39 protein-coding genes (2 of these 39 cut by a window edge) are annotated in these 57,671 nt (G+C 48.1%); 23 read left to right on the top strand and 16 right to left on the bottom strand.

Features of this window, described 5'->3' with window-relative positions:
- Positions 1 to 78 carry the start of a glycoside hydrolase family 10 protein gene (locus tag AAE250_RS15795; RefSeq protein WP_294600519.1) on the bottom strand. Its footprint begins 1,383 nt before the window's first position, so 78 of the gene's 1,461 nt are visible here — the first part of the coding sequence; its start codon is at positions 76 to 78; its stop codon lies off the left edge, out of view.
- A gap of 109 nt (positions 79 to 187) precedes the next feature.
- On the opposite strand from AAE250_RS15795, the gene AAE250_RS15790 reads away from it, so the two are divergent.
- Genes AAE250_RS15790 through AAE250_RS15780 form a run of 3 tightly spaced genes read left to right on the top strand, consistent with a single transcriptional unit; the run spans position 188 to position 2,353 of the window.
- Positions 188 to 1,618 (top strand): carbon starvation CstA family protein, encoded by a 1,431-nt coding sequence (locus AAE250_RS15790; protein ID WP_294600521.1) that lies wholly within the window; start codon positions 188 to 190, stop codon positions 1,616 to 1,618.
- The gene (locus AAE250_RS15785) at positions 1,618 to 1,842 is read left to right on the top strand and encodes a hypothetical protein (protein ID WP_294600523.1); all 225 of its coding nucleotides are present in this window, start codon (positions 1,618 to 1,620) and stop codon (positions 1,840 to 1,842) included. Before AAE250_RS15790 ends, AAE250_RS15785 begins: the two co-directional genes overlap by 1 nt.
- A gap of 25 nt (positions 1,843 to 1,867) precedes the next feature.
- Complete coding sequence (locus tag AAE250_RS15780; RefSeq protein ID WP_294600526.1) at positions 1,868 to 2,353, top strand: outer membrane beta-barrel protein; 486 nt, start codon at positions 1,868 to 1,870, stop codon at positions 2,351 to 2,353.
- 51 nt (positions 2,354 to 2,404) lie between these two features.
- On the opposite strand, the gene uvrA is transcribed toward AAE250_RS15780, so the two are convergent.
- Positions 2,405 to 5,182 (bottom strand): excinuclease ABC subunit UvrA, encoded by a 2,778-nt coding sequence (uvrA, locus tag AAE250_RS15775; RefSeq protein ID WP_294600528.1) that lies wholly within the window; start codon positions 5,180 to 5,182, stop codon positions 2,405 to 2,407.
- A 193-nt stretch (positions 5,183 to 5,375) separates the two neighbouring features.
- On the opposite strand from uvrA, the gene AAE250_RS15770 reads away from it, so the two are divergent.
- Together AAE250_RS15770 and AAE250_RS15765 are read left to right on the top strand one after the other, a co-directional pair.
- Complete coding sequence (locus AAE250_RS15770) at positions 5,376 to 7,244, top strand: sensor histidine kinase (RefSeq protein WP_294600530.1); 1,869 nt, start codon at positions 5,376 to 5,378, stop codon at positions 7,242 to 7,244.
- 37 nt (positions 7,245 to 7,281) lie between these two features.
- Positions 7,282 to 8,793 (top strand): glycoside hydrolase family 10 protein, encoded by a 1,512-nt coding sequence (locus AAE250_RS15765; protein ID WP_294600531.1) that lies wholly within the window; start codon positions 7,282 to 7,284, stop codon positions 8,791 to 8,793.
- A gap of 3 nt (positions 8,794 to 8,796) precedes the next feature.
- Here the strand turns inward: AAE250_RS15765 and AAE250_RS15760 are convergent, their stop codons facing one another.
- The 6 genes from AAE250_RS15760 to AAE250_RS15735 form a co-directional block, all read right to left on the bottom strand.
- Entirely contained in the window at positions 8,797 to 9,345 is a 549-nt protein-coding gene (locus AAE250_RS15760; protein ID WP_294600534.1) for a chromate transporter, read from the bottom strand.
- Between the two features lie 23 nt (positions 9,346 to 9,368).
- Complete coding sequence (locus tag AAE250_RS15755; RefSeq protein WP_294600536.1) at positions 9,369 to 9,920, bottom strand: chromate transporter; 552 nt, start codon at positions 9,918 to 9,920, stop codon at positions 9,369 to 9,371.
- Between the two features lie 75 nt (positions 9,921 to 9,995).
- On the bottom strand, positions 9,996 to 14,024 hold the full coding sequence (locus tag AAE250_RS15750) for a hybrid sensor histidine kinase/response regulator transcription factor (RefSeq protein ID WP_294600538.1): 4,029 nt from the start codon (positions 14,022 to 14,024) through the stop codon (positions 9,996 to 9,998).
- Between the two features lie 177 nt (positions 14,025 to 14,201).
- Positions 14,202 to 17,906, bottom strand: a complete 3,705-nt coding sequence (gene purL / locus AAE250_RS15745) for a phosphoribosylformylglycinamidine synthase (RefSeq protein ID WP_294600540.1) — start codon at positions 17,904 to 17,906, stop codon at positions 14,202 to 14,204.
- Positions 17,907 to 18,126: 220 nt separating this feature from the next.
- Entirely contained in the window at positions 18,127 to 19,968 is a 1,842-nt protein-coding gene (locus tag AAE250_RS15740; protein WP_294600542.1) for an LruC domain-containing protein, read from the bottom strand.
- A 319-nt stretch (positions 19,969 to 20,287) separates the two neighbouring features.
- Positions 20,288 to 22,540 (bottom strand): glycoside hydrolase family 20 protein, encoded by a 2,253-nt coding sequence (locus AAE250_RS15735; RefSeq protein WP_294599868.1) that lies wholly within the window; start codon positions 22,538 to 22,540, stop codon positions 20,288 to 20,290.
- A gap of 141 nt (positions 22,541 to 22,681) precedes the next feature.
- On the opposite strand from AAE250_RS15735, the gene AAE250_RS15730 reads away from it, so the two are divergent.
- The 10 genes from AAE250_RS15730 to AAE250_RS15685 all read left to right on the top strand — a co-directional run bounded on the left by AAE250_RS15730 (position 22,682) and on the right by AAE250_RS15685 (position 30,775).
- Positions 22,682 to 23,335 (top strand): LysE family translocator, encoded by a 654-nt coding sequence (locus AAE250_RS15730; protein ID WP_294599865.1) that lies wholly within the window; start codon positions 22,682 to 22,684, stop codon positions 23,333 to 23,335.
- 36 nt (positions 23,336 to 23,371) lie between these two features.
- Positions 23,372 to 23,911, top strand: a complete 540-nt coding sequence (locus AAE250_RS15725) for a DUF4924 family protein (RefSeq protein ID WP_294599862.1) — start codon at positions 23,372 to 23,374, stop codon at positions 23,909 to 23,911.
- A 48-nt stretch (positions 23,912 to 23,959) separates the two neighbouring features.
- On the top strand, positions 23,960 to 24,814 hold the full coding sequence (gene rfbD / locus AAE250_RS15720) for a dTDP-4-dehydrorhamnose reductase (protein WP_294599859.1): 855 nt from the start codon (positions 23,960 to 23,962) through the stop codon (positions 24,812 to 24,814).
- Positions 24,815 to 24,821: 7 nt separating this feature from the next.
- On the top strand, positions 24,822 to 26,396 hold the full coding sequence (locus AAE250_RS15715) for a peptide chain release factor 3 (RefSeq protein ID WP_294599857.1): 1,575 nt from the start codon (positions 24,822 to 24,824) through the stop codon (positions 26,394 to 26,396).
- Between the two features lie 118 nt (positions 26,397 to 26,514).
- Complete coding sequence (locus AAE250_RS15710) at positions 26,515 to 26,781, top strand: hypothetical protein (RefSeq protein ID WP_294599854.1); 267 nt, start codon at positions 26,515 to 26,517, stop codon at positions 26,779 to 26,781.
- Positions 26,778 to 27,089, top strand: coding sequence for a type II toxin-antitoxin system RelE/ParE family toxin (locus AAE250_RS15705; RefSeq protein ID WP_294599851.1), 312 nt, complete (start codon positions 26,778 to 26,780; stop codon positions 27,087 to 27,089). The genes AAE250_RS15710 and AAE250_RS15705 overlap by 4 nt, the downstream gene beginning before the upstream one ends.
- Positions 27,041 to 27,217 (top strand): hypothetical protein, encoded by a 177-nt coding sequence (locus tag AAE250_RS15700; RefSeq protein WP_294599886.1) that lies wholly within the window; start codon positions 27,041 to 27,043, stop codon positions 27,215 to 27,217. The genes AAE250_RS15705 and AAE250_RS15700 overlap by 49 nt, the downstream gene beginning before the upstream one ends.
- Before the next feature lie 193 nt (positions 27,218 to 27,410).
- Positions 27,411 to 27,665: an OadG family protein gene (locus tag AAE250_RS15695; protein ID WP_294599849.1), complete on the top strand. Its 255-nt coding sequence runs from the start codon at positions 27,411 to 27,413 to the stop codon at positions 27,663 to 27,665.
- 39 nt (positions 27,666 to 27,704) lie between these two features.
- Positions 27,705 to 29,540, top strand: coding sequence for a biotin/lipoyl-containing protein (locus tag AAE250_RS15690; protein WP_294599847.1), 1,836 nt, complete (start codon positions 27,705 to 27,707; stop codon positions 29,538 to 29,540).
- Positions 29,540 to 30,775 (top strand): sodium ion-translocating decarboxylase subunit beta, encoded by a 1,236-nt coding sequence (locus AAE250_RS15685; protein ID WP_294599844.1) that lies wholly within the window; start codon positions 29,540 to 29,542, stop codon positions 30,773 to 30,775. The genes AAE250_RS15690 and AAE250_RS15685 overlap by 1 nt, the downstream gene beginning before the upstream one ends.
- A 179-nt stretch (positions 30,776 to 30,954) precedes the next feature.
- On the opposite strand, the gene AAE250_RS15680 is transcribed toward AAE250_RS15685, so the two are convergent.
- The 7 genes from AAE250_RS15680 to AAE250_RS15650 form a co-directional block, all read right to left on the bottom strand.
- Positions 30,955 to 32,223, bottom strand: a complete 1,269-nt coding sequence (locus tag AAE250_RS15680) for a TolC family protein (RefSeq protein ID WP_446715767.1) — start codon at positions 32,221 to 32,223, stop codon at positions 30,955 to 30,957.
- 335 nt (positions 32,224 to 32,558) lie between these two features.
- A complete protein-coding gene (locus tag AAE250_RS15675; RefSeq protein ID WP_294599838.1) occupies positions 32,559 to 35,591 on the bottom strand; it encodes an efflux RND transporter permease subunit in 3,033 nt (1,010 codons plus the stop codon).
- Between the two features lie 280 nt (positions 35,592 to 35,871).
- On the bottom strand, positions 35,872 to 36,924 hold the full coding sequence (locus AAE250_RS15670; RefSeq protein ID WP_294599835.1) for an efflux RND transporter periplasmic adaptor subunit: 1,053 nt from the start codon (positions 36,922 to 36,924) through the stop codon (positions 35,872 to 35,874).
- A gap of 148 nt (positions 36,925 to 37,072) precedes the next feature.
- Positions 37,073 to 37,282 (bottom strand): type II toxin-antitoxin system HicB family antitoxin, encoded by a 210-nt coding sequence (locus tag AAE250_RS15665; RefSeq protein WP_294599832.1) that lies wholly within the window; start codon positions 37,280 to 37,282, stop codon positions 37,073 to 37,075.
- Between the two features lie 32 nt (positions 37,283 to 37,314).
- Positions 37,315 to 39,642 (bottom strand): family 65 glycosyl hydrolase domain-containing protein, encoded by a 2,328-nt coding sequence (locus tag AAE250_RS15660; RefSeq protein WP_294599830.1) that lies wholly within the window; start codon positions 39,640 to 39,642, stop codon positions 37,315 to 37,317.
- 56 nt (positions 39,643 to 39,698) lie between these two features.
- Positions 39,699 to 41,072 carry an SLC45 family MFS transporter gene (locus tag AAE250_RS15655; RefSeq protein WP_294599827.1) on the bottom strand — a complete coding sequence of 458 codons (1,374 nt, stop codon included), beginning with the start codon at positions 41,070 to 41,072 and terminating at the stop codon, positions 39,699 to 39,701.
- A gap of 15 nt (positions 41,073 to 41,087) precedes the next feature.
- Positions 41,088 to 42,092 (bottom strand): LacI family DNA-binding transcriptional regulator, encoded by a 1,005-nt coding sequence (locus tag AAE250_RS15650; protein WP_294599824.1) that lies wholly within the window; start codon positions 42,090 to 42,092, stop codon positions 41,088 to 41,090.
- Positions 42,093 to 42,325: 233 nt separating this feature from the next.
- On the opposite strand from AAE250_RS15650, the gene AAE250_RS15645 reads away from it, so the two are divergent.
- The 8 genes from AAE250_RS15645 to AAE250_RS15610 all read left to right on the top strand — a co-directional run bounded on the left by AAE250_RS15645 (position 42,326) and on the right by AAE250_RS15610 (position 57,342).
- Positions 42,326 to 43,504, top strand: a complete 1,179-nt coding sequence (locus AAE250_RS15645) for a glycoside hydrolase family 53 protein (protein ID WP_294599821.1) — start codon at positions 42,326 to 42,328, stop codon at positions 43,502 to 43,504.
- 31 nt (positions 43,505 to 43,535) lie between these two features.
- Positions 43,536 to 46,022: a glycoside hydrolase family 2 TIM barrel-domain containing protein gene (locus AAE250_RS15640; protein ID WP_294599818.1), complete on the top strand. Its 2,487-nt coding sequence runs from the start codon at positions 43,536 to 43,538 to the stop codon at positions 46,020 to 46,022.
- Positions 46,023 to 46,101: 79 nt separating this feature from the next.
- Positions 46,102 to 47,829, top strand: coding sequence for an ATP-binding protein (locus AAE250_RS15635; protein ID WP_294599815.1), 1,728 nt, complete (start codon positions 46,102 to 46,104; stop codon positions 47,827 to 47,829).
- Positions 47,830 to 48,765: 936 nt separating this feature from the next.
- The gene (locus AAE250_RS15630; RefSeq protein ID WP_294599813.1) at positions 48,766 to 51,861 is read left to right on the top strand and encodes a SusC/RagA family TonB-linked outer membrane protein; all 3,096 of its coding nucleotides are present in this window, start codon (positions 48,766 to 48,768) and stop codon (positions 51,859 to 51,861) included.
- Positions 51,862 to 51,884: 23 nt separating this feature from the next.
- Complete coding sequence (locus AAE250_RS15625; RefSeq protein ID WP_294599810.1) at positions 51,885 to 53,510, top strand: RagB/SusD family nutrient uptake outer membrane protein; 1,626 nt, start codon at positions 51,885 to 51,887, stop codon at positions 53,508 to 53,510.
- Positions 53,511 to 53,531: 21 nt separating this feature from the next.
- On the top strand, positions 53,532 to 54,716 hold the full coding sequence (locus AAE250_RS15620) for a SusE domain-containing protein (protein ID WP_294599807.1): 1,185 nt from the start codon (positions 53,532 to 53,534) through the stop codon (positions 54,714 to 54,716).
- Between the two features lie 26 nt (positions 54,717 to 54,742).
- Complete coding sequence (locus AAE250_RS15615; RefSeq protein ID WP_294599804.1) at positions 54,743 to 56,155, top strand: Outer membrane protein SusF domain-containing protein; 1,413 nt, start codon at positions 54,743 to 54,745, stop codon at positions 56,153 to 56,155.
- 86 nt (positions 56,156 to 56,241) lie between these two features.
- Complete coding sequence (locus AAE250_RS15610) at positions 56,242 to 57,342, top strand: glycoside hydrolase family 53 protein (protein WP_294599801.1); 1,101 nt, start codon at positions 56,242 to 56,244, stop codon at positions 57,340 to 57,342.
- Between the two features lie 96 nt (positions 57,343 to 57,438).
- Here the strand turns inward: AAE250_RS15610 and AAE250_RS15605 are convergent, their stop codons facing one another.
- Positions 57,439 to 57,671, bottom strand: partial view of an ATP-binding protein gene (locus tag AAE250_RS15605; RefSeq protein WP_294599798.1) — the 3' end only. The gene runs 1,114 nt beyond the window's last position; only the last 233 of its 1,347 coding nucleotides appear in the window; the start codon falls outside the window, past its right edge; its stop codon occupies positions 57,439 to 57,441.

Raw genomic sequence — 57,671 nt, 5'->3', positions numbered from 1 at the left:
TACTTCATACTTGGGTTGCTGTGCGGCAAGAGGCAGCAGAAGTGCTACATATAATAAGGTGAACAGTATTCGCTTCATTTCTCATTTATTGTTCTATTTTGCGGCGAAGATAATCAAAACACCCGATAAATTTGTGCTGTTTACTTAGAAACTGTTACATTTGCATGCATTAAAAGATTAACACGTCATGATTACATTTACGCTTTGCCTGCTGGCGTTGATAGCCGGTTATTTCCTCTACGGACGTTTTGTAGAACGCGTCTTCGGTCCTGACGACCGTAAGACACCTGCACTCACTAAAGCCGATGGTGTAGATTATATTCCCCTCCCTACTTGGAAGATATTCATGATACAATTCCTCAACATTGCGGGGCTGGGGCCTATTTTCGGTGCCATTATGGGCGCTAAATTCGGTACGGCATCCTATCTGTGGATTGTGCTTGGCAGTATCTTTGCCGGTACCGTGCACGATTATTTTGCCGGTATGCTTTCCCTGCGTCACGGTGGGGAAAGCCTTCCCGAAATCATCGGGCGCTATCTGGGAATGACAACCAAGCAGGTGATGCGTGGTTTTACGGTGCTTCTGATGATATTGGTCGGAGCTGTCTTTGTGGCAGGCCCTGCCGGGCTGCTTGCCAAGCTGACGCCCGAGAGTCTGGATGCTACTTTCTGGATTATCGTGGTTTTTGCTTACTATGTGCTTGCCACTTTGCTGCCGGTAGATAAGATTATCGGTAAGGTATATCCGCTTTTCGCCGTAGCATTGCTGTTTATGGCAGTCGGCATTCTGGTGATGCTTTATGTTCATCATCCGGTGTTGCCTGAGTTTTGGGACGGTCTGCACAATACGCATCCCAATGCAGCGGCGCTGCCCATCTTTCCGATTATGTTTGTCAGCATAGCCTGCGGCGCTATCAGTGGTTTCCATGCTACGCAAAGCCCGTTGATGGCACGTTGCATGACGAGCGAGCGGCATGGACGTCCCGTCTTCTACGGAGCAATGATAACCGAAGGCATTGTAGCGCTGATTTGGGCGGCTGCCGCTACCTATTTCTTCCATGAGAACGGGATGGAGGAGAACAATGCCGCTGTGGTGGTGGATGCCATTACGAAGAACTGGCTGGGCACCGTAGGCGGTGTGCTTGCCATCCTTGGTGTGATTGCTGCTCCTATCACCAGCGGCGACACGGCTTTCCGTTCGGCCCGCCTGATTGTAGCCGATTTCCTGGGCATGGAACAAAAATCCATGCGTCGTCGTTTATACATCTGCATACCGATGTTCCTGGTGGCTATCGGCTTGCTGCTGTACAGTTTGCGCGATAAGGATGGCTTTGACATGATCTGGCGCTATTTCGCCTGGGCCAATCAGACGCTGGCGGTCTTTACGCTGTGGGCAATCACGGTTTATCTGGTGCGCGAAAAGAAGGGGCACATTTTCTATATCACTTATTTCCCCGCACTGTTCATGACGGCTGTATGTACTACTTATATTTGTATTGCGCCCGAGGGGTTGGGATTTGGTGCGCGTTATGCGCTGACTATCGCCATACTGGCTGCGGTAATAGCTGCCTTTTGGTTCAATATCTGGTACTTCAAGACAACTAAAAAACTTTGGTAATGAAGAAGAAAATTAAGAAATCTACCGGGCTTACGATAGCCCTGCTTATTTATGTTTCTGCAACCGCGGCATACTTCCTGCCTCGTAATACAGAAATCAGTAATACGGAAAAGTATGTCACTGTGACTGTTTCGTATGTCATTGTGCTGGTGTTGTGGCTGGTACTCCGCAAAAAGGAGCAGCTGCAGCAGAAGCGTCGCGAAGAAGACAGTAGACTACATTGATAATTCACTCAAAAACCAAAACAAGATGAAGAAACTTGCATTACTCGTTTGCCTGCTTGTTGTCACAGTGGCAGCTCAGGCTCAGTTTGAAAAAGGAAAATGGATTGTGAATCCGTCTATCACCGGTCTGGAACTATCGCATGACACGGGAACGGATAAAACCAGCTTCGGCTTTGAAGCCAAAGGCGGTGCTTTCTTGATAGACAACGTTGCCTTGCTGGTGCATGCCGGTGCTTCCTGGAACGAGGGTGGCTCTGATACAGACCTCTATTCAGTGGGTGTAGGCGGTCGTTATTATTTTGATAAAGTCGGTGTGTACCTGGGAGCTGATGTCAATCTGGACCGTTGGGACTGGGGACACGATGACAGCACCAAATTCTCTTTCGGTCTGGAAGCCGGCTATGCTTTCTTCCTTACCCGTACGGTGACCATTGAACCTGCCGCTTTTTGGAATGTGAACAACGATCGTTCTAAATTCGGGCTGAAGGTAGGTTTCGGATTTTATTTCTAAATATAATTGATATACAGACCATGCAGGCAGCGTCCGCATGGTCTGTGTCTTTTATTTTACTTCCAGTTTCTCCCGCAGGAACTGTCCTGTATAACTTTCCGCACACTGCGCCACCTCTTCCGGCGTTCCTGCCGCCACGATATTGCCACCCTTATCACCGCCTTCGGGACCGAGGTCTATCACATAATCGGCACACTTCACTACGTCCAGATTGTGTTCGATGATGACGATGGAGTGTCCGCGGCGTATCAGGGCATCGAATGCTTCGAGTAGCTTCCTGATGTCGTGGAAGTGCAGTCCGGTGGTAGGCTCGTCGAAGATGAACAGCGTAGGGTCGGCCTTCTCCTGACTGAGGTAGTAAGCCAGTTTCACACGCTGGTTCTCACCGCCGGAGAGAGTGGAGGAGGACTGTCCCAGTTTGATATATCCCAGACCTACATCTTGTAGGGGAGCCAGTTTCTTCACAATCTTCTTTTGTCCGTGTTCCGTAAAGAACTCAACAGCCTGGTTCACGGTCATTTCCAGTACATCATAAATGTTCATGTCGTGGAACTTCACTTCCAGCGTATCGGCTTTGAAACGTTTGCCGTGGCACGATTCGCATTCCAGTACAAGGTCTGCCATGAACTGCATCTCTACGGTGATGGTACCGTCGCCTTTGCACTCCTCGCAACGGCCTCCTTCGCTGTTGAAACTGAAATATCCGGCACTGTAACCCATTTGTTTGGCAAGCGGCTGTTCCGCCCAGAGCTTGCGTATTTCGTCGTAGGCTTTGATGTAGGTCACGGGGTTGCTTCGCGAAGACTTTCCGATGGGGTTCTGGTCTACGAACTCCACGTTGCGCAGGTTTTGCAAGTCGCCCCCGATGGAGACAAATTCGCCCGGGCGTTCGCTGCATTCGTCCAACTCGCGCTTCAGGGCGCGGTAGAAGATATCGCGTACCAGCGTACTCTTGCCCGAGCCGCTGACACCGGTTACTACGGTCATCACGTTCAGGGGGAAGCGTGCGTCCACGCCTTTCAGATTGTTTTCGCGGGCGCCTCTGATTTCTATATAGTTGTTCCACGGGCGGCGGTGTTCCGGTATGGGGATGATTTCTTCGCCGAGCAGATAGCGTACGGTGTAGCTGTTGCTATTCTTTTGCAAGTCGTTCATGTCTCCCTGGTAAACCACTTCTCCACCCAGGCGTCCGGCTTTGGGGCCGATGTCGATGATATAATCGGCGGCGCGGATAATTTCTTCGTCGTGCTCTACAACGACTACTGTGTTACCCAGATTTTGCAGTTGCCGGAGCACATGTATCAGCTTGTCCGTGTCGCGGCTGTGCAGACCGATACTGGGTTCGTCCAGGATGTATAGACTACCCACCAGGCTGCTGCCCAGCGATGTGGCAAGGTTGATACGCTGGCTTTCACCGCCGGAGAGCGAATTGCTCAGTCGGTTCAGGGTGAGATACCCCAGACCCACGTCCAGCAGGAACTGGATGCGGCTGTTTATTTCCGTCAGGATGCGGCGCGCAATGTCGATGTCGTGCTTCTCCAGTTGCAGGTTATCGAAGAAGAGTTTCAGTTCCGTAATCGGCAGGTCCACCAGCTCGGAGATATTGTGCCCGCCTACGCGTACGTAGCTTGCCTCCGGTTTCAGACGGGTGCCGTGGCATCGAGGACAGAGCGTCTTGCCGCGGTAGCGTGCCAGCATCACGCGGTATTGTATTTTGTATTGATTCTCCTGCACCATCTTGAAAAAAGCATTGATTCCTTCGAAGTAAGGAGTGCCTTCCCAAAGCATCCGGCGCTGTTCGTCCGTCAGTTCGTAGTAGGGGGTGAAGATGGGGAAGCCGGCTTTCTCGGCTCCGCGTATCACCATATCTCTCCATTCGCCCATCTTCTCGCCTCGCCAGCACACTACGGCACCGTCGTACACGGACAAGGAGCGATTGGGGATCACCAGGTGTTCGTCAATGCCGATCACCCTTCCGAAGCCTTCGCATTCGGGACAGGCGCCGATAGGGGAGTTGAAAGAGAACATCTGGTCGCTCGGCTCCTCGAAGGTGATGCCGTCGGCTTCGAATTTGGTGCTGAAGCGATACAGGCTTGTGGTGCCGTCGGATTGGTAGAAGCGCAGCAGGCAGGCGCCGTCACCTTCGTACATGGCCGTTTCCGCCGAATCGACCAGGCGGCTGATGGAATCTTTCTCGGAAGACACCGCCATACGGTCTATCAGCAAGAAGACGGTATCTTTGGCCTTCGGCTTGTATTCGTCGATGCGCATCATCTCACCGTTCACTTCCAGGCGGTTGAAGCCTTGCTTCATGTCTATCTCCAGTTGTTGCTGCAGGGTGCGGTCTTCGCGCAGCAGTACCGGAGCGAGCACGGTGTATCTTGTACCCTCGGGATGTTCCAGCATGCAGTTCACAATGTCTTCCGTGGAATGCTTCTTTACTTCCTGGCCGCTTACGGGGCTGAATGTCCTGCCGACACGGGCGTAGAGCAGTCGCAGGTACTCGTATATCTCGGTCGAAGTGCCTACGGTAGATCTGGGGTTGCGGCTGCTGACTTTCTGCTCGATGGCGATGGCAGGCGGGATGCCTTTGATGAAGTCGCATTCGGGTTTGCTCATACGTCCCAGGAATTGGCGGGCGTAGCTGCTGAGGCTTTCCACATAGCGGCGCTGGCCTTCGGCATAGAGGGTATCGAATGCAAGGGAAGATTTACCGGAACCGGAAAGCCCGGTGATGACGACTAATTTATTACGGGGAATCTCTACGTCAATGTTCTTCAGGTTATTGACACGGGCTCCTTTTATGAGAATTGATGTACTTTCTGTCATAATCAAGGTCACTTAAGCGATTTACAGTCTGCAAAGATAATGTTTAGTAGCCGGAATTGGAAATTAAGTGGAGGGAAAACCACTGTTGCGCCCACCGGGCTTGGTTAAGATTTGTTATACTTTCTGACGACGGCTAATTTACTTTAAATAAAAGCATTAAATTCGCCTCCAACTCTTAATCAATTATCCTAACATGATGATGCGTTATGCAAAATGGTATCTTGCTGTGCTGGTATTAGGTATGTGTCCTTTATCCATGCACGCTGCTGACCTTCATAAAGGAATGGAAGCTTTGGCTGACAGTGCACAGATAGAACAGGTTTACGACAGCCTGAACTCGCACTATTATCAACTCGGGGAGATAGACAGTCTGAAAAAATATACTTACGAGTATATGGACTGGTGTTCCCGTCACAACCAACCTGATACGCGCTATATGAGGTGGCGGCAATACATTCAGCGTATGACTGAAAAGGGTATGCAGGAAGAGTCTATGGCCGAAACAGCCAAGTTGCACGAGGATGCCGAAAAGGCGAAAAGCAAGTATGGCCTGGCATGCGGCGAAATGTGTATCGGATATAATCACCGTGTGTTCGGCAATAATGTAAAGCTGTGCATTGAATATTATAATAATGCCTTGAAGCTGTTTGAAGAGGGTAATTACTACCGTGATGCCTATGTTGTGCAGCTCAATATAGTCCAAACTTATCTCTCGCGCAGTGAATATACCGAGGTTGAGGAATATTTGAATAAATTGGAACTGCTGGAAGGTAGGATGATAAAGAAGAAAGTGCCGGTGGAACCTTCCCTGCATCTGCGCTTTTGCGAATTCCGCGTAATCAGCCTGCTGGCAAATAAGGGGAAAAAGGCTGCCGAATCTTATATCGTAAGTACAGACAATTTTTATCGGCAGAATCCGGGCAGTTCGACGCCTGAAGCTTGGTTTGCCTATAAGATAATGTGTTGCCGCATCCTGGGTGATGTGCGGGGCAATATAGCCTATATGGATTCTTTGATGAATTATCAGAATGCATTGGGCATGTGTTATCCTTATAATTATTATGAGAAAGCCCAGTTGCAAGAAGAGTTAGGTGATTATCATGCAGCTTGTGGAAACTATAGAACATACATTACGGTGGACGATTCCATCCGTACGGCTGAGATGGATGATAAACTGAGTAAATACACCGCCCAGTTCGAAGTGGACAGACTGAAGATGGAGAAGCTTGAACTGAGCGCGAAATTGAGCAGTGAAAGATTGATAATTGCCTTGATTGCCGGCGGAATATTTCTGTTGCTTTTGCTGGTCATTACATATCTGTATGTCCATACCCTCTCCATAAACCGCAAGTTGGAGACAGCACGTAAGGCTGTGCAGAAAATGAGTGAGGTCAAGAACTCTTTCATCCAGCATATTACTCACGAAATCCGCACTCCGTTGAATTCTATTGTCGGATTTTCCGGTTTGCTGGCAACAGAGAAGCTGGATGAAACGGAAAAGCGTGAATATGCTTCTCAGGTAGAAAGTAACAATGCCTATCTGCTGGGACTGATGGAAAACATCCTTAACATTGCGGACATGGACTCGCAGACGGCGGACATGCCGCGTGAGGAAGTGAAAGTAGATGCATGCTGTGATGAGTGCATCGAAGCCCTTCGTCCGGAATTGAAGCCGGGAGTCGAACTGAAATGCCTGCCGTCTCCGGGAGTCTCTACTTTCTACGCTGTCCACTCGTGGCTGAAGATTGTGTTAGTGGCTTTGCTGGATAATGCGGTGAAATTTACCGAAAAAGGATATATTCATATTTCCTATGCAGAGGACAAGCCCCGGCGCATATTGCGTTTCTTGATAGAAGATACCGGCATCGGTATTAAACCCGACGAGACAGAACGTATCTTCGAGCGTTTCTATAAAGTAGATACATTTACCAAAGGCTCCGGTCTGGGACTTGCTATAGCCCGTGAGATAATGGAAATGGTAGGAGGCCGGATTTATCTGGACGATACTTGGAAGGAAGGTTGCCGTTTTGTTGTGGAGTGGCCGATGAAAGATAAAAGTTGATTATAAATAACTTAGAATAAAAGCTATAACTAGAAAAATGAGAGTAAAATCCCTTTTATGTACGTTCCTCTTGCTGCTGTTGGCAGGAGGAATGTTTGCGCAGGTACAGGCGGGTGCTGTACATCCCAAACGTGAATTCCGTGCAGCGTGGATACAGTCGGTTAACGGACAATTCCGCGGAGTGCCGACTGAGAAGTTGAAAGAAAATCTGATAGGCCAGTTGAATTCTTTGCAAGGGGCAGGAATCAATGCCATCATCTTCCAGGTACGTCCTGAGGCCGATGCACTGTACGCTTCCCGCCTGGAGCCGTGGAGCCGCTTCCTTACCGGAGTTCAGGGCAAGGCTCCCGATCCGTACTGGGACCCTATGGAGTTTATGATTGAGGAGTGCCACAAGCGTGGTATGGAGTTCCATGCGTGGATCAATCCGTATCGCACCAAGACAACTCTGAAGAGTGAACTGGCACCTAATCATGTATACAATATTCATCCGGAATGGTTCGTTACTTATGGTGACCAGTTGTTCTTCGACCCGGCATTGCCCGAAAGCCGCCGGCACATCTGCATGGTGATAAGTGATATCGTCTCCCGTTATGACGTGGATGCAATCCACATGGATGACTATTTTTATCCTTATCCCATAAAGGGAGTCGATTTCCCTGACGATGCCAGTTTTGCCCGTTATGGCGGAGGTTTCAGCAATAAGGCAGATTGGCGACGGAGCAATGTCAACGTTCTGATCAAGAAGATACACGAGACGGTACGCGAGATAAAGCCTTGGGTAAAGTTCGGTGTTTCTCCGTTCGGCATTTATCGTAACGAAAGTAGCGATCCGCTTGGCAGCAAGACCAAAGGGTTGCAGAACTATGATGACCTCTACGCCGACGTTCTGCTGTGGGCGCGCGAAGGTTGGATTGATTATAATATTCCGCAGATTTATTGGCAGATAGGGCATCCGGTGGCCGATTATGAAACGTTGGTGAAGTGGTGGGCAAAGAATACGGAGAACCGTCCTTTGTTTATCGGCCAGTCCGTAATGAATACGGTACAGAATGCAGATCCGCAGAATCCTTCTTTCAACCAGCTTCCGCGTAAGATGGCCTTGCAACGGGCTTATCAGACTATTGGCGGTAGTTGCCAGTGGCCGGCAAGTGCGGTTGTAGAGAATGCGGGTAAATATCGCGATGCCTTGATTGCCGAATATCATAAATACCCTGCTCTGCCCCCTGTGTTCGACTTTATGGACAACGAGGCACCGGACAAGGTGCGCAAAGTGAAACCGGTGTGGACAGCAGACGGATATATCCTCTTTTGGACAGCTCCGAAGTATGAAGAAGAGATGGATCGCGCCGTGCAATATGTGGTTTATCGCTTTGGTGCAAAGGAAAAAGTGAATATTGATGATCCTTCGCACATTGTAGCCATTACGCGCGATAATTTCTACAAGCTGCCTTATGAGAACGGAAAAACGAAATACCGTTATGTGGTGACAGCGCTCGACCGCCTGCACAACGAATCCAAATCAGTAGGGAAAAAAGTGAAACTTTGATAATTAATAAAGTATCAGTCCGGCAATACCACATGCTATAATCATTCCTATCGGATTCAGTTTGTACTTCTTTGTACCCACAAATGCTACAAGAAAGATGATACAGCTGATGACGAAGGAATACATATCTTCTTTCGGAGAACTGAAGTTCTCCGAATTCATCAACACCAGCGCTGCGGAAGCCAGCAGTCCTACCACCGCCGGGCGGAGTCCGCTGAATACGGCTTCCACAGAAGGGTGTTTCTGATATTTTAAAAAGAACTTGCTGATGGTCAGCATCAGGATGAAGGAGGGGAGTACTACGGCAAAGGTGGCCACTACAGATCCCCAGACGCTGCCTGTGGCAGTGAAGCCCACATAGGTTGCCGAATTGATTCCTATTGGTCCGGGAGTCATCTGGCTGATGGCTACGATATCAGTGAATTCTTGTGGAGTGAGCCAGCCGTAGCGGGTGACCACTTCACCTTGTATCATGGACAGCATGGCATATCCGCCGCCAAAGCCGAAAAGGCCGATCTTGAAGAATGTATAGAATAACTGTAAATAAAGCATGCTTAGTGATTAACGGTTAGTGATTAATGATTAGTTTGTCCCGGTCTCTTGATCCTTCCATATATATAGCCTCCTACGCCCGCTGCGATAATAATCCAGATAGGAGAGAATCCCAGCAGCCAGATGAGCAGGGCTGAAACAACCGGTATCCATATATTATGCAGGTTTATCTTAGCCGATTTAGCCATACTGAATGTAGGAGCGGCAATCAGGGCAACCACTGCCGGGCGGATGCCTTTGAATATACGTTCTACGATAGCATTGTCCTTGAAGTTGTGAAAGAACAGTGCGATGGCAAGGATGATGAGGAATGAAGGAAGTATGGTGCCTAATGCGGCAGTAATGCTTCCGCGTATTCCGCGCAACCTGTATCCTATGAAGATGGATATATTGACGGCAAGGATGCCCGGAGCAGATTGAGATATGGCAAGCAAGTCTATAAAGTCTTCTTTAGCTATCCAGTTGCGCTTGGTAACGATTTCATTCTCTATCAGCGGTACCATGGCATAACCACCGCCGATGGTGAAAGCTCCGATCTTAAAGAAGATAGAGAATGCTTCAAGATATATATTCATATAATAATGTTATAATGTTGTAAGGTGATAAAGTGATATAGTGATAAGGTGATAAAGTGATGAGTTATCACCTTATCACTCTGTCACTCCATCACTCTTGTTTTCCCCCTTCTTAGCATATTGGCTGGGGCTCATATTGAAATGCTTCTTGAATACTTCACGGAAATACTTGGCATCACTGAATCCGGTCATTTCAGAGACCTCAGTGACCGTGTGCTTCTGCTCCTTTAATAGTTTGGCAGCATGTTGCAGGCGGATCAAGCGGATATAATCTGCCGGAGCCTGGTCGGTCAGGGCTTTTATCTTATTGTAGAAGCTGGTCCGGCTCATATTCAGTAAGTTGCAAAGTACGTCTACATTGAAGCTCGGGTTATCCATATTGTCCTCCACGTGCTTCTTGACGGTGGCGATGAACTTCCAGTCTATATCGGTGGAGCAGTTGATGCAGTCCGAGGCATTCTGGTCGTTGCTCAAATCCAAATCGGCATATTTGCGGCGAAGCAAAGCACGGTTGGTCAGGAGATTGGCTATCGTTGCACGTAATATACCGATGTTGAAAGGTTTCACGATATATTCGTCCGCTCCGCTCTGCAACCCTTCGATAATGTTCTTGTCGGTGTTCAGCGCTGTGAGCAGGATGATGGGAATGTGGGAGGTTTCGATATCATTCTTCAGGATATGGCATAGTTCGTCACCTCTCATTTCGGGCATCATGATGTCCGAGATAATAAGGTTGGGGCGGTATTCCTTTACAATGGTAAGTGCTTCCTTTCCGTTGGGGCATACTTGTATGTTATATTGCTCCAGCAATGTTCCACGCAGATATTCCCTCAGCTCATCATTGTCTTCTACAATCAGGATCTTCTGATGATTATCGTTGTTTTGCGCCAGTTCCTGCGTCTTTTCGTAGATGCCGGGAAGAGCCGGTGTTGTATTGATAGGTACACCTGCTGCCGAGTAAACTACTCTTTCGTTGTTCGGTTTGGGACGCTGAATGGCCTTGCGGTAATGTCTGTTACCCTTAGGGAAGACTATTTTGATGGAAGAGCCCTTTCCTTCCGTACTACTGAAACTCAGTTTTCCTTTGTGCAGGTGGACGAGTTTCCACACCAGAAGCAATCCGATGCCGCTGCCTGTAACTTTGGAATTGATGGCGTTGCTGCCCCGGAAGTGCATCTTGAACAATTTCTTCTGCTCGGATGCAGGGATTCCGATGCCGGTATCTTTCACTTCGATGCTCCACGTGTCATCCGTTTCGTTGGCAAAGATATGCACGCTTCCGCCTTCGGGAGTATACTTCAGTGCATTGGATATGATATTTTTCAGGATGGAGTCCATTTTGTCCTTATCCAACCATATATTCAGATAGCGGAAGTTGCTCTCGTAGGTCAGGTTGATATGCTTGATGTCTGCATACGAACGGAATGCGGAAATGGTTTCTTCCATGTAGGTGCTCAACTCATATTCGGATACATACAGGCTTCCTGAGTAAGTGTCTGCACGTTCAAAGTTTATCAGGTTGGTGGTAAGACGTAGCAAGGCATTCACATTCCGCAAGGCTGTATTGATATTGCTCCGGCCGTTGGTGCTGATGTTTTCACGTTCGAAAAGCTCTTCCAAAGGTGCTTTGATAAGCGTCAGCGGAGTACGTATGTCGTGCGCCGTATTGATGAAGAAACGAATCTTTTCGTCGGAGGCTTTCCTCTGTTTCCGCATTATGATTATACGCAAGACGATGGTTACGATGGATATGAGAAGGATAGCATACAGTATCAGTGCCCAGATGCTGAGCCAGATGGGCTGTTCTATGATGACTTTTATGCTGCGTTCTTCCAGGATGATACGCCGGTCTTCATTGGAAATGGCACGTACACGCAATGTATATTCGCCCGGGCTGAGATTGGTAAAGCGGATAATATTCTCTTGCCCCGCCCGGCTCCATCCATCGTAGAAGCCTTCCAGCTTCCAGGAGTATAGTATAAGTGACGGGTAATCGTAATTTATATTCGATACTTGCAACGAGAAAATATTCTGGTTGTATTTCAGTCGTAATGTCTTGGTTTCGTCAATATCCATAATGAGGGGCGAACCTTCGTCTTTAGGATATACTGTTTGGTAGAAGACCCGTAAATCGCTGAATATCATCTTAAACTTATAAGCACGGGGTAATTTCATATCTTTGCGGAATTCTACAGCTCCATCTATACTTCCGAAAACGAAGTTGCCGTTTTTCCGCAGTGTGCCGGAGAGCGCATTGAAATGGTCGGTTTTCAACCCTTGTTCTTTGGTCCAGTTGTGGAAGGTCTTTTCGGTGGGATTGAAAGAAGACAGACCATGTTCTGTACTCAGGAAAATGTCACTTTTTCCATCATACAAAATTGTATAAATGTTGTTGGAAATTAGGGCACAGTTATCAGTGTAGTAGTGCTTGAAGGTGTTTTGGGCAACGTCATATATCAATAAGCCGGCGTTATTGGTGCCGATATACAGCAATCCGTCGGGAGTCTGGCATAATGAATAGATGTAATATGATTCTACCGGCATCTGGATGTATTTATACTTGCCGCTTTCCTTTTCCAACAGGTATAACCCTGTAGCAGTACCTATCCACATGTGTTTGGAGTCTTTCTCTATAATGGAAGTAATGCTGCTCAATCCTGGGAAATACCGTATGTTTTTCTTCTGATAGTCTATTTGTTTCAGGTTGTAGTATCCTCCGGACCAAATACTGCCCGCAGAGTCCTTTACAATGGAACGGATATATTTGTCGGGACGCATATTCAAATTACTAAATAGGGAAGGGGAAAAGAAGTCAACGGACAATTGCTTCTTGTTTATCTGGTAAATGCCGGAGCTATATCCTCCTGCCCAAATAATGCCGGGAGCTACTTCGCACAGCGATATGAAAGTATGGTTCTTATTATGATGTTCAGGATCGAAAACGCTGAGAAAGGAGTGCCATTGCTTGGTTTTACTCTTATACAGGCTGATACCATTGTTGGTGGCATACCATAAATCTCCTTCCGCATCTTCGATGATGGCGTTTACCTGATCGTTGATAAGCGACTGTTTGTTGCCGATGGAATGCTTTATCCATTCGTAATCGGGATACCGGTCGTCTCGCACGGTTATACCGATAGGATAATTGGCCATCCAGATGCGTTGCTCGTCGTCAATGTAGATGTCGTTGATAGTGTTGCCGTTCATTGCATTGTACCGGTTGTAGTCGGCAATAATGTATGGAGCCGATTCGTAGGTGTTTGTATTCATTTTGTAGACACCGGCACCATCCGTAGCAATCAGTATTTCATCGTCCTTGAAGGCGCGGATGCGGCTGATACTGATGTCTGTCAGTCCGGAATGCAAAGGCATTATCTTGTGTGTATTCATGTCATAGACAAGCATTCCCCGCTGGAAGGTTCCGATAAAAACTTTGTGTGAGGACTTATGATAGAAAAGTACATTGATTTGTAGCTTTAAACTATCCAGTTGTGCACAAGGACTCAATATGAGTGTTTTATTTTGGAGCTCGGCATAATGAATGCCGATATCTGTTCCGATAAAGAAATGTGTGGAGTCAGTTTGCTGGATATCTGTAATTCTCTCTCCGATTTCATTTTCGATGAATGTAACGCTGTCGGTATTGCTGTCGTATAAATACAAAGCATCTTCGTTGCACAGCCATATAACGCTGTTGGTATCTACAAAACCATAGCTGATGGGAGTAGGACGTCCTTTAACTTCACTCTCCGGCAGTTTGTACACCATTTGGAACTTGTCGTGTTTGGTGTCGTAACGAAATACACGTCCTTTTTTACCGATCTCCCATAATGTCCCCTTAGAATCCATATACAGCCAATTCAGGTTCATCATGGAGTTTACCTCTTCTTCTTCATCCACCAATTTATATTGCTTGAAGTCTTTGCCATTGTATCGGTCAATGCCGTCGTGGGTGAGGAACCACATATAGCCTTTCTGGTCTTTCTGAATGGCATACACTCGTCTGTTACTCAGACCGTCTTCAACGCCTATATATTTGTACGTCTGGGCGGTACATATAATGGGTAATAGTAGTAATATGATGAAGAAGAAACGCTTTCTCATAATTGTCGTAGGTTTTTTTGAAAGTTGATATCAATAAGAGAAGTGATAAAATTAACACAAAAGTAATGCTTTTGTTTGAGAAAAGCAAAAAAAGGACATGAAGAGTGGAAAACAAACAAGCGCGGAATTGTGAATAATCCGCGCTTGTTGCATATTTATTAAGGAAGAGAAAATTAATTATTTCTTCTTGTCTTCTACCCATTTACGTGCATTGACAAATGCTTCTATCCAAGGAGTCACCTGGTCGCTATGCAGGCGATCGGCAGGATAGTAACCATTCTGCCAGGGGAAGATGGCACGTTCCAAGTGGGGCATGATTGCCAGATGGCGTCCGTCGGCGCTGGCCAATGCTGCAACCGAGTAATCCGAACCGTTCGGATTGGCAGGATATTCGTCATAGGTAAACTTGGCTACCACATTGTATTTGTCTTCTTCATACGGTAAAGCGAACTTACCTTCTCCGTGGGCCACCCAGATACCGAGTTTGCTTCCGCTCAGAGAGCCGAACATTACGCTGCGGTTGGTCGGGATGGTAAGACCGATAAAGGTGGATTCAAATTTATGAGAATCGTTATGCAACATCTTTCCTTGTTTCTTGTGTTCTGGGTTGATGAGGTTCAGTTCCATCATCAGCTGGCAGCCATTGCATACACCGAGTGAAAGGGTGTCTTCGCGGGCATAGAACTTATCAAGGGCTTCCTTGGCTTTCGGGTTAAAGAGGAAGGCGCCTGCCCATCCTTTGGCCGAACCAAGAACGTCGGAGTTGGAGAAGCCGCCGCAATAAACAACCATGTTCACATCTTCCAGCGTTTCGCGTCCGCTGATAAGGTCGGTCATCGTCACGTCTTTCACATCGAAACCTGCCAAGTAGAGTGAATAGGCCATTTCGCGTTCTCCGTTGGTTCCTTTCTCACGGATAATGGCGGCACGGATGCCGGTTGGCGTCCGACGGTTCGGGTCGATGCCATACTGTGAGAACTTGCCTTTGAAGTCCGGCATGAATACCAGATCCAGCGGTTGCATCTTGTAGTTCTCGAAACGCTTCTTGGCGCAACCGTTCATGGATTGCTTGCGGTCGAGCAAGTAAGAAGTGGAGTACCATACATCGCGCATATAGTCGATGCCGAACTGGTAAGTGGCGTCACCCTTTGATACGAGGATATGGCGTTCATCGGTCGGCTTACCCAGTTTGATGTAACCTACACCTGCATCTTCCAATATCTTCTTGACCTCTTCTTTGTGCTTGTCGTTCACTTGGATAACGATACCCGGGTTCTCGGCAAACAGGATCTTGATGAGGTCTTGTTCCTTCATCTTGTCCAGATTGATTTCCAGACCGCCTTCTACATTGGCAAAACACATTTCAAGCAGGGTCGTGATAAGACCGCCGGCAGAAATGTCATGTCCGGCAAGAATCAATCCTTTGTTTACCAATTCCTGTACGGCAAGGAAAGCGTCGCGGAAGTATTCGGCATCTTGTACGCAGGGTACTTCGTCGCCAACCTTACCCAGCGATTGGGCAAAGGCCGAGCCGCCCAACTTCAGGCTGTCGAAGCTGAAGTCGATATGATAAAGAGTGGTTTTTTCGTTATTGACCAATACGGGAGAAACGACTTTCTTCACGTCGGAAACTTCACCGCCTGCAGAAACGATAACCGTTCCGGGAGCAATGACCTTGCTGCCGTCGGGGTATTTCTGAGTCATGGAGAGAGAGTCTTTACCCGTCGGCACATTGATTTGCAGAGCGCAGCAGAAGTCGCTCAATGCTTTCACTGCCGTGTACAGACGTGCGTCTTCGCCTTCTTGCGAGCGGCAGGGCCACATCCAGTTGGCGGAGAGTGATACGCTGTCCAATCCTTCGGCAAGCGGTGCCCAAACCAAGTTGGTCAATGCTTCGCTGACGGAAAGTACGGAACCGGCTGCCGGGTCGGCAAGCGCTGCTTGAGGGGCATGTCCCAGAGAAGTGGCGATACCTTTCTCACCGCGATAGTCCAAAGCAACTACACCGCAGTCGCTCAACGGCAACTGCAATTCGCCCTGGCATTGCTGACGGGCTATTTTACCCGTTACGGAGCGGTCCACCTTGTTGGTCAACCAGTCTTTACATGCCACAGCCTCCAGTTGGAGTACGTTTGTGAGATATTCGTGCAGCTTGGAAAGCTCGTATTTCGGCATTTCATAGTGACGTTCTACAGTCTTGTCCACCATATAAGTCTTGGGAGAAGAACCGAACATCTGTTCTACGGCAAGGTCGAACGGACGTACACCGTCGGCTTGCTGGAAGGCAAAGCGGTGGTCGCCGGTCGTTTCACCGACTACGTACATCGGGGCGCGTTCGCGTTCGGCCACTTTGCGTACGTGTTCGATGGCTTCTTCTTCGATGAGCAGACCCATGCGTTCCTGGCTCTCGTTGGCAATGATTTCTTTGGCGGACAGCGTTTTGTCACCGATAGGCAGTTTGCTCATGTCGATTACGCCACCACACTCTTCTACCAGCTCGGACAGACAGTTTACGTGTCCGGCCGAACCGTGGTCGTGGATGGAGACAACGGGGTTGGTGTCCTCCTCGCAAAGTGCGCGCACTACGTTGTAGGCACGTTTCTGCATTTCGGCATTGGCACGTTGCACGGCGTTCAGTTCGATGCCGCTGCTGTAACGTCCGGTATCTACTGAAGACACGGAACCACCGCCCAAGCCGATGCGGTAGTTGTCACCACCGATGACTACTACCTTGTTGCCGGCTTCGGGTGCACCCTTCAGACAGTCGCGCTGGGTACCGTAGCCTATACCACCGGCAAGCATAATCACTTTGTCGTAGCCGTAAACTTCATCGTTCTCCTTATGTTCGAAGGTCAGTACGGAACCGCAAATCAGCGGTTGGCCGAACTTGTTACCGAAATCGCTGGCGCCGTTGGATGCTTTGATCAGAATCTGTTCCGGGGTTTGATATAGCCATTGGCGTACCGGCAGGATTTCTTCCCAGGGGCGTCCTTCGTCTGTGCGGGGATAAGAGGTCATGTAGACGGCTGTTCCGGCGATGGGCCAGGAGCCCTTGCCACCACCCATACGGTCGCGGATTTCACCGCCCGTACCGGTCGAAGCTCCGTTGAACGGTTCTACGGTAGTAGGGAAGTTGTGCGTTTCGGCTTTCAGCGAAATAACGCTCTTGATGTCTTTTACCTGGAAGAAATCGGGTTTTGAGTGGTCTGCCGGAGCAAACTGCTCGATAACCGGTCCTTCGGCAAAAGCTACATTATCCTTATAGGCGGAGATTATCTTGTTGGGATTCTCTTGCGTAGTTTTTTTAATCATCTGGAAGAGGGACGATTCCTGCTCCACTCCGTCGATGATGAATGTTCCGCCAAAGATTTTGTGGCGGCAGTGTTCGGAGTTGATTTGTGCGAAACCGAATACTTCGGAGTCGGTAAGCGGACGTCCGAGATCTTTCTCTACCTTTTTGAGATAGTCCATTTCCTCTTTGGAGAGGGCGAGACCTTCTTTTTCGTTGTATGCTTCCAGGTCTGCGATGTGTACAATCGGTTCCGGCTGGCGATTCGTAGTAAATACGTTTTGGTCCAGACCTTTGTACATGCGTTGCAGCATCGGGTCGCGGTCGGCATTCTCATCCTTTACGGGGAAGTATTCTTCGATGCGGGTGATACCGTTCAAGCCCATGTTCTGGGTGATTTCCACGGCATTTGTACTCCAGGGGGTAATCATTTCGCGACGCGGGCCGACGAAATGTCCTTTCAGGTTGTCTTCACTTTCGGGGGTGGCTTCTCCAAAAAGCCAGCAGAGTTTGTCGCTGTCTGCCTGGGCGAGTGCGTGGTCACATTCTACGGCAATCACGCTCTTGGATGGGGTTCTGAAAAAAAGAATCATACTTATATTTACGATTTTACGATTTACGACTTCTTCGGGTGCAAAGATAATACTTATCTTCGCTTTCGCGGCAAAGATATACAAAATCGGTGGGGAGGAGAAAAAAATGAGTAAATAAAAAAAAGAGAAGAATCTCTTTTCTCCATCATAATGGAAAAGAGATTCTTCACTGCGTTCAGGATATGTGTCCTGAGCTATATTATGCACTTATGAATTTCGGTTATTGGGGAGTGTAAACCTGGCTTGGGTTTGAATGGTTATACCAGTCATAAGTCGGGTCCTCAAACCATCGAGTGAAATTTGAGTACGCTTTAGTGATGCTTACCGTTTCTTGAGGCCATTTGAATTTATTGCCGGGAATGCGCATTCCCCAAGTGGCTCTTTTCTCTTTGTCCTGAGTATTCCAATGAATTCGAGTGCCATTAACTTCAATATAGAAATCAATGTCGTCCATGTTCAGTCCTTTTTTAACGCCATCAAATTCTAATTTGAAGGATTGTGCAGGGTGAGAGGGTTGATCGTTTATTGTATTAATAAGGGCCGAACTGTTTTCATCTTTTGCAAGGACCAAATGTGCTTCAAGCGCATTACCTTGTTCATCACTGAATAAAGGTTGTGTTTTATTGTCTACCTCAACATAAGGAACTATTTTGTATGAAGCGCCAACAGCTTTCAACTGACCTTCAATAGTTAATTTACTCTCTTGTTGAGAAGCGGTCATAGAAACCACGATGTCATTCATATCATAGTCGCCTTGCTCGGGATACATATCTTCAATGATGTAGGTATAAGTACCTAACTCATTCTTTTCATCAGTTCCGAAGCCGCCGCTACATTCGGTTCCAGCAATAACAATCATGCCTGTGGCATCTTCTGTCCAAGATCCAATATTATGTGAACCTCTTTGGGGAGATTCGACCAAAATTTCTTTTCTTACGGTTAAATTATCCTTACCATTATTGCTCCAACTGCCAACTTGCAACAATCCTACATATGTTGTACCCTTTATATATTCATCTTGCTCCGGTGTCTCAAATTCACCATCATCGCCAAAACCTATTTCACAATTCTGGGCAGAGGTTAGAGATCCGGTAACCCTTAACCAAGCTCCTGTCTCCATAGTTATCTTCATATCCGAAGCATTTAGTCTCAGACTGCCACAGGACATATAGCTTCTTTCGTCCAGTTCTATTTTATTTGACTGGAAATGAACTTCTCCATCTACAATGATACAACCACCAGGTAATTTGCCATCATCATTGTCATCATTATCCAATTTGGCACCGGCTTCCACATGTAAATTCCCTGTCACATGCACATAGCCATTATTTTCCAATGAAGAACTCTTATCTTCATTATTTTGATTTCCAACAAGAACCAAATCTCCATTAACAGTTAGTTTGCCGGTATCTTCCACATCAATCTCCCACCCATGTAATAAGGCTTTTCCATTAATTACTAATGTGCCTTCTACTTCTATTTCTACATACTGCAAGTCTCCGGTAATAGAAGGCAACGTAATTGTAGTTCCTCTTTTAATCTTATACTCCTTCACGTCATTCTTTTTGCCTCCTTGTATTTGAGATGCATCCGTTACTATAACTGCATCATCATTGCCACGGGTATTAACTGTACTGCGTGTTTTTGAACTACTGCTAAACGAATAGTTTATCATAGTTCCTTCTACAGCAACCTCTTTCATCGTTATTACTTCGGAAGCATTTGCATTTTTAAACACCTGTGCTATATACAATTTGGAAACCGTGGCCGGAATCACAATTTCTTGTGAAAAAGGCATGTCTCCGGTTACTTTGCCGGAAGCTGCTACCGGCAGAACACCTTCTCCGGGAGCTTTATCATATACGCGTACTGCATAATAATATTTTCCGTCGTACTCATCGTTTACTTCTACATTAACGGTTAATGCTTTAGTAGTGGACCAATCGAAATTTTCAGGAACACGTGCATCTAAATTCGGGTTATAATTTGGATCATAAACATCCTCCTTACAGCCGGCTAATACACATGTCATTACCAATAAACCCATTACTCCTTTTTTCATAATGTTGTGCTTTTAAATTATAATAGAAAACCTACAATTAAATTTTGTACAAAGTTATGAAATAGTTACATATATACAAAAGAAAACTTGTATTTATTTGTCGTAAACTTGATATATTAACACTTCTATCTTGCTTAGTTGGCGATTATATGATAACTCCCTTCTACTATTGTTTTAGGAATTGAAAGGGGCAGATACTTGCTGATAAGATGCTAATAGCTATTCGTCCCCCTATACGGTTTCTTTCGTACCACTGCAGTGGTACGAAAGAAACCGTATAGGGGGACGAATTTTACACTGTAGTGAAACGAATAAGCGTTTACTGTATCACAACTTCATCTACGAACAGGAATTGTTTCTTCCCTTGTATGGCATGGAAACGCACGTAGCGTGCTTGGACCGGTGTTCCAATCCAGCCGAAATCGCGGAAAATGACGTCTTTCCCGGCTTCTTCTTCACTGCAGAGATCACTGCCCAATAAGGTGAAATCTTTGCCGTCTGTCGATGCCCATACCTCTACCTTGGCAGGTAGGAATACTTGTGGAGTACGGATTTGCATGAAGTTTGCCACAACGCGGTGGATGGAGGTGACCTTGCCCAGATCTATCGTTGCATCCAAGTCGTTGGGACAGAAGCCCTGCCAACGTCCGTCCATGTAACTTTTTCCGCCACGAAGTCCGTCGAGCAGACCAGTGTCTCCACCGCCTTTATAGACTTCTTTGTGCTGGTAATATCCTCCGTCCTTGGCATAGGTTATCTGCTTTCCTATACCCTTGTGATAGTCGGTACGCAGGTGGAGGCTCTTGCCGAGCGGGGTGGCGCCGTCAAAAAGGCGGGCAGTCAGCAAGAGGGAGTCTTTGACGATGAACGGCTTTTTGTAAAGCTTGGACGAGGCAGTAGGTTCCGAACCGTCCATTGTATAACGAATGTCGATGGGATATTTCTCAGAAGTGAGTGACAGCATGATTCTTTTCTTTGCATAATCCACCGTCTGGCTGCTTTGGACTTGTTCCGACAGGGTGAACGGGTGATAGCCTTTCGTCTTGATATGGCGGATTTCGTTGTTGATGCGTCGTTTGAAGTTTTCCGGCTGACGGTTTCTTTGGGGAGTCCAGCCCACTTCTGCCAAGGCGATGATGCGCGGATATATCATGTATTCCGCATGTTGGGCGGTGGGGATGTATTCTGCCCAGACGTTGCCTTGTACACCTAATATATATTTGGTGATGTCAGTGCCCAATGAATCGGGGGCGGGGTCGTAGGAATACGTTTGTCCGAGGGAGACACAGGCACCGAAGGCAAGAGGCTGGGTTTCAGGGTCGTCTTGATAGTGGTCCAGATAACAATAGCTTTCCGGGGTCATGATGGCATAGTGGCCCATGTGTGCAGCAGAAATGCCGCCTTCCGTTCCACGCCATGACATGACGGTGGCGTTGGGGGCAAGGCCGCCGTCCAGTATCTCGTCCCAGCCGATGATGTCGCGTCCTTTGGAGTTGAGGTACTTTTCGATGCGGGTTATCATGTAGCTTTGCAGTTCGCTTTCATCTTTCAGACCTTCGTCTTTCATACGCTTCTGGCACTTGGGACATGCTTTCCAGTGGCGTCTGCTGGCTTCGTCTCCGCCGATGTGAATGTAGTGGGAGGGGAAGAGGCGTATCACTTCGTCCAGCACGTCTTCGAAGAACTTGAAGGTCTCTTCGTTGCCGATGCATACCTCGCCCGATGTGTAAGGCTCTCCCGTGCAGGACAGTTGCGGATAGGCGGCCAGCACTTCACCGGAATGTCCCGGCATCTCTATTTCGGGGATGACCGTGATATGCCGCAGGCGGGCGTATTCCACTACTTCGCGTACGTCGGCTTCTGTGTAGTAGCCTCCATAGGCTCCTTCTTCACCTTTCTCGCAGAAGTGGTGGTCGTATTTTCCCCAGTCTTGCAGATTGGCAGCCTTGCGCCAGGCGGCGAATTCCGTCAGGCGGGGATAGCCGGGGATTTCCAGCCGCCATCCGGCTCCGTCGGTCAGGTGCCAGTGCAGGCGGTTGATTTTGTAAGTAGCTATCAGGTCGAGCTGTTTCTTGATGTGCTCTTTGTCGAAGAAATGCCGGGATACGTCCAGGTGGAGGCCCCGATAGGGGAAACGGGGCTCGTCCTCGATGACGGTTACAGGCAGTTCCTTGCCGTTACGGGCGAGTTGTGCCAATGTTTGCAGGCCGTAGAAGGCACCGGTGGCCGACTTGGCCTGGATGTTTACTCCTCTCTTGCTGATTTCCAGTTTGTAGCCTTCAGGGGAGGCGGGACTGTCCGATCGTTCGGAGACTTCTATGCTCACGAAAGGCGTTTCATTGCTCAGCTTCATGGGGATGGAATAGCCGGGCAGATAGGCCAGCAGATCGTCCATGTCCGATTGCGGCAGATTGGCCGAGAAGGTAATCGTAGACGGAAGTTTGACTGTTTTAGAGGTTGTTTTCTCGAACTGCGGGTATGGTATCATACTGAGTTCTTTGGGTGTTCCGCAAGCTGCCAATAAGAAAGCAGCAGCAGAAACGAGAGTGATGGGGGCTTTAAATAATCTCATTTTTGCAATACTGTTAAGTTCGGAGGTAAATATACGGAATAATATGTAAAAAGGATAATCTTTGCTTTTTAAAATCCTTTTCGGTCGAAAAAACGTTAACACAATTCGTTCGTCTCATAAAAAAGTACGATATTTGCAGCCATGATTCAGATAGAGACCATATTTGACATATTGTGGAAAGGGTTCATTATCGGCGTCATTGTGTCCGCGCCGTTGGGTCCCGTAGGTGTATTATGCATTCAACGTACCTTGAATAAAGGGCGCTGGTATGGTTTCGTAACTGGGATAGGAGCTTCGCTGAGCGATATTGCATACGCTTTGTTGACAGGATATGGGATGAGTTTCGTATTTGATTATGTCAACAAGAACATATTCTATCTACAGCTTTTCGGAAGCATCTTGTTGCTGGCATTCGGTATTTATACTTTCCGCAGCAATCCCGTACAGTCCATTCGGCCCGTGTCCACGAATAAAGGGTCTTATTTCCATAACTTCATCACGGCGTTCGCCGTCACACTTTCCAATCCGCTTGTTATTTTCTTATTCGTAGGTCTTTTTGCCCGCTTTGCTTTTGTCAGTGAAGGGGTGTTGGTATTCGAGGCCGTTACCGGATATTTGGCCATTGCGCTGGGCGCTTTGGCTTGGTGGTTTGGCATTACTTTCTTTGTTAATAAGGTCCGTACGCAGTTCAACTTGCGTGGTATCTGGATATTGAACCGTATTATCGGAAGCATTGTCATGGTGGTGTCCGCACTTGGATTGGTGTTCACGCTGATGGGCGAATCACTGTATTAGGTGATAGTTGATAAATGATAGTTGATAGTTCGCGGTATGAAGATAGCACAAGAATTGAAGGAGAAGAATATAGCCGAATACCTTATATATATGTGGCAGGTGGAAGACTTGCTGCGTGCCAATGGCTGTGATATAGACCGGATAGGGCGGAATATCATTGCGCGTTATCCCGCAGAGGAGCGTCCGGCACTGGAAGAGTGGTATGGAAACCTTGCCGACATGATGCGTGCCGAGGGTGTCACGGAGAAGGGACATCTGCAAATCAACCGGAATGTTATTCAGAACCTGACGGAGCTGCATGGAGAGTTGCTGGCTTCCACGAAATATCCGTTTTATAATGCGGCTTACTTCAAGGCGTTGCCTTTTATCGTGGAGTTGCGCCAGAAAAACGGCCAGCGGGAAGAGTCCGAACTCGACACGTGTTTTGAGGCACTCTATGGGGTGCTGCTGTTGCGCCTGCAGAAGAAAGAAATCAGTCAGGGCACGGCAAAGGCGATAGAGGTCATCAGCAGTTTCATTTCGTTGCTTGCCAATTACTATGACAAGGAGAAGCGTGGCGAACTGGAGCTGGATTAAGGAAGAATTGTTCATCGTAACATCAATATTATAAGTGTAACTTTTTAAATGAATATTTTAATAACCGGTGCCAATGGTCAACTTGGCAATGAGATGCAAGTGCTGTCGAAAGAGAATCCCCGGCACTCTTATTTTTTCACTGACGTACAGGAATTGGATATTTGCGACGAACAGGCTGTGAACCAGTTTGTACGGGATAATCAGATTGATATCATCGTGAACTGTGCTGCATATACGGCTGTGGATAAGGCGGAAGATAATCCCGAACTCTGCGACAAGCTGAATCATATTGCTCCGGGCTATCTGGCTGCTGCGGCCGAGGCTTGCGGGGCTGCATTGATACAGGTGTCTACCGACTATGTATTCGATGGAACGGGGCATATTCCTTATACTGAAGATATGACTCCTTGTCCCAATTCGGTTTATGGAACTACTAAGTTGGCCGGTGAACAGGCGGTGATGGAGAAGTGCAGTCGTGCTATGATTATACGTACGGCGTGGCTATACTCCATTTATGGAAACAATTTTGTAAAGACGATGCTGCGTCTGGGGCGTGAGCGTGAAACGCTGGGCGTTGTCTTCGACCAGATTGGTACGCCGACCTATGCTAATGACCTGGCGCGTGCCATCTTTGCGGCGATTGATAAGGGGATTGTTCCCGGTGTTTATCACTTCAGTGATGAAGGCGTTTGTTCCTGGTACGATTTTACCTTGGCAATTCATCGCATGGCAGGAATTACTACTTGCAAGGTAAGCCCGCTGCATACGGACGAGTTCCCTGCTAAGGCTCCGCGACCACATTATTCGGTATTGGATAAAACGAAGATAAAGAAGACCTTCAGCATTGAAATTCCTCACTGGGAAAGTAGCTTGAAGGCATGTATTGAACAGTTAGAGAAATAATAACTATATGGCCAATAACAACGAAATAGAAAGAAGACGAACCTTTGCGATTATTGCGCACCCGGATGCCGGTAAAACGTCATTGACTGAAAAGCTGTTGCTTTTCGGTGGACAGATTCAGGTGGCAGGTGCCGTGAAGAGTAATAAGATAAAGAAGACAGCAACGTCCGACTGGATGGATATCGAAAAGCAGCGTGGTATCTCCGTAACCACTTCGGTGATGGAGTTCGACTATCACGACTACAAGATTAACATCCTCGATACTCCCGGTCACCAGGATTTTGCCGAAGATACCTACCGCACGCTGACTGCTGTAGATAGCGTTATCATCGTGGTGGATGGTGCCAAAGGTGTGGAAACCCAGACCCGCAAGCTGATGGAAGTCTGCCGTATGCGCAACACGCCGGTAATAATCTTCGTCAATAAGATGGACCGCGAAGCCAAAGACCCTTTCGACTTGCTGGACGAATTGGAAGAAGAACTCTCCATTCACGTCCGTCCGTTGACGTGGCCTATCGAGAGCGGTATCCGCTTTAAGGGAGTTTATAACATTTACGAGCATAATCTGAACCTCTTCCAGCCTTCCAAGCAGGTGGTGACCGAGAAAGTGGAAGTAGATATCAATACCGAAGAACTGGATGCACAGATCGGTGCACAGTTGGCCGACAAGTTGCGCGGCGAACTGGAACTGATAGACGGCGTTTATCCTGAATTTGACAAGGCAGAATACCTGAAAGGTGACCTTGCTCCCGTATTCTTCGGTTCGGCACTGAATAACTTCGGCGTGCAGGAGTTGCTGGACTGCTTTGTGGAGATTGCTCCCAGTCCCCGTCCCGTGAAGGCGGAAGAACGTGAGGTGGAACCGGAAGAACCTAAATTCACCGGATTCATCTTTAAGATAACCGCCAATATCGATCCGAATCACCGTTCCTGTATCGCATTCTGCAAGATATGCTCGGGTAAGTTTACGCGCAATGCTCCCTATCTGCATGTGCGTCATGGCAAGACGATGCGTTTCTCTTCGCCCACGCAGTTTATGGCGCAACGCAAAACAACCATCGATGAGGCATGGGCGGGAGATATTATCGGTTTGCCGGATAACGGTACGTTCAAGATTGGAGATACGCTGACCGAGGGTGAGATGCTTCATTTCCGCGGTCTGCCCAGCTTCTCGCCCGAGATGTTCAAGTACATCGAGAATGCCGACCCGATGAAGCAAAAACAGCTTGCCAAGGGTATCGACCAGTTAATGGACGAAGGTGTGGCGCAGTTGTTCGTCAATCAGTTCAACGGCCGCAAGATTATCGGTACGGTAGGGCAGTTGCAGTTCGAGGTCATTCAGTATCGCTTGGAGAATGAATACAGCGCCAAGTGCCGCTGGGAGCCGCTTAGTCTGTACAAGGCTTGCTGGATAGAGAGCGATGACGCGGAAGAACTGGAAGCGTTCAAGAAACGCAAGTACCAGTATATGGCGAAGGATCGCGAGGGTAGGGACGTATTTCTGGCCGATAGCGGGTATGTGTTGCAGATGGCACAGATGGACTTCAAGCATATTAAGTTCCACTTTACGAGTGAGTTCTGATTTCATATTTTAAAATAGTATAAGGAGAGCGCAAAGGACAAAATACTTTGCGCTCTTGTTATTAGATGTAAGGAGAAAACACTATCTTTGCTTTTGCAACGATAAATATGTATTGATTATGAAAGCTATAGAACTGGATGCATGCCGGAATGAATTGGCGCGTGAGATATTGGCTACTAATAGTATGGAGGTATTGAAGTCTGTACGTCGTGCTTATCACCGTGCTGTGCGTAAGGAAATGGAGAAAGCCGAAAGACTTGCTCCTTATAGCATGGAAGAACTGAATACTCGGATTGATGAGGCTGAGGCCGAATTTGCGGCAGGAGAAGGAATACCTGCTGAGATAGCACATCAAAGGATGAAGCAATTCATTGCCGGCTTATGAGAGTAGAATGGTCACCTTGTGCATTACGTGAATGGGAAAATACCGTGCGTTATATCTTTCGTGAGTTTGGCAGGAAGGCTGCTGAGGAATTTGAACAAGATATAGCCAAATGGGAGTCTCGTATAACTATAAACCCGGAATTGGCACATCAAGAGCTTCTACTGAAAGATCGGATTAAATTGTATCGAGGGTTGATAGTAAGTAAACATAGTAAGCTAATCTTTTATGTAGAAGACGAAGTTGTTTATATTGCCGACCTTTGGGACATGCGCCGCGAACCTTCCCGACTATCCCGTCGTTTAAAATAAATAAAGAATATACGTCTTTTCTTCCTGTTTGGGAAGAGTGGGGTAAAAGTGCCGGTTCTATTGGCAATGATGACAGCGACAATCCCGGCGGCAGCGACGGCGACCAAAGTGAAAATCCGCTGGGCTAATCATCCTTGTTTCAGCAGGTTTCTGTATCTTGACACATCTTTGTGATAATTGTTCCCGTGCTGCTTTCCCTGCGGCGCGGGAACTTTTAATTTTAGCATATTTTATTATATTTTTCTACCTTTCTTTTATGGATTATCGCTAATTTCGAGCGATTTTTCGTAAATCGGGCTAAATAACTAATAAATTATTAATATGGAAAACTTGAATACAGCACTTCTGCTGATGGTAGTAGGTATGGCTACAGTCTTCGCTATCCTGCTGATTGTTATCTACTTAGGAAAAGGTCTCATTGCACTTGTGAACAAATATGCACCCGAAGAGGTGGTACCTGCCAAGGCGGCAAGTGGTCCGGCAGCAATTCCCGGAAATATATTGGCGGCTATCAGTGCTGCCGTAACTGTGGTGACACAAGGTAAAGGCAAGGTAGCTAAGGTAGAGAAAATCTGAAATAATAATCTTATATAAAAACACACCGAATAATTTAGTATGAAAAAAGAAATTAAGTTCAGCCTGGTATTCAGGGACATGTGGCAGAGTGCCGGAAAATATGTACCTCGTGTAGACCAGCTGGTAAAGGTAGCTCCCGCCATCATTGAGATGGGTTGTTTTGCACGTGTGGAAACCAATGGCGGAGGTTTTGAACAGGTAAATCTGTTGTTTGGGGAAAATCCGAATAAAGCCGTACGCGAGTGGACGAAACCATTCCACGAAGCCGGTATTCAGACTCACATGCTGGACCGTGCCTTGAACGGACTCCGCATGAGCCCCGTACCCGCCGACGTGCGCAAGTTGTTTTATAAAGTAAAGAAGGCACAAGGTACGGACATCACGCGTACATTCTGCGGATTGAATGATGTCCGTAATATCATTCCGTCTATCGGCTACGCCAAGGATGCCGGAATGATTTCACAATGTTCGCTTTGTATTACCCATTCGCCTATCCATACGGTAGAGTATTATACCGACATGGCATTGAAACTGATCAAAGCGGGTGCCGACGAAATCTGTATCAAAGATATGGCAGGTATCGGACGTCCGGTATCACTGGGTAAGATTGTTGCCAATATCAAGGCTGCACATCCCGAAATCCCGGTACAGTATCACAGCCATGCAGGTCCCGGTTTCAACATGGCGAGCATCCTCGAAGTTTGCGAGGCCGGTTGCGACTACATTGACGTAGGTATGGAACCGCTGTCATGGGGTACAGGACATGCCGACTTGCTCAGCGTGCAGGCCATGCTGAAAGATGCCGGCTTCCAGGTTCCTGAAATCAACATGGAGGCATACATGAAGGTACGCTCCCTCATTCAGGAATTTATGGACGACTTCCTCGGTTTGTACATCAGTCCGAAGAACCGCTTGATGAACTCCTTGCTGATCGGTCCCGGACTGCCGGGCGGTATGATGGGTAGTTTGATGGCGGATCTGGAATCCAACCTGGAATCTATCAATAAGTATAAGGCAAAACGCAACCTGCCGTTCATGACGCAGGACCAGCTGCTTATCAAGCTCTTCAACGAAGTGGCTTATGTATGGCCGCGCGTCGGTTATCCTCCGTTGGTAACTCCGTTCAGCCAGTACGTCAAGAACCTCTCCATGATGAACGTGATGGCATTGGAGAAGGGCAAGGAGCGTTGGGGCATGATAGCCGACGATATCTGGGATATGCTGCTGGGCAAGGCAGGCAAACTGCCGGGCGAGCTGGCTCCCGAAATCATTGAGAAAGCTGACCGTGAAGGACGCAAATTCTTTACCGGCAACCCGCAGGATAACTATCCCGATGCATTGGACAAGTATCGCAAGCTGATGAAGGAGAATAAATGGGAACTGGGCGAGGACGACGAAGAACTCTTCGAATACGCCATGCATCCGGCACAATACGAGGCTTATAAGAGTGGCAAGGCCAAGCAAGACTTCCTGGAAGATGTGGAGAAGAAGCGCAAAGAGCGTGACAAAACTCCCGAAGACGATGCCAAACCAAAGACGCTTACTGTACAAGTGGACGGCCAGGCTTACCGCGTGACGGTGGCTTACGGTGACATTGACCTGCCAGCTTCGGCCACTGAAAAGATTTCTGCTCCCGTCGGTAAAGGACAAGATGTACCTGCTCCGCTCGAAGGCAAGTTCTTCCTGACGAAGAATGCCCAGGAGACTCCGGTGAAGGTGGGCGACAAAGTGAAGAAGGGCGACCTCCTCTGCTATATCGAAGCCATGAAGACGTACAATGCCATCCGTGCCGACTTTGACGGAACGGTGACGGCCATCTGCGTCAATTCGGGCGACTCTGTTTCTGAAGATGATGTATTAATGAAGATTGGATAATGGAAGATATATTTGCAAGACTTTATGATATGACGGCATTCAGCAATATCATTGCCGACCCGTCATTCCTCGTGATGTATGCCATTGCTTTCGTCCTGCTTTATTTAGGCATCAAGAAGCACTACGAACCGCTGTTGTTGGTGCCCATCGCTTTCGGTGTGCTCATTGCCAACTTCCCCGGCGGTGACATGGGTGTGATTCAGGCGGACGAGAACGGAATGGTATTGGTGAACGGGATAGCGAAGAACATCTGGGAGATGCCGCTGCACGAGATTGCGCACGACCTCGGCCTGATGAACTTCATCTATTATATGCTGATTAAGACTGGCTTCCTGCCGCCTATCATCTTCATGGGTGTGGGTGCGCTGACGGACTTCGGACCGATGCTGCGTAACTTGCGGCTTTCGATATTCGGTGCGGCTGCACAGTTGGGTATATTTACAGTATTGCTGTGTGCGGTGATGATAGGTTTTACGCCGCAGGAGGCAGGTGCGCTGGGCATCATTGGTGGTGCCGACGGCCCGACGGCTATCTTCACTACGATTAAGCTGGCTCCCCATTTGCTGGGTCCGATTGCCATTGCGGCATACTCGTACATGGCACTGGTGCCGGTGATTATACCGATGGTGGTGAAACTGTTCTGCTCTAAGAAGGAGTTGATGATTAACATGAAGGAGCAGGAAAAGCTCTATCCTTCTAAGACGGAAATCAAGAATCTGCGCGTACTGAAGATTATCTTCCCGATTGCAGTAACTACGATTGTTGCTCTGTTTGTTCCTACGGCCGTACCTTTGATTGGTATGTTGATGTTCGGTAACCTGATTAAGGAAATCGGTGCGGATACGAGCCGTCTGTTCGATGCGGCAGCCAACAGCATAATGAATGCGGCTACCATCTTCTTGGGACTGAGTGTCGGTGCTACGATGACGAGCGAGGCGTTCCTCAACTGGACGACGATCGGTATTGTGGTGGGTGGATTCCTGGCGTTTGCACTTTCCATTACGGGTGGTATCTTCTTTGTGAAGCTGTTCAATGTATTCAGCAAGAAGAAGATCAATCCGCTGATTGGTGCGACGGGATTGAGCGCGGTGCCTATGGCGAGCCGTGTGTGCAACGATATTGCTACGAAGTACGACCCGAAGAACCATGTATTGAACTACTGTATGTCCAGTAATATCTCCGGCGTAATCGGTTCGGCTGTTGCGGCGGGCGTGCTGATTTCGTTCCTGGGATAAGGATATAGATACGCGGACGACGCGGATTGAGGCGGACGGACGCGGAATGCTTTTCAGGCACGGATTACACGGATTTCACGGAATTAGATTGACTAAGGCTGTGTAATCCGTGTAATCCGTGCCTAATTTTTATATGTCTGCGTTCCTCCGTCTCAATCCGCGTCGTTCGCGTATCCTTTTTATTCACTAACAACCTTCTTGTATTCCGCCACCGCCATCTTCTCCGCCAGATAGGCATTGATAAGGTTGGTATGCGCTTGTGTCCACGAAAGTTGTGCAGACAGCACATCAGCCATGCTGGAACGGCCTTCGTTGTAGGAGAAGGTGACGAGGTCGAGGTTTTCGTCGGCGAGGGCCATGTTGTCGCTGGCGGTGCGGACTTGCTGTTCCGTCTCCGTGAGCTTGGTGGTGGCTGCGGAGAGTTCCTCGAGGATGTTATCGGTGACAAGGCTTTGCTGCAACTTCTGCATGCCGATGTATGCTTGTTGCTGGCGGCTGGTCTTGAAGCGTGCACCCCAGCGGAAGATGGGGATGCTGACGTTGATGCCGGCAACGGGTGTATGGGGCACGTCCTGTCCCATGTAGGCGATGCCCGTGTCCCAGCCGGTGGCAAGGAACATGCTGACTTGCGGGTTGTAACGGCTGAGGGCGGCAAGGCGCTGTGCCCGGCTGCGGGCTATGTTGACGGAAGTGCTGGCATACTCGGCACGGCGGGGGAGGACCTCATCGAGGGAGAGGAGATGGACGGGGGCGATGGGGGTGTCAATCCCGGACAGGCTGTCTATCGGAGTATTGGGCGCTGCACCCATCAGAATGTTGAGTTGCTGAAGGGCGAGGGTGTGAGCCTGGCGGGCTTTAATGTATTGCAGTTCGGCCTCCTTGCGGCGGGTGGAAATCATCAGCAGATCGGTGCGGCTGATGGCGCCGTCGTTGAAGCGGTCCTGAATAAGGTCGTACTGGCGCTGGACGATGGAGAGGAAGGCAGCGGTAGCCTGAAGGCTGGCACGGGCGGCGGAGGCGTTCCAGTAGAGGGCATCGCTTTGATAATGTATTTGGTCGAGGGTGAGCTCGGTGGTCAGCTTGTCCAGTTCCTCGTCGGCTTGGGCCAGTTTCTTTTGGGCGATGAGCGAGCCGCCGGTGTAGAGGGGCTGCGTCAGGGTGGCAAGGGCTTGGTAGGTGTAGGGGCGGTAGTCCCCGGTGGGGCTGTTCCACTGGTCCAGGTGGTTGAGGTTGGCAGTGCCTTCGGCGGTGATGTCAATCTTGGGCAGGAAGCCGGTGGTGGCTATCTTGCGGGCCTGGGTGCTGGCAAATGTTTTCAGGTGTTGCTGTTTCAGAACTTGGCTGTATGCCTCCACTTTGGCGCGATAGGCGTCGGGGCTGAGGTATTGCTGTGCTCCGGCGCTCAGGCCGAGGCAGCAAAAGAGTGCTATGAATAAAATCTTTCTCATCATGATATGTATTTATTTGTTTTGGTAAATGATAATTTAGGGGACAGATACGCGGACGGTACGGACAAAGCGGACGAACGCGGAGTAACTTAAGGCTGAAAGCCTTTAATCTTATAGCCCAGGGCAACGCCCTGGGTATGCATGTCATTCATCTAACTTTGCGCCCTGTAAGGGCAAAAGCTTATATCATCTTATGCCCTTTCAGGGCGTAAATTATGGGACGTTCTTTAACCCAGGGCGTTGCCCTGGGCTATAAGATTAAAGGCTTTCAGCCTTAGTCTGTGCTATTCACCGAAAGGGTATCTTGCCGGGGCGATACGTCCCTAAATTCCCCTTCATCCTTTAATCTTATGTATAGCGCAGTAGGCCACCGGCAGTACGAACAGCGTCAGCGCTGAAGCAACCAGCAGTCCGCCCATAATCGTTGCCGCCATTCCGCCGAACATGGCGTCGAACAGCAGTGGTAGCATACCCAGAATGGTGGTGCCCGATGCCATCGCTACGGGTACGATGCGGCTCGTTGTGGCCGAAATGACTGCATCCAGTGGTGCCCGTCCGGCTTTGGTTTCCGTGTCGATCTGCTCTACCAACACGATGGCGTTCTTGATGTTCATACCGATCAGTCCCAGCAGGCCGAGGATGGAGAAGAAGTCGAACGACTTGCCCAGTAGCAATAGCCCCAGCACGATGCCGATAAAGATAAGCGGCAACATCAGCAGGATGACCACCGGCTTGCGATATGTGCGGAACAGGAACAGCAACGTGACGAACATCAGGAAGAACGTCAGCGGAAGGTTGGCGGCAAGGGCGGCATTGCTTTCCGCCTGGCTTTCCTGTTCGCCAAAGTACTTCATGGTGTAGCCCTCGGGTACGGGAATTTCCTCTTGCACTTGCTTCCACACACGGTTGAAGGCGGCAATGGCGTTCACTCCGCGGCGCGGGTCGGCTTGCGCCATCATCACCATCTGCCGGTTGTAATCCTTCACGTTGGAGAAGCGGTACTGGAAGTCGAATTGCGAGACGACCTGCTCCAGCGTTGTCGTCTCCTGCGCGGTGCCGAAGACGGGGAGCGTACGCAGATCGTTGATGCGCAACGAGTCGATGGTGTTGTCCTTCAGCAGGATGGGCAGCACTTGGTCACCCTGGCGATATTCGCCCAGCGTCATGCCGCTTGTCCCTATCTGGATGCTTTGCGCCATGCTTTGGCGGGAAACACCCAGCGGCTGGGCACGTTCGGGACTGTAGATGGGTCGCCATGTGGGTATCTTGTTGCCCCACGAGTTGCGCACGTTGATCAGCTCCGGGTCGCGGTGCATGATGTCCAGCGCACGATCGGTCAGCATCACCAGCGTATCTACATTGCCCCCGATGAAGCCGATTTCGATGGCGGCATCCACGGCGGGAGAGAGCTTGAAGAGTGTGGTGCGGGTGATGGCGTCGGGATAGTTTGCCTTCATGTAGGCATCCAGCGCTTCTTCGTACTCTTTGGTGTATTTGCTGTCGGTCAGCTCCACCAGGATATTGGCGAAGTTGGGCTTGGGACCTACGGAGGTGGAGGCCAGATAGTATCGCAGGGGCGTACTGCCGAAGGTGACGGAGACGCGCCGGACTTCCGGTTGTGCCAGCAGGTGCGCTTCCACTTTCTTCATCTCGCGTTCTACCTGGCGGATGCTGTAACCGTCGGGATAGAACACATCTGCACGGAAATACGGTTTGTCCAGTGAGGGGAAAAAGTTCTGCGGCATCAGCCCCATGACGATGAGCGAGACGACGAAGAGGCCGAAGACAACGGTCAGCGTCAGTGCCTTCCGCCGTATCAGCCCGGAGAGGATGGAAGCGAAGCGGTGGTAGAAAGGCTTATCGTACGGATCGCTACCAGTATCGGCCGGCTTGGCTTTCAGGATGAAGTTACCGAACGTAGTGGTCTGCGTCAGCGCCAGTACCCAGCTCATTCCCAGCGAGATGGCGAGCACCACGAACAGCGGTTTCACGATTTCGGCCACCGCCGATGGTGCCAGATACAAGGGCAGAAAGGAGCAGATGGCAATAAATGTTGCTCCCAGCAGCCCCCATTGCGGACCGGTGGCACCGTCTATCAAAGCCCGTCGGCGGCTCACACCGCGGGCAATGGCAATCTGCGCATTGTCCGTCACCACGATGGCATTGTCCACCAGCATCCCCATGGCGATGATGAAGCCTGCCAGCGACGTGCGGTTCAGCCCCACGCCCAGTAGGGACATGATGAGCAGCGTGCCTCCGATGGAGAAGACAAGCGATGAGCCGATGAGCACACCTGCCCGCATGCCCATCACCAGCATGATGATGACGATGACAATCAGGATGGACTCCACCAGGTTGATGATGAATCCGTTGTTTGCCTCGCGGGCAATGACGTTTTCGGGGTAGAGGCTTTCCAGTTCCAGGCCCACGGGGATGAGGGGGAGGAGCTCGGCCAGTTTTTGGTCTACCAGTTCGCCGGTCTTCACAACGTCCTTCGTCGGGTCGGTAGATACGCCGATGCCGATGGCGGGCCGTCCGTTGACGTGCATGATGTTGGCAGGCGGGTCCATATAGCCTTTCTCGATGACGGCAATGTCGCCTAACCTGACTTGTCCGCCGGAGGTGGTGATGACTTGGCGACGGATGTCGTCGACGGTGGTGTAGGTGCCGTTGGCCATGATGCGCAGTTGTTGCTCGCCGGCGCTGATCTCACCTGTGTTGATGATTTGGTTTTGCGACTGCAACAGGCTGGCCAGCTGCTTGGGGTCGATGCCCATTCCTGCCAGTTTGTTGACGGAGATGAAGATGTTGACCACCTCCGTCTGCGTGCCGAAGAGGGCAACCTTCATCACGCCCGGGGCTGTGATGACTTGCGTCTTGATACGTTCGGCCCAGTTGCGCATCTCTTCGTACGAGAAACCTTCGTCGCCGACGAGGCCGTAGTAGATGCCGAATACGTCGCCGAAGTCATCCGAAACCGTGGGCACGGAGGCGCCCGCCGGCAGCTGCGGCTGAATGTTGAGTACTTTCCGCCGCAGTTCGTCCCACTTTTGCGGGATGACATCGGCCGAGAGCGAGGGTTGCAGTTCGAAGGTGATCTTCGACAGGCCGTACTGCGACTCCGACTTTATCTTGTACACCCCGCTCATCGACTGTATTTCGCGGGAGATGGGTTCCGTGATGAGCCGTTCCACTTCTGCAGGCTCCGCACCCGGATAGCGCGTCATGATGACGGCGGACTTGATGACGAACGGTGCATCTTCCTTCTTTCCCAACCGGCCGAAGGACAGTATACCGCCCAGGAGCAGCACTGCGAGGAAGAAGTAGATAATCTTTGTATTGTCCAGTGAATATTTAGCTAAGTTCATAATGATATTTCTTTTATAAATGAGAATTTAGCGGGCGCAGCCTTAGGCTGAAAGCCCTTCATCTATCAGCCCAGGGCAACGCCCTGGGTAATAATGTGCCTCTATCTCTGCGCCCTGAAAGGGCATAAGATATAATACACAGGCTTTTGCCCTTTCAGGGCATAAGATGTGGGGGCGTTCTTAACCCCAGGGCGTTGCCCTGGGCTAATAGATGAAAGCCCTTCAGGCTTTACAGGGCAGGCAATCCGAATGGGAAACCTTGCTCCAGCGCTACGCTGGTTTAGTTCAGCACCTTTACTCTTTCCCCTTCCGTCAACTGATACACCCCTGCTATGACTACCGTTTCTCCCGGTTCCAATCCTCGGGAGACAAGCACGTTTGCTTCTCCTGTTGGGGAATATACCGTTACTTCACGACGAACGACCTGGCCGTCCTTCACCACCCACACATACGTCTTCCGGTTCTCACTGTCACCCCATACGGCACTCAGCGGAACATTCATCAATTTCTCTTCCAGGAAAGGAGCGATGTCCGAGGCAAGCTTTATCTTGCAGGTAAATCCCGGTTTCACATCGTACCGCGTGCGGTCGAAGGCCGGGTCATCCACGGCAACGGTCACCGGAATTCCCGTTCCGGCAGTCGAGATGTCAAGATACTCCTCCAACCGGGCACTGAATACGTTGTCCGGATAAGAGTCGAACACCACTTTGAACTTCGCATCTTTGGCACGCAACAGATAGAGATAATCATCGGGCACGGTGAACTTAATCCGCAGTTTCTGCGTGTTCACCAACTGCACGATACCCTCTCCGGAGGTCACCCGCTGGTAGTTCTCCACCAACCGCTTCTCAATGGAACCGTCGAACGGAGCCGTCAACCGCGTATCGCGCATGTTGTTTGTAGAGAGTTCGTAAGCCGATTTGGCTTTTTGATAATTGGCCATACTGATTTCGTACTCTTGTACGGAGATGGCCTGGCGCTGGAGCAATCGCTTGTTGCGTTCCACCTGTGCGGTGGCGGTTTCATACGCAGCCTTGTCGGCAGCATATTGCAGGGAGATGTCGCGTGGGTCGATGGCGGCAATCAGCTGTCCCCGCTTCACGCGCTGTCCCTCCACTACCGGAAGATTGACTACTTGTCCGCCGACGCGGAACGCCAGCCGGACGTACTCCACGGCTTCCACCATCCCGGAGAAGTCTTTCCGGATGACCGACTGTCCGTTCACCTGTGCCGTCTTCACCGGACGGACGGGAGCCGTGTCCGCCTCCTTCCTTTGCCCGCACGACGCGACAATCAACGCCGTGCCAAGGGCGAATAGAAACATCTTTTTCATTCTGATACAAGTATATAGTTATTCGTTTAGGTATACGTAGAAACATAAAACCGGAAAAACAACGAATTGTTTTCCCGGTTACTGCATAAAATGATTCTTCTTATCCTTTATTTAAAGCATCATAGCAATTTGTTTCTCTAAAGCCTGCTTAATAAATGCATTGATAGAAAGACCTGCTCGTTTCGCAAAAAATCAGATAGTCATCTACTGCCTGATGAAATGCTGCAGTAAGTTCCTTAACGCTTTCTCCTTCAAAATTCACAAGCCCGTTTATGCCTTCTATCTTGCCGAAAAAGACATTGTCTTTTTCGCTGAAGTTTACCGAACCGATATAGCCTTTGTAACTTAATGTATTCATATCTTCCTCCTTATTTTATAAATCCTGCTTCTCTATTCTTTTCTACCTTCAGTGGACTGAGGGATTTTTACGTTCTCCCCTTGTTTCAGCACATATCTTTCTCCGTAAACTTGCACCTCCACTTCCTGCCCGGCTGTGAGCGAGATTTCTATCTCCTTGCCCACCTGCATCCGTATCGTCCTTCCCTGATAATTCAACTGGAACGAGTAACAGCTCCACTTCTGTGGAATAACGGGTGCGAAGCACAGCCGGCAGCCCAGCACCTGCATACCGGCAAAGCCGCGCACAATGGCGAGCCACGAACCCGGCATGGAGGTGATGTGCAGCCCCTGGTCGGCCTCGTTGTTGTAGTCGTCCAGGTCGAGGCGGGTGGCATGAAGGAACAGTTGGTAGGCTTTCTCCACACGTCCGATGCGGGCGGCCAGGATGGAGTGGATGTGTGGCGAGAGTGACGACTCGTGCACCGTCATTGGCTCGTAGAACTCGAAGTTGCGGCGGATGGTGTCTATGTCGAAGTGGAAGTTGTAAAGGTACATGCCCAGCAGGACGTCACTCTGTTTGATGTAGCACGAGCGCAGAATACGGTCCCACGACCAGTGCTGGTTGATGGGCCGCTCTTCGGGCGGAATGGCTTCGACGGTTTGCAGGTGCTTGTCCAGGTAGCCGTCGTCCTGCACGAAGATGCCGCGTGCCGGATCTTCCGGCAGGTAGAGGTTTTCGATGATATTGCGCCACTGCTCGCTTTCGTGCTGCTGGTCGAAGACGGTGAGGCGGCGTACGCGGGCATATTCGTCGGGATAGCGGTCGGCAATGAGTTCGATGTAGTGCAGCGTCATTGCCAGGCAACGCTGGCACGAGTAATTGGTGTACCAGTTGTTGTTTACGTTGTTCTCGTACTCGTCCGGGCCGGTCACGCCGAGGATGACGTACTTCTGCTTTGCTTCCGAGAAAGATACCCGCTGGGCCCAGAAGCGGCAGACGGCTATCATCACCTCCAACCCGTAGCGTGCTATATAGGTCAGCGACCCGGTGTAGACCGCGTGCTGTATGATGGCGAAGACGATGATGTTGTTGCGGTGCACCTCCTCAAAGGTTATTTCCCATTCGCTGTGGCACTCTTCGCCGTTGTTGGTCACCTGCGGAAACAGCGCTGCACCGCCCGTGAAGCCCAGTTTCCGTGCATTCTCTATCGCCTTGGGCAACTGGTTGTAGCGGTATATCAGCAGGTTCTTCACCACTTCTCTGGGAGTGGACAGCAGGAAGAACGGCACGCAACACAACTCGGTGTTCCAATAAGTATTGCCGCCATACTTCTCTCCGGTGAAACCTTTCGGACCGATGTTCAGCCGCGGGTCATCCCCCCGATACGTCTGATAGAGCTGGAAAATGTTGTATCGGATGCCTTGTTGCGCTTCCGGGTCTCCCTCGATGACGACGTCGGTCTCGTCCCAAATCATTTGCCAGGATTGGCGGTGCTCCTCCAGCAGGGCGTCCCAGCCTATGGTTTTGGCCTGGCGGGCCTGGGCGATGGATTGCTCTATTAGTTCGTGCCGTTCGTGATAGAGTGAAGAGACGATGGCTACGTATTTCACAAGGGTTACGGTGTCGCCCGGTTTTGCGTCGGTACCTACGCTGAAGCCCGTTTGCTTCTCCTTTTCGATGCGTATGGGGTTGGGGATGGTCTCCCGGTTGTTCTTGAAAAATTGGTAGGTCATGGCATAGCATACTTGTGCATCTTCCCGGCGGGTCTGAGTCCATAAGTAGGCACAATCGGCAGTGGCGCCAGAGCGCAGGATGTTCCATATCTTCTCGCCCGGATGCTCGGTGTCGTTCATTATATTCCCGTCGAGAATAGGTACCAGGGATATCTTGCCGGTATAGTTGAGGGAGGTGACACTGTATTTTATCAGGCAGAGGTCGGGACGTGCCATGTCTGTGACGTGTTCTACGTGGAGGCGTAACTTGTTTCCACGGGGCGAGGTCACTTCTACGTCTCGGTAGGAGATGCCTGCTTTCATGTCCAGTCGGCGACAGAAGCTGTCTACGTCCCACTGCGCCAGGTCCAGTTCCTCGTCTATGAGGCGGAGGCTGATGAGGCTCCAGTCGGCGGCATTGGGGATGCGGGTGTAGTAGGCGGGGAAGCCGTTCTTCCACCAGCCTACGCGGGTCTTGTCCAGGAAGGTGATGCCGGCAACGAACGAGCCGCGGTATGAGTCGCTACTGTAAGGCTCCTCAAAGTTTCCCCGTTGCCCGAAGCGTCCGTTTCCGAGGCTGAATATACTTTCCGACATCCGCTGGTGGTCGGCATGAAAACTGTCTTCGATGATGTTCCATTCATCCGTTTTAAGGTATCTTTTCATGATGTGTGCTTCTCTGGTTATCGCGGTAAAGATAAACAAATCTGCGGATAAATGAACTACTTCTTTTCGTCTCCTTTCGTCTCTTTAATTAAATATACACAGACGGCACCTACGATCAGCATCACGCCTGCCGTCACCAGCATATTGATTTCGGGGGGAAGTGCTCCCTTCGGGGTGTACAAGGCAAGAATCGTTCCGCCCAAAGCTGCCGCTACAATCTGCGGGATGCAGATAGTGCCGTTGAACAGTCCCAGGTAGGTGCCCATGTGTCCGCCGCTCAGCGCATTCGTCAGGATGGTGAAAGGCAATGCTAGCATGGCCGCCCATGCGCAACCTATCAGTACGAAAGAGACAAACAGCATGTACTGGTTGTGTACGAAATAAGTTGAAATGAAACCTATACCACCCAGCACCAGACTGAGGGAGTAAACGAAGCGGCGGTCTTTGAACATCGGTATGCAGATGGCCCAAAGCACGGAACCGATGGCTTGAACGGCAAAAAGCACACCTACCCAGTTGGCAGCTTCCTGGTATTGCAGGCTCTTGGTGTCGAGCACAATCTTGCTGACTCCATTCACCAGATGCTCTACGGTAGGTGCATCGAATACATTGGCAGCAATACTGCCGTTGGTGTACGTCCACATAAACATAAAGGCAAACCAGCAGAAGAACTGTACCAAGCCTACCGTCCAGAACGCCTTCGGTGCTTTGACAAGCAGCTTCAACATATTAATCTTTTCATGTTCCTCCTCTTCGCTGATGCCATGATATTCGGCATATTCGGCAGGCGGCATCTCCTTCACCTTCACTGTGGTGTAGATGACGCAAAGAATCAGGATGGCAGCTCCGATATAGAAGGAGTAAATCACCGAGTCGGGCACCACGCCCTGCGGCGCTGTGTTGCTGATGCCCACCCATGCAAAGATGAACGGGAAAAGATAACCCACCAGGCTGCCGGCGTTGCACAGAAAACTCTGAATGGAGTAGGCGAGTCCTTTTTGCTTTTCGTTCACCATGTCGCCCACCATCATCTTGAAAGGCTGCATGGCCATGTTGATGGAGGTGTCGAGGAACATCAACGATACCAATCCAAAGATCATGGCTGTGCTCACCGCCATGCCCAGGCTACCCGCATTAGGAAGCAGGCACATCACCAGTACGGCAACCAGCGAACCGATAAACAAATAAGGGATGCGCCGTCCGAAGCGTGTCCACGTCTTGTCGCTGGCGGCACCTACGATAGGTTGTACCACGATACCGGCCAATGGCGGCAATATCCAGAAGTAACTCAGGTTATGCGGGTCTGCACCCAGCGTAGAGAAAATACGGCTGATGTTTGCACTTTGCAAGGCGTACGCTATCTGTACGCCGAAAAAACCAAAGCTGATGTTCCACAGCTTCCAGAAACTTAAATCGGGTTTTACTTTCATGATATTTTTTATTTATTATTTCGTTGTTCCTCTCACTACGAGATTGGTTCTGACAATCATATTAGAGCTCTTTTCCTCACCTTCCAGCTTGCTTATCAGAATGCAGAAAGCGCTTTTCCCCACTTCTTCGCCATGTTGTTCCACAGTCGTCAGTTTCGGGTCGGTACTTTGTGCAATGGCTCCATCGGTAAATCCGCAGATAGATACTTCGTCCGGAACTTTCGCGCCTACCAGCTTGCAGGCATAGAGGATGCCCGATGCCGTTTCGTCGTTGATGGCAAAGAAACCATCGGGGCGGTTCTCGCTTTCCAGCAGGTCGGGAGTGATGGCGATGGCACGTTCGCGGGTGTCGCACAACAGTATCATGCTGTCGTCTACCGGAATCTTGTACTTCTTCATGGCATCCAGATAGCCGTTGCGGCGGTTCTTGGTGATTTCCAGATGGGGGGCGGCACCGTAGAAGAGGATGCGCTTGCATCCGGTCTGTATCATGTACTCCACGGCGGCGAAGGAACCGGCATAATCGTCCACCACTACGCGCTCGGTTTTCAGTCCCGTGCAGATGCGGTCGTAGAAGACGATGGGAATATCGTTGTCCAGCAATTCCTGGTAATGGTCGTATTGGGAAGTGTCTTTGGCAAGGGAAGTAATCACTCCGCAGACGCGGGCGGCAAGGAAGGAATGTACTATTTTTACTTCCTGCTCGTACGATTCGTTGCTCTGTGCCACGATGATGTTGTAGCCGGCTTCGGCTGCTGCTTTCTCAATGCCGCTCAGTACGCACGAAAAGAAGTGGTGCACCAACTGAGGAATAATCACTCCGATGGTATTGCTGCGGCTAGCTCGGAGATTCACGGCAAGTGAGTTGGGCTTGTAATTATGCTCGCGTGCGTAGGCATGGATCATGTCACGGGTCTCTTGGCTGATGTCCGGGTTGTCTTTCAGCGCCCTCGACACCGTGGAGGGGGAGACATTCAACGCCCGGGCAATATCCTTGATGGTTATCTGCGGTTTATTCATGGTATTTCTAAAGTTTCAGCCAAAGGTAATATAAAACCGTAAGCAGTACAAATATGCTTACTGATTTTACTGCAAAAATAGCGGAATGCTACAAATGTCTCTTATCTATTGAGGATTATTGGGTTATAAGATTGTGCAAACGATTGCGTATCGTTGTTCTTTGACAATATAAAATGTAATTAGGTCGATATCTTCTAATTTCTTATATTTGCGAAACACTAAAATTTGTTGCTATGAGATACATGAAGTTTTTTACTTTTTCTTTCTGCATTGCTTTTACGATATTAGCATGCAGCAATCATAATGGGACAGCCCCCAATACCGGCGGACTTCCTGATGACGAGGATACCCCTACTACTACTTTTGCCAAAGGTGCCGACATCAGTTGGGTGACCGAAATGGAGCATAAGGGAATGAAGTTCTACAATGCTTCCGGCGTGGAGACTGATTGTTTTCGGCTGATGAAGGAGCTTGGGCTGGATGCTGTCCGTCTCAGGGTATGGGTTGATCCTAAAGAACACGATAATTGGTGCAATACAGCCGATCTGGTAGCAAAGGCCAAGCGTGCCAAAGATTTAGGGATGGATGTGATGGTCGATTTCCATTACAGTGACTGGTGGGCCGACCCCGCCCAACAAAACAAGCCTGCATCCTGGGTAGGCAAAAATTTGGCAGACTTGAAGAAAGCGCTTGGTGAGCATACAGTAAGTGTGCTTCAGGCATTGAAAACGGCTGGAGTCACGCCTAAATGGGTACAGGTGGGCAATGAAATCCGTCCGGGCATGTTGTGGGATAAAGACGTAGCTTTGAGCGGTGCATCCTATGATGTAACAGAACGTGAATTGAAAGATGCTCCGGCAAATGCTTCTAATAAAGTGATATATCCCATGAACTGGGCTAATCTTGGTGCTTTTGTCGCTACTGGCTATAATGCTGTAAAGTCGGTTTTTGCCGATGCCATTGTTATTGTTCACTTGGACAATGGATGGGACCGTGATTTGTTCAATTGGTTCTTTGACGAATTGAAGAAGAACGGCGGTAAGTGGGATATGATAGGCATGTCACTTTATCCTTACTGGTCACGTGATGCTAAAGAGAACTATACAGCCGATGCCATTATTACGGACTGCATCGAAAATATAAATGCGCTGAGTGCCAAATACAACTGTGATGTGATGGTGGTAGAGACCGGTATGGAATGTGCCGACGATTACGGAAAGCTGGCAAGTACATCTGTCTTGGCTGAAGGGAAGAGGCAGCTGGCCCGCATCCTGAAAGAGTGTCGTGAGAATACCAATGGACGCTGCAAAGGCGTGTTCTACTGGGAACCGGAATGTAGACCGGGACAGTACCGGTTAGGAGCATTTACCGAGGATGGCCGTCCTACTGTGATAATGGATGCTTTTAAATAATAATACTGATTCAAAATCATTAGACTGAAAAATGAAGAAGACATTATTCATTTTATCTTGCTGCGCCCTCTTTTCGCTGGGGACTATGGCGCAGCGTACAGAAACTTTGCTGGAAAAGAACTGGAAGTTTACCAAGGGAGACGTAGCGGAAGCGCTACAGACAGATTTCGACGACGGCAAGTGGGAAACAGTAACTATTCCTCATGATTGGGCTATCTTTGGCCCTTTCGACCGTAATAACGATTTGCAGGAGGTGGCAGTTACGCAAAACTTCGAAAAGGCGGCTTCTGTGAAGACCGGGCGTACCGGGGGGTTGCCGTATGTGGGCGTCGGCTGGTATCGCAGAGGATTCGATGCTCCTGCCGGCAAGCAGGTGACTTTGGTCTTTGACGGTGCCATGAGTGAGGCCCGTGTCTATGTCAACGGAAAAGAAGCTTGTTTCTGGCCTTTCGGCTACAATTCTTTTCATTGTGATGTTACGGACTTGCTGAACGGTGACGGCAAAGACAATGTGTTGGCTGTCCGGTTGGAGAACAAGCCCCAGTCTTCCCGCTGGTATCCGGGGGCTGGTCTGTACCGTAATGTCCGTCTGGTGGTGACGGAGCGTGTTCATGTACCGGTTTGGGGCACACAACTTACCACTCCCCATGTTTCCGGCGAATATGCCTCTGTACGTCTGCTTACGACGGTTGAGGGAGCCGGTGACAAAGAAATCCGTATGCTGACGGATATTGTTTCGCCCGACGGAAAGGTGGTCGCCACGAAAGATAATACCCGTAAGATAAATCACGGACAACCGTTCGAGCAGAACTTCCTGGTGAATGCTCCTTCATTATGGTCGCCCGAGACACCTTATTTATATAAGGCAATATCTAAAATCTACGTCGATGGCAAGCAGACCGATGAATACACCACCCGTTTCGGTATTCGCAGTATCGAGATTGTGGCGGATAAAGGTTTCTTCCTGAATGGCAAACATCGCAAGTTTCAGGGAGTATGCAACCATCATGATTTGGGCCCGTTGGGCGCTGCCGTCAATGTGGCTGCTCTCCGCCGTCAGCTTACTTTGTTGAAAGATATGGGGTGCGATGCTGTTCGTACTTCCCATAATATGCCTGCACCCGAGTTGGTGGAACTCTGCGATGAAATGGGCTTCATGATGATGGTGGAACCGTTCGATGAATGGGATATTGCCAAATGTGAGAATGGCTATCACCGCTATTTCGGCGAATGGGCCGAAAAGGATATGGTGAATATGTTGCGTCATTATCGCAATCATCCCAGTGTGGTGATGTGGAGTATCGGCAATGAAGTTCCCACCCAATGCAGCCCCGAAGGGTATAAAGTCGCTTCTTTCCTGCAGGACATCTGCCATCGCGAAGATCCGACGCGCCCCGTAACTTGCGGCATGGATCAAGTTTCTTGTGTGCTTGCCAATGGCTTTGCGGCGATGATTGATGTGCCGGGACTTAACTATCGTGCTCATCGCTATGTGGAGTCATACGAGAATCTGCCTCAGAATATAGTGCTTGGTTCGGAAACGGCTTCTACAGTCAGTTCGCGCGGTGTTTATAAATTCCCGGTAGAGAAACGTGCCAGTATGAAGTATGATGACCATCAATGCTCCGGCTACGATGTGGAGTGCTGCTCCTGGTCTAATATTCCTGATGTGGATTTCGCTTTGGCGGATGACTATAATTGGACTATCGGTCAGTTCGTCTGGACGGGCTTCGATTATCTGGGCGAACCGTCTCCTTACGATACGGATGCCTGGCCCAGTCATAGTTCCGTGTTCGGCATTATCGACTTGGCAAGTCTGCCCAAAGACCGTTACTATTTGTATCGCAGCGTGTGGAACAAGCAGGCGAATACGTTGCACGTTCTGCCGCATTGGACGTGGCCGGGCAGGGAAGGGGAGGATACGCCCGTCTTTGTTTATACCAGCTATCCCAGTGCCGAACTGTTTGTCAACGGGAAGAGTTATGGTAAACAACGCAAGCTTACTGCCGATGAAAGCCGCGCTTTGGAAGGGAAAGACTCTCTTGCCTTGCAGCGCCGGTATCGTCTGATGTGGATGGATGTTCCTTATGAACCGGGCGAGGTAAAAGTCGTTGCTTACGATGCTTCCGGTAAGCCTGCCGAAGAGAAAGTGATCCGTACCGCCGGTAAGCCCCATCATCTGGAAGTCATTGCCGACCGTACGCAGCTATCTGCCGATGGCAAGGACTTGGCATACATCACTGTTCGCGTGGTCGATAAAGACGGTAACCTTTGTCCGGCAGACAATCGCATGGTGACTTTCTCTGTAAAAGGTGCCGGACGATACCGTGCCGCCGCCAACGGCGATGCCACCAGCCTCGATTTATTCCATTTGCCCAAGATGCCTGCTTTCAGCGGCCAGCTTACGGCTATTGTACAAAGTGGAGAACAGGCTGGTGAGATTGTGTTTGAGGCGAAGGCTAAAGGTGTAAAATCCGGAAAACTGGTGTTGCGTACTTCGGTGGATAAAAGAGATTAGCTAATAATCCTTATTCCCTAATGGCGTATTGGGAATAATTTCCTACTTTTGTGTATTACTAACAGAAAAGTAGGAAATTATGAACGATATGACGATTCCTTATGCTATAGCCGACTTCGTGGAGATGCGCGAGCGTGGCTTTTATTATGTGGATAAGACACGGTTTATCGCTGAACTGGAACGTTATAAGGCTCCCGTCTTTCTTCGCCCGCGCCGTTTCGGCAAGAGTCTGTTGATTTCCACTTTGTCTTATTATTACGATCTGAATGAGGCTGAACGTTTTGAATTCCTCTATGGCGGTCTGTATATAGGCAGTCATCCCACCAAAGAGCGCAATCAGTATATGGTGTTGCGTTTCAACTTCTCTGCCATGGTAATGAGCAACAATATAGAGGAGTTGGAACGTAACTTCAATAATTTGAATTGTGGCCCGATAGAGCTGCTGGTAAGGAGCGAACATCGTTATGCCCGTTATTTCAAAGGTTTTGCTTTCCGTGATTTACGTAATGCCTCTTCCATGCTGGAGGATATCATGAACTGGATAAAGGCAAACCGGCTTCCTAAGCTTTATATTCTAATCGATGAGTATGACAACTTCACCAACCAGTTGCTTACCGCCTTTAAAGATCCTCTGTATGAGAACATCACCACCGGTGACAGCTTTCTGCGTACTTTCTTCAAAACCATCAAGAAAGGCATTGATGAAGGCAGCACACGTTCCTGCTTCTGCACGGGCGTGCTGCCCGTCACGATGGACGACTTGACCAGTGGCTACAACATTGCCGAAATCCTGACCCTCGAACCTACGTTCACCGAAATGCTGGGCTTCAACCACGACGAGGCATCCACTTACTTGCGTTATGTGGTAGATAAATATGGCAATGGTGAAGACCGTTTTGACGAACTTTGGCAACTTATCCTGAATAATTACGACGGCTATCGCTTCTTGCCGAATGCCCGTCCGCTTTTCAACTCCACCATACTGACCTACTTCTTCAAGAAGTTTGCCGTGAACAACGGCGAGATTCCGCCGGAAATGATAGACGAGAACTTGCGTACAGACATTGGCTGGATACGCCGACTTACCATCACGCTGGATAATGCCCGTGAAATGCTGGACGCTCTGCTGATAGATGGTGAGTTGGCCTATTCCCAGCCCGACCTGCGCAGTAAGTTTAATAAGCAGAAGTTCTTCGACAAGCAGTTCTATCCGATAAGCCTTTATTATCTGGGGATGACGACACTGAAGAATGGTTTTAAGATGGCTTTGCCCAATCTCACCATGCGCAGCATCTTCATGGATTATTTCAATGACATGAATAAAGTGAGCAGTGATGCGCGCCGTTACGTTCCGGCTTATGAGCATTTTGTAACGAAGGACCGCCAACTCGAACCTCTTGTCCGCAATTACTTCGAGGAGTATCTCGGTCAATTCCCTGCTCAGGTATTCGACAAGGTGAACGAGAACTTCATCCGTTGTTCATTCTTCGAACTTTGCAGCCGCTACCTGAGCGATTACTACACCTTCGCCCTGGAGCAGAACCTCCCTTCGGGGCGTGCCGACCTGGTGCTGACGGGCATTCCCGGTACCGATTTCCACAACGATTGCCGGGTAGTGGAGTTCAAATACTTTAAAATGGGTGAAGCCTCCCACTTGGAAGCACTGACAGCTCCTGCAGATAGTGATGCGGCACAGGTTTGTAGTTATGCTACTGATATCAACCGTCAGTTCCCTGCTTATAAGATACGGAAATATGTAGTCTATATCGCTGGTAACAAGACTTTCAAGGTTTGGGAGGTATGGTGAATGTGCTACATGCTGATTCAAAAATAAACCAGGTTTTTTAATGTCACTACCAGCACTCCGTCACTAATGCTTATAAGCTATTGACAGATAAACGTTTAACCAGTGTTGGTAAGCGTGTTGGTAGCGTGACGGTAAATGGTTACCGTCACGCTTTTTTGAGCAAATAGTTGTCTGACTCTTATTGTAATTCCTTTATATATAGCTCTTTCCATCTCTTTTTGTCATCTTTTCTAAATAGAGCTAAATAACTTCTATTAACACGGAAAATAACGGTTTTTGGCTGTTTTATCTGCAGAATGAGTAGATAAGTGATAACTAATCGGTGTGATACGCGGATGAGTGGACAGTGCCCTAATGGATGAATTCCGTTTCCATGAGCAGAAACGCTCGTTCCCATAAGAGGAAACTGTCGTTCCCATTAGGAGAAACGAGCGTTCCCATTAGGAGAAACTGTCGTTTCCAGCGTTAAGAAATTGTAGTTCCCATAGCAAGAAACGAGAGTTTCCTACCTATAGGAAACTGTAATCTATTATACAGCAATGATATACATATATATAATGCGAAAGAGGTTGTGCCGAAACTCTGACAGAATGAAAGCTGAATTTAGTTTCGATACAACCTCAATAAGTTATAAGGGCTTCTACCCATAGCTCAAACACCGATGAATAAAAGAATACAGAGCAGTAATGAGAGTATGGTAGTAAAAATGTGCAAAACTTTTTTTGCCAGTTTTTTTCTTTGTGCAACCATGCAACTCAATGCAATCGTTTGCACTGTTGCTATTGCATATTTCTGATACTTCTTGTATTTTAATATTTTAATAAAGCATATTTTTGTTGCGTCATGTTATAGATACCTTAAAAGAAAAAACAAGTATCGAGAGATATTTCGAATATATATAGGTAATTAATATTGTTAACTTTAATTTTTAAATGCATGAAGCAAGTTAATCTTAGAATCTATCAAACGATTCTTACCCTTGTATTAGGGTTATTCTTGTCTGTTGGCGCTTATGCACAGAACATCACCGTGAAAGGGCATGTAAAAGATGCCTTGGGTGAAGTGATAGGTGCAAATGTCATTGAAAAAGGTAATCCATCGAACGGTACCATTACCGATGTGAATGGTAATTTTACCTTGTCTGTTCCACAGGGGGCAATTCTCCAAGTATCATTTATCGGCTATCAGACAACTGAAGTGCCCGCTGCTGCTTCAGTTGTGATTACGCTTAAAGATGATGCCGAATTACTGAGTGAAGTTGTTGTAATCGGTTATGGTCGTGCTAAGAAAAACGACTTGACTGGTTCAGTAACAGCGATTAAACCTGACGAAATGAATAAGGGTTTACAAGTAAGTGCTCAGGATATGATTACTGGTAAAATAGCCGGTGTTAATGTTCAGAACAGCGGTGGTGAACCGGGTGGCGGCGCTTCTATTCGTATTCGTGGCGGTTCATCATTGAACGCCAGCAATGATCCGTTGATTGTAATTGACGGTTTGGCTATGGATAACTACGGTATGCAAGGTATGTCCAATCCTTTAAATCTCGTAAATCCCAACGACATCGAAAGCTTTACTGTACTGAAAGATGCTTCTGCTACGGCTATTTATGGTAGCCGTGCATCCAATGGTGTAATTATTATCACTACTAAAAAAGGCCGTAAAAACATGAAGCCTACCGTTTCTTATAATGGAAGTGTTTCGGTAAGTGTCGTGACCAACAAGCTGGATGTGTTAAGTTCTAATGAATTTATGGATTTCATAAAGAAAAAGAGCGGGTTGGACGGTGCTGAATGGGAAGCCAGTGACTATTATAAGAATATGGGTTATTGGAGTGCATACAACACTGATGGTACACCTGCCGATGGAGCGCAACATCTTTTTGCCAATACAGACTGGCAAGATGAGATTTATCGTACGGCAATCTCTACCGACCACAACATTACATTAGCTGGTGCCTACAAGAATCTGCCTTATCGTGTTTCTTTGGGTTACACCAAGCAACAGGGTATTCTTAAGACTTCGGACTTTGAACGTTATACTGCCAGTGTAAGTTTGAATCCAACTTTCTTAAATGAACACTTGGCTGTAAATTTTAATGCCAAGGGCATGTACTCCAAGACAACATACGCTAATACAGGGGCTATTGGAGCTGCCAGTGAAGCTGATCCAACAAAACCTGTTACTATTGACAGCGAGTTCTTTAATAAGAATTTTGGCGGTTATTTCCAATACAGTTCTCCTGTAGATCGTGGTGATGACGAATGGAAATACTCTATTAACTCTTTGTCTACGCGTAATCCTATGTCTTTGTTGAATACGACTTCGGATAAAGGCAAGGGTAAAGAGTTGACAGGAAATCTGGAATTGGACTATAAAATTCATGGTCTTGAAGACCTCCATCTGCATGTTAATGGTGGTATGGACATAAAAAGTGGTAAGAGTGATAAATATTACAGCCGCTATAATTACGATAACTATTATTATGGCAGCCAGGGATGGAATACTCAGGATACCTACAACCTCTCGTTGAATATGTATGCTCAATACATCAAGGATTTTGGTAAGGATCATCATTTTGACGTAATGGGTGGTTACGAGTGGCAACATTTCCATAAGAAAACTGATTATTACTATTACGGAACCTATCCTGATAGTAACAAGGAGCATCCGGGTGAAATCAAAGATCCTTCGGAAAATACGCTTTATAAGACTGAAAACTATTTGGTTTCTTTCTTCGGTCGCTTGAACTATTCATTAATGGATCGCTATTTGCTGACAGTTACATTGCGTGATGACGGTTCTTCACGTTTCCATAAGGATCAACGTTGGGGTCTGTTCCCTTCTGTTGCAGGTGCATGGAAAATTAAAGAAGAAGCTTTCCTTCGTGACTCTAAAGCAATTTCCGATTTGAAACTTCGTCTTGGTTGGGGTAAAACTGGTCAGCAAGAGGGTATTGGCGACTACACCTATTTCGCTTCTTATACAACTAACGGTTTGGGAGCATACTATCCGGTTGTGGGCAACGGAATGACTTATCGTCCTGATGCTTATAATGCCTCACTGACATGGGAAAAGACTACGACCTATAATGCCGGTATCGATTTGGCCCTCTTCAACGATCGCTTTACTGCCAGCGTAGATTATTACTACCGAAAGACAACCGACCTTATTAATACGGTAGCCGTTGCTGCCGGTTCTAATTTTAAAAACAAGGTTACAAGCAATATTGGTGAACTGCACAATCAAGGTGTTGAATTGTCACTTACTTATCGTCCTATCCAGACCAGAGACTGGCGTTGGGAATTAGGTTACAATATTACCTATAATGATAATAAAATAGATAAGCTGCTGGCGAGCGATGATGCTGATTACAGAATCTTGCATGGCGGTCTTGCTGTAGGTGACTCAGGTTCGGATGGTATTAAAGCTTGGGCTGTAGGCCACTCGGTATCGTCTTTCTATACTTATCAGCAGGTTTATGATAAGAATGGTCAACCTATTGAAGGACAGTTCGTTGATCGTAACGGGGATGGTATTATCAACTCGGCAGACCGTTACTTCTACAAAAAGGCAGATCCTGATGTGATGATGGGTATGACATCCAAACTGATTTATAAGAATTGGGACTTCAGTTTCTCACTTCGTGCAAGCCTTGGTAACTATGCTTATAACGGTGTAGAAGCAGGACGTTCGAATATTTCTGTAGAGCGTTTGTTTAATGGTAATACGTGGCATAATGTAACTAACATGTCCATGGCTAAAGATTGGAACTATATTTCTACTGAAGATGCTTTGTCAGACTACTTCATTCAGAATGCTTCATTCTTGAAGTGCGATAACATCACTTTGGGTTATAGCTTCGATAAGCTGTTTGGAGTGAAAATCAGCGGCCGTGCTTATCTTACAGCTCAAAACGTCTTTACTATCTCTAAATACAAAGGCATTGATCCGGAAATCAATGGTGGTTATGATGGTAACATCTATCCCCGTCCGTTCACTGGCGTATTTGGTCTAAGCCTTAATTTCTAACCCATATATTATAGAAGAATAACATGAAAACAAGAATACTGAAATCAATGATACCTGCTGCAGCACTTGCGCTGACGCTGAACTTCAGCTCTTGCGTGGGCGATTTGGATGTAAATCCGATCAATCCGCAGCAGACGATGGAATTTGATAATGATGCCGTCTTCAATAAGATTTATGCAAGCTTTTGCCTTACAGGACAATCAGGACCTAATGGTAATGGTGATATTGACGACGTTGATGAAGGACGTTCGGGTATGTTCCGTTCTCAATGGTACCTCAACGAGTTTACTGCTGACGAATCACACTGGGTGTGGGCAACCGATGCCGGTGTACCGGAATTGCTTCACAATTCATGGGGCGAAAGTTGCGTATTCTCGGCTGCTCTTTATTACCGTCTCTATTTTACGATTACACTTTGTAACTTCTATTTAAGTCAAGAGGGTAATGCGGCAGACCAAGAAATGCGTGATGCGGAAGTACGTTTTATCCGTGCTTATAACTACGCGCTTGTTATGGACTTGTATGGAAATGCGGCCTTTACCGAAGAGGTATCAGCCGAAATGGCTGTAGGCTATTCAAGAAGCCAGTTCTTTGAATATGTTGAGAAAGAATTGAAAGAATGTGCTGACTTAATGGCAGAACCGGGAAGAAACACTTATGGTCGCGCCGACCGTGTAGCTGCTTGGAATCTTTTGGCACGCATTTATTTGAATGCAGAGGTTTATACGGGTACAGCCCGCTGGGATGATGCCATGACTTATGCAGAGAGGGTTATCAATAACGGTTATTATCACCTTAACACAAAGGGAGCTACCAACCCGGTAACCGGTGAAAAATATACGGGCTATCAGATGTTGTTCTTGGCCGACAATGACCGTAATGGAGCACAGTATGAAAACTTGTTGGTAGGTCTTGCTGATGGTGAAATCACCAAGAGCTATGAGGGAGCCAACTTCCTTATTCAGGCTTCTTACTCAAATAAAGTACCTACAGACAATTACGCTCCTTCTGGTGCGGACAATAACTGGGGTAAATGTATCCGTCTGCGTAAGCAACTTATTGACAAGTTCTTTACCAATACGCCTGCTGAGGCTCCGACATTGCAGGATATGATTACTGCTGCCAATGATGATCGTGCATTGTTCTTCAATAAAGGAATGGATATTTCTGTTACTGATGAAGGTACTGATGAGAATTTGGGATATAGCTGCGTGAAGTTCCGCAACGTTAATTCTGATGGAAGTAATAATGCTGTTATTGAATTTGTTAATACGGATCTTCCTGTTATGCGTATTGCCGAAGCTTATTTGACTTATGCCGAAGCTGCAGTTCGTAAAAATGGTGCCTCCGGCAATAGCGATGCTAAAGCAAAACTTGATGAGTTGCGCTCACGTGCACATGCTCCTGCAAAGAGTACCTATACACTGGATGACATTTGTGATGAGTGGAGCCGTGAGTTTTGGCTCGAAGGACGTCGTCGCGTCGACCTCATTCGTTTTGGCAAGTTTGCCGGCCAGTCCAACTACAAGTGGGAATGGATGGGTGGCGTTTACGAGGGCAATCAGTTCCCCTCTTATATGAGCATTTTCCCCTTGCCGGTGAATGAAATCTCGAACAACAAAAATTTGAAACAGAATACTGGTTATTAATTTCTAAATGAAACAAGGAATATGAAAAAATATATTATTGCATCTTTGTTAGCAGGTGTTGCCCTTATGGGTTTTACATCATGCGAGGACGACAGAGACTCCAATCCTACCTTGACAGTACCCGAGAGTTTTGTGCTGAATGCACCTGCTCTGGGTGGTAATGTGTATGATTTGGGTAATTGCGAGGGCATTGAACTTACTTGTAAACAACCGGATTTCGGCTATACAGCAGCTGTAAGTTATTACCCTCAACTGTCGCTGACCAATGAATGGGAAAATACGGTTGATGAGAATGGCGACGTGGTAGGCAATCCGAAATTTGTACAGTTGGAAAGTTATAGTACAAAAGCTAAATTTAACGTCAACGCCAAAGACTTTAATAAGGGCATTATGAAGATGGGCGGCTATACAAGCGAAGAGCAAATACCCGATAATTTGGATGTATATGTACGCCTTAATGGTGTGTTGAGTTCAGGCCAAAATACCTACTCAAACAATATAACTCTGAAAGTGAAGCCTTTCTTCCAAGCATTGGTTACTGCAGATCCTGAATTGTGGTATCTTATCGGTGCCGGTGTGGGTGATGGTGCATGGGGTTCGGAAATAGGTGTTTCTATTTACCCGATGACTCCGGTTGAAGGCGGTAAGTTTGATGATGCAACAGGTAGAGGACCGCTCACCTATACAGGCTACTTCACTCCCGACCTTGGTTTCAAGATTATTCGTGTTCCCGGTAGCTGGGATGACCAATGGGGAGGCGTTGAAAATGACATTAATCAGCCGAAGAGAAAAGATGACACTGGTGAAGGTGGAGACTTCAAAGTGCCCTCGGCAGGTTATTATAGAATAGACCTCGATACTTATACTAATACCTTGACATTCACAGCCCTTGACAAGGATCCGGCTGAATATCCGCAGATGTTGATTGCAGGTGACTTTACCAATTGGGGAGATGGTGCCGTAAATATGAAGCCGGTAGATACCTTTGAAGGTGCTCGTCCGCACGTATGGATGTACGATATGAGTATCAGTGAAAACACCGGAATGAAGTTCCTCGTTGACGACAGTTGGAATCCTAATTGGGGTGGTGAGAAATTCCCGTTCGGTTGGGGCGTTGGCGGTGGTGCCAATATTCCTGTAGAAGCCGGCGATTACCGAATCATCTTTAACGATATTACCGGTTACTATCATTTCTACAACAAATAATAACGGATAAATAAAAATTGATTGATATGAGAAAATCATTAATATATAGTATGGTTCTTACGGCTGCACTTCTTAGCAGTTGTAAGGGTGACTACGATGACTGGGCAGCTCCTCAAGGTTTTGATGCTGAGGAGGCTAAAGATATTAGCGTGAATATTACTCCTGCTGCAGCCATCGATATGGAAAATGTTACTACAGAAACAATTCAGCTCTTTACCGCTTCGGTAAGTGCTCCCGAAGGTATGGAAGTGACTGCTTATGAAGCTGTTCTGAGTAAATTGGATGAAAGTGGAGCAGCGCAAGGAAAGGCCGTTTTGGCTGTTGATGCGTCAGGAAATGTATCTACTAAAGAAGTGGTTAGTGCAGTAGAAAGCTATTATGGCAAGAATCCGATAGCACGTAAACTGGCTGTAACTGTAATGGCATATATTAAACAAGGAGAACAAGCTTTTTGCGTGAGTTCTAACCAAGCGGAAGTACAAGTGACGCTTGTTAAACCCGATATTTCGGCAGCGTATTATCTCGTAGGCGATATGGTAGGATGGGATGAAGAGACAATGGTGAAGTTCAATCATAGCGATGTAAATGTTTATGATGATCCGGTGTTTACTATTTCTTTCACTACAACTGCAGACGATCAATATTGGAAAATTATTCCGCAAAAGAATATTGATGCAGGAGACTTCTGGGCTAATCCGGGTGTGGTCGGTCTTAAGACAGATGGAGACGATGCTATGAGTGGACAACTTGTAAACGAAGGTGCAGGTGCCGGAAAGATTGCGAAAGCAGGTAAGTATAATATGACCATTAATATGATGGACTATACCTACGAAATCACGAAAGCTCCTACAGAACTTTATATGACAGGTACCGGCTTCAATAATTGGGGTGCATGGCATCAGCTTACTCCTGTAAACAGTCATGAAGGTAACTATTGGACCATTATTTATTGTAATGCCGGTGATGAAATAAAATTCTCTGCAGCAGCAGCTTGGGACGGTTCTGAATTCGGTAGCTCAGCTCCGATGAACGATGTAGCCGGAGCCGGTTTGGTAGATAAAAGTGGTAATGTGCAAGTTACTAATGCTGGATGGTATCTGTTTCATGTGCTGAATGGAGAAAGCAAGGCTATCAATGTTTATACTCCGAATGTTTACCTCATTGGTGATACTGCCGGTGAATGGAATGTGGCAGACAGCCATAAGTTTGAAATTCCTACCACTGCGGATGGTGTATTCGTTTCGCCTGCGTTTGCAGCAGATGCCGAGCTTCGTATGTGCGTCAGCATTGAAGGTTTTGACTGGTGGCAAGCAGAGTTTATCATACTTGATGGAAAGATTGAGTATCGTGGTACCGGCGGCGACCAGACGAGAGTTTCCGTAACGGAGGGCCAGAAAGCTTATTTGAATTTCACTGCAGGTACAGGTGAGATAAAATAATCTGTATTAAATAATAAATTGCGGGTGGTCGTGTAAGTTACGATCACCCGCTTTTGGTATTCAAGCAAATTTCTAAAACTGATATCATGAAAATATTAACTCCTATTTTATTGGCAGTATTTATGTGTTGCACATCAGCCAATGCACAAAAACTTTATTTAGGTGGTGACATATCCTTGCTTCCTTCTTATGAGAAAGCCGGTGTGACGTATTGTGATGCAAAAGGAAACCCGGTGAAGCCGTTAGACTTTTTCAAAGAAGAGGGTTGGAATGCCATTCGTGTTCGTTTGTTTGTAGAACCTGATAAGGCTTCTGCCGAGCATAAGGGCGAGGGCGTTTGCCAAGATTTGAATTATGTGGCTCGTTTAGGGCAAAGAATAAAAGAAGCCGGCTATCACTTTATGCTTGACTTCCATTATTCGGATACATGGGCCGATCCGGGCAAACAATTTATGCCCGACCGTTGGAAAAATGTACCGGTGCAGGCATTGCCTGATAGTGTATACGAATATACTAAGCAAACTCTTCGCTATATGAATGAGATGGGAGCAACTCCGGACCTTATTCAAGTTGGTAATGAAATTACCAATGGTATGATGTGGCCGGTGGCCAAGTTGACTCCGCTTGGGAATGAAAATTGGGATGTGCTGGTACAATTACTGGAATCGGGTGCAAAGGCTTGCAGGGAAGTTTGTCCGATGGCAAAAATCATTATTCACACCGAAAAAGCGGGCGATTGGATTGCTACCAAAGCTTATTATAACCATTTGCAAGGTCTGGATTACGATATCATAGGGTTAAGTTATTACCCAATGTGGCATAGAGCGGTAGGTGTTTTGGCGGCAACACTTGACTCTCTGGCTGTTGATTTTCCGGGAAAGGAGGTTATGATTGTAGAAACAGCTGCTTATTATTCACATGAGAATGACCGTTGGGCAAAAGGAGAAGAGCAATACGGTGAATTCTATCCTATCAGTGTGGAAGGGCAGCGTATCTTTACCCATGAACTGGTAGCTGAGTTACGTCGTCATTCTAATGTTACAGGACTTTTTTGGTGGTTTCCGGAGGAAAATGGAAGTAAAGAGAATAGTGTGACAGATGGGTGGCTGAATCGTGGTTTATTCGACAATCATACTGGTAAAGTTTTGCCTGCAATGCAGGAACTTCGGAAGTTTATTGAACGATGAAGGGGGGATAACGAGGACACTGAAAACGCATGTTTGGACAGCTGAGAAGCTGTCCAAACATGAGAACGAGCAGATGATTCAGATCTTACGAAATAGTTATTGTAACATCGATAAATCCACTTTATAATATATCGGCACATCGTTGTTCTTCTCTAAAAACATGACCATATAAATCGGTGCATAGACAATCTTTCCATCTACTTTCAAATTATCATTGTTAAATACGACTGCTTCGGGCAAATCGTACTCCTCACAATCCATTATATTGGATAAAGCACGGTGCAATTCATAGTCTTTACCCGACTTTACTTCAATGGGGAGCACCTCGC

This window comes from Bacteroides sp. GD17, from assembly GCF_038448625.1.
Classification (GTDB): Bacteria; Bacteroidota; Bacteroidia; order Bacteroidales; family Bacteroidaceae; genus Bacteroides.
The sequence above is the reverse complement of the archived record's forward strand: the minus strand, read 5'-3'. Positions and strand labels throughout refer to the sequence as shown.

What these genes read in the sequence shown, in the direction of transcription:
- AAE250_RS15790 (WP_294600521.1), top strand. Translation starts at nt 188, where the DNA reads ATGATTACATTTACGCTTTGCCTGCTGGCGTTGATAGCCGGTTATTTC.
- AAE250_RS15785 (WP_294600523.1), top strand. Translation starts at nt 1,618, where the DNA reads ATGAAGAAGAAAATTAAGAAATCTACCGGGCTTACGATAGCCCTGCTT.
- AAE250_RS15780 (WP_294600526.1), top strand. Translation starts at nt 1,868, where the DNA reads ATGAAGAAACTTGCATTACTCGTTTGCCTGCTTGTTGTCACAGTGGCA.
- uvrA (WP_294600528.1), bottom strand. Translation starts at nt 5,182, where the DNA reads ATGACAGAAAGTACATCAATTCTCATAAAAGGAGCCCGTGTCAATAAC.
- AAE250_RS15770 (WP_294600530.1), top strand. Translation starts at nt 5,376, where the DNA reads ATGATGATGCGTTATGCAAAATGGTATCTTGCTGTGCTGGTATTAGGT.
- AAE250_RS15765 (WP_294600531.1), top strand. Translation starts at nt 7,282, where the DNA reads ATGAGAGTAAAATCCCTTTTATGTACGTTCCTCTTGCTGCTGTTGGCA.
- AAE250_RS15760 (WP_294600534.1), bottom strand. Translation starts at nt 9,345, where the DNA reads ATGCTTTATTTACAGTTATTCTATACATTCTTCAAGATCGGCCTTTTC.
- AAE250_RS15755 (WP_294600536.1), bottom strand. Translation starts at nt 9,920, where the DNA reads ATGAATATATATCTTGAAGCATTCTCTATCTTCTTTAAGATCGGAGCT.
- AAE250_RS15750 (WP_294600538.1), bottom strand. Translation starts at nt 14,024, where the DNA reads ATGAGAAAGCGTTTCTTCTTCATCATATTACTACTATTACCCATTATA.
- purL (WP_294600540.1), bottom strand. Translation starts at nt 17,906, where the DNA reads ATGATTCTTTTTTTCAGAACCCCATCCAAGAGCGTGATTGCCGTAGAA.
- AAE250_RS15740 (WP_294600542.1), bottom strand. Translation starts at nt 19,968, where the DNA reads ATGAAAAAAGGAGTAATGGGTTTATTGGTAATGACATGTGTATTAGCC.
- AAE250_RS15735 (WP_294599868.1), bottom strand. Translation starts at nt 22,540, where the DNA reads ATGAGATTATTTAAAGCCCCCATCACTCTCGTTTCTGCTGCTGCTTTC.
- AAE250_RS15730 (WP_294599865.1), top strand. Translation starts at nt 22,682, where the DNA reads ATGATTCAGATAGAGACCATATTTGACATATTGTGGAAAGGGTTCATT.
- AAE250_RS15725 (WP_294599862.1), top strand. Translation starts at nt 23,372, where the DNA reads ATGAAGATAGCACAAGAATTGAAGGAGAAGAATATAGCCGAATACCTT.
- rfbD (WP_294599859.1), top strand. Translation starts at nt 23,960, where the DNA reads ATGAATATTTTAATAACCGGTGCCAATGGTCAACTTGGCAATGAGATG.
- AAE250_RS15715 (WP_294599857.1), top strand. Translation starts at nt 24,822, where the DNA reads ATGGCCAATAACAACGAAATAGAAAGAAGACGAACCTTTGCGATTATT.
- AAE250_RS15710 (WP_294599854.1), top strand. Translation starts at nt 26,515, where the DNA reads ATGAAAGCTATAGAACTGGATGCATGCCGGAATGAATTGGCGCGTGAG.
- AAE250_RS15705 (WP_294599851.1), top strand. Translation starts at nt 26,778, where the DNA reads ATGAGAGTAGAATGGTCACCTTGTGCATTACGTGAATGGGAAAATACC.
- AAE250_RS15695 (WP_294599849.1), top strand. Translation starts at nt 27,411, where the DNA reads ATGGAAAACTTGAATACAGCACTTCTGCTGATGGTAGTAGGTATGGCT.
- AAE250_RS15690 (WP_294599847.1), top strand. Translation starts at nt 27,705, where the DNA reads ATGAAAAAAGAAATTAAGTTCAGCCTGGTATTCAGGGACATGTGGCAG.
- AAE250_RS15685 (WP_294599844.1), top strand. Translation starts at nt 29,540, where the DNA reads ATGGAAGATATATTTGCAAGACTTTATGATATGACGGCATTCAGCAAT.
- AAE250_RS15680 (WP_446715767.1), bottom strand. Translation starts at nt 32,223, where the DNA reads ATGAGAAAGATTTTATTCATAGCACTCTTTTGCTGCCTCGGCCTGAGC.
- AAE250_RS15675 (WP_294599838.1), bottom strand. Translation starts at nt 35,591, where the DNA reads ATGAACTTAGCTAAATATTCACTGGACAATACAAAGATTATCTACTTC.
- AAE250_RS15670 (WP_294599835.1), bottom strand. Translation starts at nt 36,924, where the DNA reads ATGAAAAAGATGTTTCTATTCGCCCTTGGCACGGCGTTGATTGTCGCG.
- AAE250_RS15665 (WP_294599832.1), bottom strand. Translation starts at nt 37,282, where the DNA reads ATGAATACATTAAGTTACAAAGGCTATATCGGTTCGGTAAACTTCAGC.
- AAE250_RS15660 (WP_294599830.1), bottom strand. Translation starts at nt 39,642, where the DNA reads ATGAAAAGATACCTTAAAACGGATGAATGGAACATCATCGAAGACAGT.
- AAE250_RS15655 (WP_294599827.1), bottom strand. Translation starts at nt 41,072, where the DNA reads ATGAAAGTAAAACCCGATTTAAGTTTCTGGAAGCTGTGGAACATCAGC.
- AAE250_RS15650 (WP_294599824.1), bottom strand. Translation starts at nt 42,092, where the DNA reads ATGAATAAACCGCAGATAACCATCAAGGATATTGCCCGGGCGTTGAAT.
- AAE250_RS15645 (WP_294599821.1), top strand. Translation starts at nt 42,326, where the DNA reads ATGAGATACATGAAGTTTTTTACTTTTTCTTTCTGCATTGCTTTTACG.
- AAE250_RS15640 (WP_294599818.1), top strand. Translation starts at nt 43,536, where the DNA reads ATGAAGAAGACATTATTCATTTTATCTTGCTGCGCCCTCTTTTCGCTG.
- AAE250_RS15635 (WP_294599815.1), top strand. Translation starts at nt 46,102, where the DNA reads ATGAACGATATGACGATTCCTTATGCTATAGCCGACTTCGTGGAGATG.
- AAE250_RS15630 (WP_294599813.1), top strand. Translation starts at nt 48,766, where the DNA reads ATGAAGCAAGTTAATCTTAGAATCTATCAAACGATTCTTACCCTTGTA.
- AAE250_RS15625 (WP_294599810.1), top strand. Translation starts at nt 51,885, where the DNA reads ATGAAAACAAGAATACTGAAATCAATGATACCTGCTGCAGCACTTGCG.
- AAE250_RS15620 (WP_294599807.1), top strand. Translation starts at nt 53,532, where the DNA reads ATGAAAAAATATATTATTGCATCTTTGTTAGCAGGTGTTGCCCTTATG.
- AAE250_RS15615 (WP_294599804.1), top strand. Translation starts at nt 54,743, where the DNA reads ATGAGAAAATCATTAATATATAGTATGGTTCTTACGGCTGCACTTCTT.
- AAE250_RS15610 (WP_294599801.1), top strand. Translation starts at nt 56,242, where the DNA reads ATGAAAATATTAACTCCTATTTTATTGGCAGTATTTATGTGTTGCACA.